Source organism: Streptomyces sp. NPDC059668 (assembly GCF_042734135.1).
Lineage (GTDB): Bacteria > Actinomycetota > Actinomycetes > Streptomycetales > Streptomycetaceae > Streptomyces.
The window spans coordinates 299,478-348,255 of record NZ_JBHWEL010000001.1; the positions used below are offsets into that span (position 1 = coordinate 299,478).

General features: G+C 72.0%; 47 protein-coding genes. 25 read left to right on the plus strand and 22 right to left on the minus strand.

Annotated elements, in window-relative coordinates; translation table 11 throughout:
- Positions 1-52 precede the first annotated feature (52 nt).
- On the minus strand, positions 53-1,096 hold the full coding sequence (locus tag ACFV2J_RS01310; RefSeq protein ID WP_385085255.1) for a CU044_5270 family protein: 1,044 nt from the start codon (positions 1,094-1,096) through the stop codon (positions 53-55).
- A complete protein-coding gene (locus ACFV2J_RS01315) occupies positions 1,093-1,716 on the minus strand; it encodes an RNA polymerase sigma factor (protein ID WP_385085253.1) in 624 nt (207 codons plus the stop codon). Before ACFV2J_RS01315 ends, ACFV2J_RS01310 begins: the two co-directional genes overlap by 4 nt.
- A 249-nt stretch (positions 1,717-1,965) precedes the next feature.
- Between ACFV2J_RS01315 and ACFV2J_RS01320 the strand changes: the two genes are divergently transcribed.
- Complete coding sequence (locus ACFV2J_RS01320) at positions 1,966-2,190, plus strand: hypothetical protein (protein WP_385085251.1); 225 nt, start codon at positions 1,966-1,968, stop codon at positions 2,188-2,190.
- Between the two features lie 550 nt (positions 2,191-2,740).
- On the opposite strand, the gene ACFV2J_RS01325 is transcribed toward ACFV2J_RS01320, so the two are convergent.
- Together ACFV2J_RS01325 and ACFV2J_RS01330 are read right to left on the minus strand one after the other, a co-directional pair.
- Positions 2,741-3,214: a hypothetical protein gene (locus tag ACFV2J_RS01325; protein ID WP_385085249.1), complete on the minus strand. Its 474-nt coding sequence runs from the start codon at positions 3,212-3,214 to the stop codon at positions 2,741-2,743.
- A 62-nt stretch (positions 3,215-3,276) separates the two neighbouring features.
- Positions 3,277-3,864: an ATP-binding protein gene (locus ACFV2J_RS01330; RefSeq protein WP_385085247.1), complete on the minus strand. Its 588-nt coding sequence runs from the start codon at positions 3,862-3,864 to the stop codon at positions 3,277-3,279.
- Positions 3,865-4,066: 202 nt separating this feature from the next.
- Here ACFV2J_RS01330 and ACFV2J_RS01335 point away from each other — a divergent pair, with 202 nt between their 5' ends.
- A complete protein-coding gene (locus ACFV2J_RS01335) occupies positions 4,067-4,297 on the plus strand; it encodes a DUF397 domain-containing protein (protein ID WP_385085245.1) in 231 nt (76 codons plus the stop codon).
- 99 nt (positions 4,298-4,396) lie between these two features.
- On the plus strand, positions 4,397-5,317 hold the full coding sequence (locus ACFV2J_RS01340) for a helix-turn-helix domain-containing protein (protein WP_385436888.1): 921 nt from the start codon (positions 4,397-4,399) through the stop codon (positions 5,315-5,317).
- A 57-nt stretch (positions 5,318-5,374) separates the two neighbouring features.
- Here the strand turns inward: ACFV2J_RS01340 and ACFV2J_RS01345 are convergent, their stop codons facing one another.
- Positions 5,375-6,193 (minus strand): SAM-dependent methyltransferase, encoded by an 819-nt coding sequence (locus ACFV2J_RS01345; protein WP_385085241.1) that lies wholly within the window; start codon positions 6,191-6,193, stop codon positions 5,375-5,377.
- A 434-nt stretch (positions 6,194-6,627) separates the two neighbouring features.
- Between ACFV2J_RS01345 and ACFV2J_RS01350 the strand changes: the two genes are divergently transcribed.
- A complete protein-coding gene (locus ACFV2J_RS01350; protein ID WP_385436891.1) occupies positions 6,628-7,239 on the plus strand; it encodes a flavin reductase family protein in 612 nt (203 codons plus the stop codon).
- A gap of 66 nt (positions 7,240-7,305) precedes the next feature.
- Here ACFV2J_RS01350 and ACFV2J_RS01355 read toward each other — a convergent pair whose 3' ends face one another.
- A complete protein-coding gene (locus ACFV2J_RS01355; protein WP_385436893.1) occupies positions 7,306-7,995 on the minus strand; it encodes a TetR/AcrR family transcriptional regulator in 690 nt (229 codons plus the stop codon).
- Positions 7,996-8,627: 632 nt separating this feature from the next.
- Between ACFV2J_RS01355 and ACFV2J_RS01360 the strand changes: the two genes are divergently transcribed.
- Together ACFV2J_RS01360 and ACFV2J_RS01365 are read left to right on the plus strand one after the other, a co-directional pair.
- Entirely contained in the window at positions 8,628-9,770 is a 1,143-nt protein-coding gene (locus ACFV2J_RS01360; protein ID WP_385436895.1) for an ABC transporter permease, read from the plus strand.
- A 312-nt stretch (positions 9,771-10,082) separates the two neighbouring features.
- Positions 10,083-10,463 (plus strand): hypothetical protein, encoded by a 381-nt coding sequence (locus ACFV2J_RS01365; RefSeq protein WP_385085231.1) that lies wholly within the window; start codon positions 10,083-10,085, stop codon positions 10,461-10,463.
- Between the two features lie 164 nt (positions 10,464-10,627).
- Here the strand turns inward: ACFV2J_RS01365 and ACFV2J_RS01370 are convergent, their stop codons facing one another.
- Entirely contained in the window at positions 10,628-11,692 is a 1,065-nt protein-coding gene (locus ACFV2J_RS01370) for an Lrp/AsnC family transcriptional regulator (RefSeq protein WP_385090089.1), read from the minus strand.
- Between the two features lie 218 nt (positions 11,693-11,910).
- Here ACFV2J_RS01370 and ACFV2J_RS01375 point away from each other — a divergent pair, with 218 nt between their 5' ends.
- Positions 11,911-13,359, plus strand: coding sequence for an MFS transporter (locus ACFV2J_RS01375; RefSeq protein ID WP_385436898.1), 1,449 nt, complete (start codon positions 11,911-11,913; stop codon positions 13,357-13,359).
- A 65-nt stretch (positions 13,360-13,424) separates the two neighbouring features.
- On the opposite strand, the gene ACFV2J_RS01380 is transcribed toward ACFV2J_RS01375, so the two are convergent.
- From ACFV2J_RS01380 to ACFV2J_RS01400, 5 genes are all read right to left on the minus strand, one after another.
- Complete coding sequence (locus tag ACFV2J_RS01380) at positions 13,425-14,258, minus strand: ribonuclease BN (RefSeq protein ID WP_385090083.1); 834 nt, start codon at positions 14,256-14,258, stop codon at positions 13,425-13,427.
- A gap of 383 nt (positions 14,259-14,641) precedes the next feature.
- A complete protein-coding gene (gene secD / locus ACFV2J_RS01385) occupies positions 14,642-16,915 on the minus strand; it encodes a protein translocase subunit SecD (RefSeq protein WP_385090080.1) in 2,274 nt (757 codons plus the stop codon).
- Between the two features lie 75 nt (positions 16,916-16,990).
- Positions 16,991-17,488 carry a hypothetical protein gene (locus ACFV2J_RS01390; protein ID WP_385436901.1) on the minus strand — a complete coding sequence of 166 codons (498 nt, stop codon included), beginning with the start codon at positions 17,486-17,488 and terminating at the stop codon, positions 16,991-16,993.
- A gap of 48 nt (positions 17,489-17,536) precedes the next feature.
- Complete coding sequence (locus ACFV2J_RS01395) at positions 17,537-18,196, minus strand: response regulator (RefSeq protein ID WP_385090095.1); 660 nt, start codon at positions 18,194-18,196, stop codon at positions 17,537-17,539.
- Between the two features lie 2 nt (positions 18,197-18,198).
- Complete coding sequence (locus tag ACFV2J_RS01400) at positions 18,199-19,152, minus strand: HAMP domain-containing sensor histidine kinase (protein WP_385090077.1); 954 nt, start codon at positions 19,150-19,152, stop codon at positions 18,199-18,201.
- Between the two features lie 295 nt (positions 19,153-19,447).
- On the opposite strand from ACFV2J_RS01400, the gene ACFV2J_RS01405 reads away from it, so the two are divergent.
- The 7 genes from ACFV2J_RS01405 (at position 19,448) to ACFV2J_RS01435 (ending at position 26,832) form a co-directional block, all read left to right on the plus strand.
- Positions 19,448-19,774, plus strand: coding sequence for a TraR/DksA C4-type zinc finger protein (locus ACFV2J_RS01405; RefSeq protein WP_385090074.1), 327 nt, complete (start codon positions 19,448-19,450; stop codon positions 19,772-19,774).
- Between the two features lie 186 nt (positions 19,775-19,960).
- Positions 19,961-20,335 (plus strand): TraR/DksA family transcriptional regulator, encoded by a 375-nt coding sequence (locus tag ACFV2J_RS01410; RefSeq protein ID WP_385090071.1) that lies wholly within the window; start codon positions 19,961-19,963, stop codon positions 20,333-20,335.
- Positions 20,336-20,337: 2 nt separating this feature from the next.
- On the plus strand, positions 20,338-21,159 hold the full coding sequence (locus tag ACFV2J_RS01415) for a rod shape-determining protein (RefSeq protein WP_385437026.1): 822 nt from the start codon (positions 20,338-20,340) through the stop codon (positions 21,157-21,159).
- Between the two features lie 262 nt (positions 21,160-21,421).
- A complete protein-coding gene (locus ACFV2J_RS01420) occupies positions 21,422-22,060 on the plus strand; it encodes a hypothetical protein (protein WP_385090068.1) in 639 nt (212 codons plus the stop codon).
- Between the two features lie 401 nt (positions 22,061-22,461).
- Positions 22,462-24,348: an NAD-binding lipoprotein gene (locus ACFV2J_RS01425; RefSeq protein ID WP_385437028.1), complete on the plus strand. Its 1,887-nt coding sequence runs from the start codon at positions 22,462-22,464 to the stop codon at positions 24,346-24,348.
- Between the two features lie 138 nt (positions 24,349-24,486).
- Complete coding sequence (locus tag ACFV2J_RS01430; RefSeq protein WP_385089294.1) at positions 24,487-25,032, plus strand: TetR/AcrR family transcriptional regulator; 546 nt, start codon at positions 24,487-24,489, stop codon at positions 25,030-25,032.
- A gap of 243 nt (positions 25,033-25,275) precedes the next feature.
- Entirely contained in the window at positions 25,276-26,832 is a 1,557-nt protein-coding gene (locus tag ACFV2J_RS01435) for a hypothetical protein (RefSeq protein ID WP_385089297.1), read from the plus strand.
- Between the two features lie 82 nt (positions 26,833-26,914).
- Here the strand turns inward: ACFV2J_RS01435 and ACFV2J_RS01440 are convergent, their stop codons facing one another.
- The 3 genes from ACFV2J_RS01440 to ACFV2J_RS01450 all read right to left on the minus strand — a co-directional run bounded on the left by ACFV2J_RS01440 (position 26,915) and on the right by ACFV2J_RS01450 (position 30,035).
- A complete protein-coding gene (locus ACFV2J_RS01440) occupies positions 26,915-28,522 on the minus strand; it encodes a cation acetate symporter (RefSeq protein ID WP_385089299.1) in 1,608 nt (535 codons plus the stop codon).
- Entirely contained in the window at positions 28,519-28,959 is a 441-nt protein-coding gene (locus ACFV2J_RS01445) for a DUF485 domain-containing protein (RefSeq protein ID WP_385089302.1), read from the minus strand. The genes ACFV2J_RS01440 and ACFV2J_RS01445 overlap by 4 nt, the downstream gene beginning before the upstream one ends.
- Positions 28,960-29,336: 377 nt before the next feature.
- Positions 29,337-30,035 (minus strand): hypothetical protein, encoded by a 699-nt coding sequence (locus ACFV2J_RS01450; RefSeq protein WP_385089304.1) that lies wholly within the window; start codon positions 30,033-30,035, stop codon positions 29,337-29,339.
- 331 nt (positions 30,036-30,366) lie between these two features.
- Between ACFV2J_RS01450 and ACFV2J_RS01455 the strand changes: the two genes are divergently transcribed.
- Both ACFV2J_RS01455 and ACFV2J_RS01460 read left to right on the plus strand, forming a co-directional pair.
- A complete protein-coding gene (locus ACFV2J_RS01455) occupies positions 30,367-30,696 on the plus strand; it encodes a hypothetical protein (RefSeq protein ID WP_385089307.1) in 330 nt (109 codons plus the stop codon).
- Positions 30,697-31,056: 360 nt separating this feature from the next.
- The gene (locus tag ACFV2J_RS01460; protein ID WP_385437030.1) at positions 31,057-31,653 is read left to right on the plus strand and encodes a hypothetical protein; all 597 of its coding nucleotides are present in this window, start codon (positions 31,057-31,059) and stop codon (positions 31,651-31,653) included.
- 16 nt (positions 31,654-31,669) lie between these two features.
- Here the strand turns inward: ACFV2J_RS01460 and ACFV2J_RS01465 are convergent, their stop codons facing one another.
- On the minus strand, positions 31,670-32,554 hold the full coding sequence (locus ACFV2J_RS01465) for a histidine phosphatase family protein (RefSeq protein WP_385089312.1): 885 nt from the start codon (positions 32,552-32,554) through the stop codon (positions 31,670-31,672).
- 394 nt (positions 32,555-32,948) lie between these two features.
- Here ACFV2J_RS01465 and ACFV2J_RS01470 point away from each other — a divergent pair, with 394 nt between their 5' ends.
- From ACFV2J_RS01470 to ACFV2J_RS01480, 3 genes are all read left to right on the plus strand, one after another.
- The gene (locus ACFV2J_RS01470; protein WP_385089315.1) at positions 32,949-33,614 is read left to right on the plus strand and encodes a response regulator; all 666 of its coding nucleotides are present in this window, start codon (positions 32,949-32,951) and stop codon (positions 33,612-33,614) included.
- Positions 33,611-34,714, plus strand: coding sequence for a sensor histidine kinase (locus tag ACFV2J_RS01475; protein WP_385089318.1), 1,104 nt, complete (start codon positions 33,611-33,613; stop codon positions 34,712-34,714). The genes ACFV2J_RS01470 and ACFV2J_RS01475 overlap by 4 nt, the downstream gene beginning before the upstream one ends.
- 111 nt (positions 34,715-34,825) lie before the next feature.
- Positions 34,826-34,981: a DUF6131 family protein gene (locus tag ACFV2J_RS01480; RefSeq protein ID WP_266696366.1), complete on the plus strand. Its 156-nt coding sequence runs from the start codon at positions 34,826-34,828 to the stop codon at positions 34,979-34,981.
- Positions 34,982-35,088: 107 nt separating this feature from the next.
- On the opposite strand, the gene ACFV2J_RS01485 is transcribed toward ACFV2J_RS01480, so the two are convergent.
- The 5 genes from ACFV2J_RS01485 to ACFV2J_RS01505 form a co-directional block, all read right to left on the minus strand.
- A complete protein-coding gene (locus tag ACFV2J_RS01485) occupies positions 35,089-35,457 on the minus strand; it encodes a low affinity iron permease family protein (protein ID WP_385089324.1) in 369 nt (122 codons plus the stop codon).
- Between the two features lie 161 nt (positions 35,458-35,618).
- Positions 35,619-35,795: a CsbD family protein gene (locus ACFV2J_RS01490; RefSeq protein WP_385089327.1), complete on the minus strand. Its 177-nt coding sequence runs from the start codon at positions 35,793-35,795 to the stop codon at positions 35,619-35,621.
- A gap of 418 nt (positions 35,796-36,213) precedes the next feature.
- On the minus strand, positions 36,214-37,506 hold the full coding sequence (locus ACFV2J_RS01495) for a ThuA domain-containing protein (protein WP_385436908.1): 1,293 nt from the start codon (positions 37,504-37,506) through the stop codon (positions 36,214-36,216).
- Positions 37,507-37,532: 26 nt separating this feature from the next.
- On the minus strand, positions 37,533-39,683 hold the full coding sequence (locus ACFV2J_RS01500) for an RICIN domain-containing protein (RefSeq protein ID WP_385094117.1): 2,151 nt from the start codon (positions 39,681-39,683) through the stop codon (positions 37,533-37,535).
- A gap of 99 nt (positions 39,684-39,782) precedes the next feature.
- Entirely contained in the window at positions 39,783-41,165 is a 1,383-nt protein-coding gene (locus ACFV2J_RS01505) for a ricin-type beta-trefoil lectin domain protein (protein WP_385094108.1), read from the minus strand.
- A gap of 743 nt (positions 41,166-41,908) precedes the next feature.
- Here ACFV2J_RS01505 and ACFV2J_RS01510 point away from each other — a divergent pair.
- The 6 genes from ACFV2J_RS01510 (at position 41,909) to ACFV2J_RS01535 (ending at position 47,648) form a co-directional block, all read left to right on the plus strand.
- The gene (locus ACFV2J_RS01510) at positions 41,909-42,961 is read left to right on the plus strand and encodes a beta-ketoacyl-ACP synthase III (protein WP_385094111.1); all 1,053 of its coding nucleotides are present in this window, start codon (positions 41,909-41,911) and stop codon (positions 42,959-42,961) included.
- Between the two features lie 87 nt (positions 42,962-43,048).
- Entirely contained in the window at positions 43,049-43,297 is a 249-nt protein-coding gene (locus tag ACFV2J_RS01515) for an acyl carrier protein (protein ID WP_385094114.1), read from the plus strand.
- Positions 43,294-44,526: a beta-ketoacyl-[acyl-carrier-protein] synthase family protein gene (locus ACFV2J_RS01520; protein WP_385436912.1), complete on the plus strand. Its 1,233-nt coding sequence runs from the start codon at positions 43,294-43,296 to the stop codon at positions 44,524-44,526. The genes ACFV2J_RS01515 and ACFV2J_RS01520 overlap by 4 nt, the downstream gene beginning before the upstream one ends.
- A 41-nt stretch (positions 44,527-44,567) precedes the next feature.
- On the plus strand, positions 44,568-45,563 hold the full coding sequence (locus ACFV2J_RS01525; RefSeq protein WP_385095748.1) for a 3-oxoacyl-ACP synthase III family protein: 996 nt from the start codon (positions 44,568-44,570) through the stop codon (positions 45,561-45,563).
- Between the two features lie 61 nt (positions 45,564-45,624).
- A complete protein-coding gene (locus tag ACFV2J_RS01530; RefSeq protein WP_385095745.1) occupies positions 45,625-46,401 on the plus strand; it encodes a (4Fe-4S)-binding protein in 777 nt (258 codons plus the stop codon).
- Between the two features lie 26 nt (positions 46,402-46,427).
- Entirely contained in the window at positions 46,428-47,648 is a 1,221-nt protein-coding gene (locus tag ACFV2J_RS01535) for a cytochrome P450 (protein ID WP_385095742.1), read from the plus strand.
- 135 nt (positions 47,649-47,783) lie between these two features.
- Here the strand turns inward: ACFV2J_RS01535 and ACFV2J_RS01540 are convergent, their stop codons facing one another.
- On the minus strand, positions 47,784-48,683 hold the full coding sequence (locus ACFV2J_RS01540) for an NAD(P)-dependent oxidoreductase (protein WP_385095751.1): 900 nt from the start codon (positions 48,681-48,683) through the stop codon (positions 47,784-47,786).
- Positions 48,684-48,778: the final 95 nt, after the last annotated feature.

The window sequence follows — 48,778 nt, forward strand, 5'->3', positions numbered from 1 at the left end:
GGGTACCGACGACCCGGTGCACCACGCCGACCGCGGCGGCGGGCCTCCCGGCTCAGCCGGCCTGGGCGGGCGTCTGCTTGATGCCGTCGACCATCGTGCGGGTGGTGATGGCCCGGGTGTACAGGACGGTGCCCGTCTTGAACCGGGCGCTGTCGGCGTCGCCGGGAACGGTCTTGACCTGGACGGTGCGCTCGCCGAGGAAGGCGAGGGTCTTCCTGTCGAAGATCCACTCGGTGCGCTCTCCGCTGGTCTCGTCGAGACGGGCCACGGCGACGCCGTGCCGGCCCGCGGCGTCGACCGCGTCGTCGACCGTGACCACCCCCGGGATCCTGGCCGCGGCCTTGTAGAGGGCGGCGTTGAGGGCGGGGGGAGGGAAGCTCTCGCCGAGCAGGTCGCCGATGGTGGTGAAGGCCTCCTGGGCGGGGCTGTTGCCGTGCCCCCGGGTCTCCGCGTAGATCTTCTCGAGGAGGGCGTCGGGGTCGGTGGTGAGCGTGGCGAGGTAGTCGTACGACGGCGCGTTGAGGTACGGCTTGACGTCCGACGCGAGGGTGATGCCCCCGGCGTCGGTGTTGCCCGGCTCGATCAGCCAGCCGTCCCTGCCGTCGAGGGACTTCCAGGTCTGCCGGTCGTGCAGTTTCTCGCTGACGACGGTGCTCCCGTTGTCGTCCTCGCGGACGTACGTGGTGGCCGTCGTCGACTTGATGTAGACGTACTGCCCCTCGGTCGCCCTCGGCGTGGAGACGTCGTCGGCGGCCAGCGAGATGCGGTCCAGCAACCGGGTGGCACCGTCCGTGTGGGCGGCGCCGATCGCGGTGGTCAGGAGGGGGCCGGTGGCCGGGCCGGAGCCACGGCCGGGTGCGGAGGCGAGGTGGACACCGGTCACGACGGCCCCGGCGAGGGCGAAGCCCGCCACGGGCACGACGATCGCGCGGCGGAGGAGGGGACGGGACCGCCTGGTGACGGCGGCGGGGGTGGCGGAGGACGGGCGGAGGTCCTCGTGGATCTGGGTCATCAAGCGCTCCCGGTGCAACTGGTGGCGGCCCGCCGGCAGGTCCCGCTCCGTGGCCTGGAGCAGCTCGTCGATGTCGTTGGTCATCGGATTCCTTCCTTCGCGGACCGGACCGCGATCGCGCGGTCGCCGTTTACCTGTCTCGGGCGGTCGGTGAGTTCCCGTCCGGGCGAGGCCAGTTCCGCGTCCGTCAGGCCGCGCAGCTTCGTACGGGCCCGGGACAGCCGGGAGCGGACCGTGCCGACCGGTATCCCGAGGGCCTGGGCGGCGTCGGCGTACTCCATGCCCTCCCACAGGCACAGCACCAGCACCTCCCGTTCGGGTCTGCGGAGCGAGCTCAGCGCGGTGATGGCGGCGGCGATCCGGCGTCGGTCGTCCACCCGGCCGGCGACGTCCTCGGCGTGGTCGGGCACGTCGGCCGACTCGCGGAGCGCGGCAGCGGCCGCCGCCCGGTAGCGGCGGTTGCTCCGGCAGTGGTTGCGCGCGATGTTGGTGGCGATGCCCAGCAGCCACGGGCGCAGCGATCCCCCCTCGGGGTCGACCTTGTCGCGCAGCCGCCAGGCCTCCATGAACGTCGCCGACATGACGTCCTCCGCGACCGACCAGTCGGCGGTCAGGCGGAAGGCGTGGTTGTAGACGGTGCGGGCGTAGCTGTCGAAGAGGCCGCCGAAGGCCTCCGGATCCCCGGCCCGTATCCGGGTCCGCATATCTGTGGTCACCTCTGTTCGCTGTCCGCCACCCGAGCCGGGTTCCGGTGACACCCGTCACAGGCAGGGGTCGCACCGGCTGCCCGCGGCCCACTTCCCGGGCGGACCTCTGCCAGTCCGGGGGAAGGCGGGTGCTCGCAGGGATGACGCGGCAGGCCGCCCCGGCATTCCCACACTAGGGAATTCCTCGTGACGGGTGCCGCAGGCTTTCTCTGCCGACGTACGGATCACCAGCAGAAGGAGACGGACATGCGCGCTCGCATCGCCGCCGTGGCCACGGCCGCGACGCTCGGGGCCCTCGGCCTCGTCCTCACCACGGGGGCCGCCGCCGACGCGGCCACGCGGCCCGCGGTCACCAAGGCCGAGTGCGTGGCGACGGGGGGCATCGTCTTCGACATCCCCATGAAGACGACCTTCTGTCTCTACGACAACCACGACGGGACGGCCGACTTCGCCCCCATCGTCCCGGGCTGAGGCACCGGGCGATCGACGGTCCGTGACCCGGAGCGGGAACGCCCGGTGTGCCGGCGCGCACCGGGCTGCGACCGGGCGGAACCACTCCTTGGACGGGGCGGTCGCCTCTTCGCGCCGGGCACGGACCGGCACGAGCCGACCCGGGCGGACCGCCCGGGTCCTGAGCCCCGGCGTGGCCCGGTACACCCGAGGTCTGAGCACGGCTGCTCCGGCCTGGGGTACGGCTACGGGCACCGGGGCCTCGACGGGGTGCCCTCCCGCGGGACTCGGTCGGACGGGGCGCGGCTCGACGGCACGTCGGTCGAGGCCGTCCCACCGTCACCCGGGGCGAGTTCGCCGCGTCGCCGGGCCAGTGGTGGCCGCAGGGCGAGCGTGACGGTGTCCGGGCGGGGACACGGATCGGGTGAGCATCCGGGGCGGTGGCTCGGCACCACTGATCACCGGCTGCCGGCCGCCCAGGAGCCGGACGTGTGCCGGGTGGTGCCGGGCGGGAACGTCGGCTGGACCGGGGCCGGGCAGTGATCGCCGGGGTCGCCTGGACCGGAGGGGGTCAGTCGGTCAGCGCGGAGGCGAGTTCCCTCGTCGCCTGGACGACTTCCTTGTCCGGCTCCGCGAGCAGGCGTTGGATGGTCCCGCGATGGGCCCGTACGGCCCGGCGGGCCTCGCGTTCCCAACCCACGTAGTTCTCGCGGCGGTTGAGCAGCTTGGGGTAGGCCATGGCCGTGCTCTCCCACTGCCGGGCGTCGGCGATGTTCTTCAGCAGCCGGAGGATCTGCACACGGCAGGCGACCTGGGGGAGCTGCGCGAGTTCCCACAGGAAGGGGACCGTGGCGGCGGTCGCCTGGTCCACGACGAAGCCGTACTGGCAGATGCGCTGCCTCAGCCGCGTGAGCGCGGCGACGGCGGTGGGCTCGTCGTCCGACGTGATCGCGGTGAGCAGGGAGGGGATGGCCGTAGCCGCTCCGGTGGAGTCCTGGAGCTCGCGCCAGGGGACGCGTTCGAGGTCTTTCAGAGTTGTCTCCATGTCCGCTCCCGCGCGAGGAGTTCCGTGATGAGGAGTGACGGGACGCTCCGCCGCGGCGTGCGTCATGCCGGGCCCTGCCAGGCCGGCGATGTGGGCCGGGGAGGGGCGGACAGCATCGCCCAGACGGTCTTGCCTGCGGGCGAGCGGGTCCAGCCCCAGTGCTCGGACAGCGCCTCGACGATGCGCAGTCCGCGACCGTGGACCTCCAGTGCGCCGTCCGTGCGGGGACACAGCGGCGGGCTCTCGCTCTGATCGGTGACGGCGCACACGAGGTGGGCGCGGCGAAGGGTCAGCTTGAGCCACACTCCCGTCTGCCCGGCGGGGGTCTGGTCGGCCGCGTGCAGAACCGCGTTGGTGGCCAGTTCGGTGACGACGAGGACGGCGTCGTCACTGCGGTCGCCGAGCGCCCAGCTGCCGAGGGTGCGGCGGGTGAACTCCCGCGCCTGGGCGAACCCCTGGGGCGATTCGGTGATGCGCAGGCTCGCGGATCTGGGGACGATGCCCGAGGGTCCGCTCCTCCCGGCCTGCTCCTGTCCCGGGGCGCGGGCGGGCGCTCTGTCCGCGAGGGAACCGGCCGGAGGCGTCCGGCCCGCCCACGGCGCGGCCGTTCCGCCTGCGGGACTTGGTGCTTGGCGTGCGGATAACGACACGACATCTCCCTGATGCGACGTCAGGTCCGGTGCGTCAACGGTGCGGTTGACGCCCGAGCTATTATCCATCCTGTCGACGCCCGCCGTGCAATTTCACGGGAAATTGCACAGGGTGTGGCTGGAACAGGACCGCGCGGGTTCGGTCCGACCCAGAGGGCGGCCGGCGTGCACACCGTGGTGGAACGTGAGCAAGGAGAGTCCGGTGTCATCAGTGCGAAACGGAACGCGGGCCAGTTCGCTGGGTGTCCGCTGGGTGAAGAGCCGGTACAGCAACGCCGAGGGCAACTGCGTCGAGGTGGCGCCCCTGGACGAGGGAGGGGTGGCGCTGCGCAACTCCCGTGATCCCGACGGGCCGGCCCTCATCTACACCGCCGACGAACTGGCCGCCTTCCTGGCCGGGGCCAAGGACGGGGAGTTCGATCACCTGGTGTGAAGCGGAGCCAAATGGTTCCACTTCTGCCGGAGTATGCGCGAGAGGGCCGAGGGATGCGAGGATGGGTTCTTCTCGTCTGCCGGTCCACAGGGAGTAAGGATGTCCGCCGAGTCACCTCGTATCTCCCGCCTCGAACCGTATCTGAAGCGGACCGAGCCGGCGCCGACCCTGCTGAAGATGCTGGTCGGCGTCCAACTCGCGGGTATCCGCGAGGACATCGGCCTCTCGCAGGACCAGGCCGCTCGCGCCATCGGGTTCAGCCCGGCGAAGCTGTCGCGGATCGAGGCGGGCAAGGGCCGTCGGCCCCCGACGGAAGGCGACGTCCGCGCGCTGTTGGACCTCTATGAGACCGACGGCCACGAGGCGTCCGTCCTGCTCCAGTTGTTGCAGCGGGCCGGTGAGCCGGGATGGTGGCAGCGCTACGACAAGCGGTTGATGCCCGAGTGGTTCGACCGCCTGGTCGGATTGCAGGAGGCCGCCGCGGCCATCCGTACCTTCGAGATCCAGTACGTCCCCGGGCTGCTCCAGACTCCGGCCTACACCAGGGCGGTCGTGGAGCGGGGCCTGCCCTCCGCACCGGCCGGCGAGGTGCAGCGGCGCGTGGAGCTGCGCACGCGCCGACGCGAACTGCTGCGTCGTGAGGACGCCCCACAGGTGTGGGCGGTCATCGACGAGTCGGTCCTGTGGCGCGTGCTGGGCAGCCGTGACGTGATGCGCGAGCAACTGCACTACCTCGTGGAGATGGCTCAGCGCCCCCATGTGACCCTGCAGATCGTTCCCCTGGACGTGACGAACGCGTCCGCGCCCGCCATCCCCATCACCTATCTGCGCTTCGGCGGTCTCGACCTGCCTGACATCGTCTACCTGGAGCACATCAGGAGCGCGAACTTCCTGGAGGACCGGGACGAGACCGAGGAGTACCGGCTGGCGCTCGACCGGCTGGGCGACGAGGCCCTCACCCCGCGGGAATCTCTGACGCTGCTCCAGAAGACGGCCGACGAGCGGTATTCCGCCTCGTGAACGCGGGTCGGCTCCACCGGCCGCGACCGGTGGAGCCGAAGGAAGTGCGGAACTCTCCTACCTGAGCCGGCCGACGCCGCCGAACTCGACCCACTCCTGCGTCAGTTGACGGGGCGCCACCTCACTGTCGGGCCGCCAGGTGGACACCTCCACCAGACCCGGCTCCAGGACCTCGAGGTCCTCGAACCACTCGGCCACGTCCTTCTCCTCGCGAACCCGGCCCCAATGCCCCTGGGTCGCCTGGTCCATGAAGTCGGTGACGAACTCCCGGACCTTCGCGTCCTCGCTGACCAGCTGACACATCACCATGCAGCTGCCGGGCACCAGCCGTTCGGCCACCCGGTGGGCCACGGCGAGGGGGCCGTCGGTCTCGCTGTCCGGGATGCAGTGGAAGACCGAGTTGAACAGCACGGCCACCGGCTGCGAGAAGTCGATCAGGCGCTGGGTGTCCGGGTGGGAGAAGATCTTCTCCGTGTCCCGAAGGTCCGCGTGGATGACCGTGGTGCGGTCGTTCTGGTCCAGCAGCGCCCGGCCGTGCACCAGGACCATCGGGTCGTTGTCGACGTACACGACACGCGTCTCGGGATCGATGCGCTGGGCGACCTGGTGGACGTTGTTCTGGGTGGGCAGGCCTGACCCGTGGTCGAGGAACTGCCGGATGCCGTAGTCGGCCGCCAGCGTCCCGACGACCCGCTGCAGGAACCGCCGGTTGTTCAGCGCCAGGGCGCGGGTGCTCGGCACGACCTTGTCCAGCTCGGCGCAGGCCGTCCGGTCCGCAGCGTAGTTGTCCTTGCCGCCCAGATAGTGGTCGTACATGCGAGCGGCGGTGGGTACCGTGGCGTCGATCTTCGTGGACAGCTGCTTTCCAGCCTGCATCGTTCCCCCAGCTCCAAGCTGCTTCAAGTGGCTTGGCTTGACAGACAATACATCCTAGGCAAAGGGCATTTGGGGAGCCAGCCCGTTGACGGAGGATCTCGGAACGGACTTGGCGGGAGTGCGTGCCGCGGACGACGCGGCGGCCCGACTCCGCGGGCTTCGGGACCGCCGGGACGCCTCGCGCCGGGCGACCTGTGGCGAGGACCTGTCCGCCCACGGCTCCGGGGACCGCACCCGCGTCGACCACGTAACGACCGCCCTCTGACCAGCGGGATGTGCACCGGCATGGCGCCGGGGCACGCACACGTCCGGCGCCACGGGAACCCGGGACCGTCCGACGTGCCGGGGCGGCCGCCGCCCGACACCCGTGTGACGCTCCGGGCCTCCGCGTGTCGGACGCCGGCACCAGCGCGCCGTGCGGGGAAGGTGAGGCCATGCGCGTCGACTTCGATCCAGAGGCCATGGACTGCACGTCCTTCTACGGGCTCATGACCTCCGTCGTGGTACCCCGTCCGATCGCCTGGATCTCCACCGTGACACCGGACGGGGCCACGGAGAACCTCGCACCCCACTCCTTCTTCACCATCGCGAGCACCGATCCGGCGATCGTGCAGTTCACCTCGATCGGCCGCAAGGACTCGCTCCGCAACGTCGAGGACACCGGGGAGTTCGTCGTCAACTTCGCCTCCGAGTCCCTGCTCCACCAGGTCAACGCCACCGCCACGGACTTCCCGCGGAGCGTGAGCGAGTTCGGCTACGCGGGCATCGAACGGGAACCCAGCCTGCGTGTGCGACCGGCCAGGGTGGCCGCCTCGCCGGTCGTCCTGGAATGCCGGTCGCACACGACCCTGCGTCTGGGGAACTCCACGGTCGTCTTCGGGCGGGTGCTCCACATGGCGGTCCACGAGGAGTTCATGGCCGGCCGGCGGCCGAGCTCCGCACGGCTGCGCCCGCTGACCAAGCTGGGCGGCGACGAGTGGGGGACGCTCGGTGAGGTCCTCCACCTCTCGCGCATCCCCTACGAAGAACTGCGCGCGACGGACTGAGGGCTCCGCGGCCGTCCCCGCGACGGGCGTGGGGGTCGTGTCGTACGGGGAGGGAGCCGGCCCCGGTCACACCTCGCGGGGGCCCGTCCCGCGTCCTGCGCCCTTGACGGGGTGCAGGTTGACGGTGAGGTCCTCGTTCGTGGGAGGCGGCGGAAGCGGCCGGGCGCCGTCCGGGCGCAGGCCGTCGAGGAAGATGCGCACGTGCCGGGCGGCGAGCGCGGTGGCCTGCTCGGCTGGGAGGTAGGGGAGCGGCCGGCAGGCGAGCGCTCCGGTGGCGATCAGGTCCACCGCCATCGCGTCCGGACGCACCACGCCCTGGGCGCGGGCCGTGGCCAGGAGCTCCTCCAGGGCGGTCACGATCTCACGCTGCAGGGCCGCGGCCTCGGGATCGTCGGTGACGGGTCCGCCGATCAGGGGCAGGACGAGCATCTCCCGCTCGTCCACCAGCGTGAGCAGGAATTCCCCGATGGCGGACAGGGGGTCGCGGGGCGCGGCCTCCAACGCCCGGAGCACGGTGCGGTGCACCAGGGTGAAGCCGTCGATGACGACTTGCCGGATGAGCGCGTCACGGTCGGCGAATCGCCGGTAGAGCGTCGCGATGTTGACCCCGGCGCGGCGGGCGATCTCGTCCAGGGGGGCGGCGGTGCCCAGTTCCCGGAAGGCGGCACGCGCGGCGTCCAGGATCTGGGCACGGTTGCGCGCGGCGTCCGCCCGCAACCGCGGTCGGCCGTCTTCTCGCGATGCGCTGGGGGTCACCTGGCCCGTCGCCCTTCGGTCTGCGTCTGTGCCGGTCCGTACCGGCTGATGTGTCGAGGTTACGGCAGTGGCGGTCACCACAACCGCAACAAGTGCAGGATTTTCTGCGTTTAGTGTACGGTCGATGAGGTCGGCCCGGGCGGCACGCCATGTGCGCGCTCTTCGGCGCGGGGCCACCCCGCTCCGCGGGCCGGCGTTGGTCGCGGGTGCCGACGCCGTCACCCGCGGCACTCCCACCTGTCGCGAGAGAAGAGAAGCGGTGACGACCGTGCGGTTGGCACGTTGCATGGGCAGAGCTCCGGCGATCGGCCGCCGGGGGGCCACGGAGACGGCTGACGCGCTGGTCGTCGGGTGCGCGCGTCGGACCGCCGGGCGGGCGCCGTGCGGTTCCGCACCGTGGCTCCAGGGCTGACACCGGCGCCGATCGCACCGGCCACGGCCCAAGGCCCACGCCTGCGGCCGGACCGGGACCCTCCCGACCGAGCCCCGCGCCTGGCCCCGGGAACGACGGCCGCGCGCCGCGACCGGCCCCGAGGCCATCTCCACCCCGCACACCTCCTGACCACCGGTCGCGTCCTCGACCGAGATCACTTCCCGCGTACGTCGCGGACACCCAGAGAGCTTCCTCCCTCATGCAGCCCAGTTCGGAACTCCCCGCCATCACCTCACCCGACGGCACGCTGTACGACCCGGACATGTATCCGGCGGGCCACCGTCCCGCGCACGGCCGCCACGCGCTGGCCGACACCGAGCCGGGCATCCCGGCCCCGGTGCTCGACGCGGCCGCCGGAGTCCGCAAGGCGATGCTCGTGCCGGTCGTCACCGCGCTGGCGATCGGGACGATATTCGTCGCCGTCTATCTGGCGGCCTTCCACGCCCCGTCCGCCCGTCACCAGCCGCTGGGCATCGCCGCGTCGGACACGGTCGCCGCCCGCACGGAACTCGCTCTCAACAGCGCGGCACCGGACGCCTACACCTTCCACCGCTACGCCGACGCGGACGCCGCCCGCCGGGCCATCGTCCACGACGAGGTTCCGGCCGCACTGGTCGGCGACGCTCACGGCATGCGCCTGCTGGCCGCCGGCGCGCAGGGCCCCTCCGTCGTCTCCAGCCTCGCCTCGGCGGCCACCGAGGCGGTCGGCCATCCCGTCCCGGTACGGGACGTGCGGCCACTGGCGGCCGGGGACGCCCGCGGTCTGTCGTCCTTCTACGCGTCGTTCGGCGTGGTGCTCGCCGGCTTCCTCTTCGCGGTGTCGTCCTACCAGATCGCCCCGCGCCTGGCGCTCTCGGCCCGGGCGGCGTCGATGCTGCTGTTCGCCGCCGCCTCCGGAGTGACAGTGGCGCTCATCGCGCACTCCGGGTTCGGCGCGCTCCCCGCGCCCTTCCTCACCGTCGCCGTCGTGGTGGGGCTGCTCGCGTGGGCGACCGCCGCAGCGACCGGAGTGCTGCTGCGGCTGTTCGGCCCGATCGGCATGCCGGTCGCCTCCGTGCTGCTGCTGATCCTGGGCAACGCCACCTCCGGCGGCATACTGCCGGCCACCTTCCTGCCCGGCTGGCTGGTTCCGTTGGCCGACCTCCTGGCACCCGCCGCCGCGATCCAGGCTCTGCGTGACGCCGCCTACTTCGACAACGCGCACCTCACCGGATCGCTGTCCGCCCTGGTCGCCTGGGTCGTGGGCTGCCTGGCCCTCCAGTACCTCCTGGACCGGGTCGCCGCCCGCCGGGAGGCGAACGCACCCTCCATGGCCTCCATGGCCGCCGTGGCCGCGCACTGAGCCACCGGCTCCCTGCGCCGACCGGGAAGCCGGGCGCGGTCGAGGCCGGGGGTACGGACGGCGCGTACCCCCGGCGTCGGTGAACGGACCGTCCGTGGCTTCGGCCTCGGTGACCGGACGGTCCGTACCACCGGCCTCGGTGTGCCCGCGGACACGGTGTGTTCAGGCCACCCGCCTCTGGTGACGGGTCGCGGCGCCCGAGGACCGCCGCCGTGGCGGTGGTCCGCTGAGCGGCACGGCGCGGGACACGGCACGCGGCTCCTCGCATGCTCGGGACCGCAGTGCAGTGTCGGCAGTGAGCAGGAGGCAGGTATGAGAGGCAAGTTCCGGCGCCGCGGCGCCATGGTCGCGGCGGTCGCCGCGCTGAGCGCGGGCGGGCTGCTCGTGGGGACGGCCGGGAGCGCTTCGGCGACCGCGTCGATCACCCTGGACACGTCGTTCCGCGCGGGCGTCTACCTGAACCACTCCGTGGCCTCGGGCAAGGTCGGCGTCCCGGACCTCGCACCCGGTGACTCGGTCATCGCCGTCTGCTGGGACCGGGGCGACAACCTCGGCCACGGCAACGTGTGGTACCGCGTCATCGGGGAGCGCTACGCCGGAAACGGAGTCGAGCTGTTCATCGCGGGATGGACGTACGGCGGATACGTGGACGGCAACGGGGCCTTCCACACCGGAGCCGTGCCGATCTGTTAGCCGACCGTCCGGTGCGGCGGGGGGCGGGTCCGAGCCGGGAGGGGAGGCGAGGACCCGTCGGCGCCGGGTCGAGGAAACGGGCACGGGCAGTGAGCCGGCGGCTTTCCGTCGGTGGTCGCCGGACGTGGTCCGAACGACACGCCGGGACGCGTTCTTGCGGTCCCTCAGCCCGTGCGCAGCGTCACGGCGGCCTTGTAGGTGCGCAGGACCGGTGCGGTCTCGATCCGGGCGATCGTCTCCAACGCCACCTTGCGTGTCAGGTAGTGGTGCAGTTCCTCGGCGTCCCGGCACAGCGCGTGCGCGACCAGGTTCGTCGGCCCGGTCGTCGCCGCGACCACCGCCAGCTCCTGGTGTCCGGCCAGCTCGGTGGCGACCGCGTCCAGGTGCGCGGGCGCGACCTGCATCCACAGCAGTGCCGACACGGTCGCCCCCAGCAAGGAGGGCTCGACGTCCACGTCGAAGAACAGGGCGTCGCGCGCCCGTAGTTCGGTGAGCCTGCGGGCCACGGTGGACGCCGTCGAACCGGTCGCGGCGGCCAGTTCGGCGTAACTGAGGCGAGCGTCGTCCCGCAGCGCGTCGAGCAGGACCCGGTCGGCGGCGGTGAGCCGGTACGCCGAGTCACCCGGGTCACCCGAGTCACCCGGGTCGGACTGGCCGGGGCCCCTGCCTGCGTCGGTCCCGGTTCCGGTGTGTGCGCCTCTTCCCGGCGCCGGGCCCGTCCTTCCTTCCGCGCGCAGCCGTTCCTGCTGGGCGGCGTCGAGGGTGTCGACGCGTCCGCGCCACGCGGTCGGCCCGCCGAGGTAGGTGTGCAGGAGGTAGTGCGCGGAGACCGCGGTGATGCCGGCGGTCCGCGGGATGTCACGCAGCAGCAGCGCGTGCGCGTCGGGGCCCGAAGGCGTGGTGTGGATGATCGCGACGATCTCGGTGCCGCCGGAGGTCAGCCGTACCCACGAGGTGTCGGGACGGCGGGCGAGCGCGACCGCGATGTCGTGCGCGGTGCGCGTCGCGGCGGTCAGCCGTACGAACCACTGGTGGGCGCCGGAACTGCGCGGCGACGGCAGGGCGACCACGCGAAGGCCCGCCTGCGCGTAGAGCCGGCGGTAGCGGCGCACGACGGTCTGGGTGGAGGAGCCGAGGATCTCGGCGACGAGCGTGAACGGCGCCCGACCGTCCACCTGAAGGGCGTGGATCAAGCCGCGGTCCAGATCGTCCAGCGTGAGCGGATCCATCCAACACACCCCCCTCGACGGAAGAAATCATCAAGTTTTGCCCTGGACATGGAACCACGTGCCTGATCGGCGGGACGGTGGTCGTCGGCAGCGGATCACGTCGCTTCGCGCACGTCGCTTCGCCCATGACGTACCCCGCATGGCGTACCGCGCACGACCGACCGCGTACGACACACCACGCCTCACCGACCGCGTATCGCACACCCAGGGGGAGACGCATGTCCCACAGCACCGGCCGTGGCACGCCGATCGACACCGGCCCGAAGGGCGAGGAGGGCGGGCCGCCGACGCGGAGCGCGTACCGGTGGCGGTGGCCCGCGCTGGCCGCCGTGCTGGTCGCCGAGGCGATGAACCTGCTGGACACCACGATCGTCCAGGTCGCGGGCCCGGTCATCCACACCGAACTGGGGGGCGCGGACACCGCCGTTCCGTGGTTCAGCGCCTCCTACACCCTCGTGTTCGCGCTCGGACTGCTCACCGGCGCGAGGCTCGGCGACATCGCGGGGCGCCGCCGTGTCTTCCGTGCCGGCGTCGCGGCGTTCGCCGCCCTCTCCCTGGCGTGCGCGCTGGCGCCGGACGCCGAGGTGCTGATCGGGCTGCGCGCGCTCCAGGGCGGCGCCGCGGCGCTGGTCATCCCGCAGACGTTCGGCCTGATCCGGGCGATGTTCGACGGCGACGAACTGTCCAGGGCGCTGGGCACGATCGGCCCGGTCATGGGCCTTTCGGCGGTGCTCGGCCCGGTGCTCGGAGGCGTCCTGACACACGCCGACCTCTTCGGCATGTCGTGGCGCGCCTGCCTGTTGGTCAACGTACCCCTCGCCGTCGTCGTCCTGTTCGTCGCGCGGCGGCTGCGTGAGGACCGCGCGCCGGTCCGGCCGCGACTCGACCCGGTGGGCACGCTTCTGGCGATGGCCGGCGTCGCGCTGGTGGTGTGCCCGGCGACGACCGGCACACCGGGACCGGCCGGATGGGCCGCGGTGGCCGTGGGCGCGGCCGTCCTGGTGCTGTTCGTCGCCCACCAGCGTCGCGCCGCGCGCCGCGGCCGGGCTCCGCTGATCGAACCCGCTCTGCTGCGCGGCCGCGTGTTTCCCGCCGCGCTGGCCACCTCGACGCTCTTCTTCGCCGTCATGAACGGCGTCATGATCACCGTGGTGCTGCATCTGGAACTGGGGCTGCGCCGCGGCCCGCTCACCGCGGGTCTGACCCTGCTGCCCTGGTCCGCCGGACTGGCCCTCGCGTCGTGGGCCGCGGGCGCGTACCTGGTCCCGAGGTACGGGACCCGTGTCATGCACGCGGGGGTCGCCACCCTGGCAGCCGGGCTCGCCGGCGCGGTTCTCGCCTACCGGTCCGCCGCGCCCGACACGTACCCGGCGGCGCTGCCTTTCGCGCTCGTCGTCGCGGGCCTGGGCACCGGCCTGTTCACCCCGCCGTTCTTCACCGCCGCGCTGAGCGGCGTCGGCCCGCAGGAGACCGGCTCTGCGGCCGGGCTCCTCAACGCCGTACAACAATTGGGCGGCACGCTCGGAGTCGCGGTGGCCGGAGGTGTGTACCTGGCCGGCGACACCTCGCGCGCCGCCGCGCAGGCCGCGCTCGGCACGGCCGGGGCCTTCCTGGCGGCCACGGCGGTCGCCGCGGCCGTCATGACGGCGGGGCCACGGCGGTCATGACGGCGCGGCCGGGGAACAGGTCCCATGACCGGGACCCGGAGGAGACCGCCGTCGACGCGAAGGCCTCACGGGGCCGTGTGCCGCTCCAGGGCGTCGTGGATGTGGCGGCCCAGCAGGGCTCCGCCGAAGACGACGAAACCGACGCCGATGAGCCACGACTGCACGACGAGAACGGTGCCTACGGTCCCGTAGCTGATCGCGTTGTTCACGATCAGCGGCGAGAACACGACGTACGAGAACCCGCGCAGGCCGACCAGCCCCGCCATCGTCGCCACCGCGCCCGGCAACAACGCCGACCACGCGACCCTCTCGCCGAGCAGGAAGTGCTGCCCCCACCAGAAGAAGAGGATGCCGAAGAACACGGTGAGAGCGACGCGCACGATGGTCTCCGTGAGCCCGCCGACCAGCACCGCCCCGCTCTCCGCCTCGCTGAACAGGTAGGCCGTCAGGGCGGCGAGCCACACCACGCGGCGCCACGCGTGGTGCCACGGGCCCGCGGGGATCTCCCAGATCCTCTCGTAGCCGTTCTGCACGCTGGAGGCGAAACTGAGACCGAACAGCGCGACGGCGAGCACACTGAAGGCGCTGGTCGTGCTCAGCACCCGCCGCGGTGCCGAGAACAACTTCTCCACGGCGTCCGCCGGATGCCCCGACAGGCTCATGCCGTCGATCACCCACAGGGCGAATCCCCGGTGTTCGAAGGGGGCCGCCGCCGCGACGACGATCAGCAGCGGGGTCAGGGTGACCAGACTCAGTGCCGCGAACCCCATGGCCCGGTGCAGCAGCTCCAGTTCGCCGCCGTGCTGCCAGAGGCGTCCGAGGGCCGAGTCGTGCCAGACGGCCCGCGGGGTCCGGCGCCGGGGCCGCTCGTTCCGCGGCGCGTCGGGGGAGTCCGTCATGTGCACCTCGCTTCCCGGCGCCTGCGAGGCCTCTGGCCGCCTCTCGTGCGCCGAAAGGCTCCCGGCATCTGGCGCTCCTTCCCTGAGCCGGCACCCACCGACAGCGGTGCCGGTGGTCCGGCCCAGCCGCCTGGGGGAACGTTGACGGTTTCCCGTCCCGCTCCTGGGCCAAACCCGCGACGGCGGCCGATCACTCCTCCGGCGTGGTGGCCCCCTTAGCCGACGTCACCCGGGCGGCGCGGATGGCGGGGGAGGCACGTCCGCGTCCCGGGGCGGCCGCGTACCCCGCGGCGCGGGGAGTCGATTCCGCCGGTGGAGTGGCGTCGACCCACCTGGCCCCGTCCACGCGTTCGGTGAACTCCCGACCGCCGGTGGTGCGTTGGTCATCGGGTTCCTTCGTGGTCGGCCTGGCGCGCAGGGCGAGCGGGATGCTTGGGCCGGCCACGGCGGTGCAGTTCGATCGCCACGGGGACGGCCGTGAAGACGGAGGAGTACGTCCCGACCGCGAGGCCGATGAGCAGGGCGAGCGCGAAGTCGGTGAGCGAATCCCCGCCGAGGACGGCCAGGGCGGTGAGGATGAGCGCCGCCCCCATGCCCGTGTTGACGGTACGCGGCAGTGTCTGAAGGATCGCGCGACGGGCGAGGTCCGGCAGCGGTCCCCCGGCGTCGCGCCGGCCCAGCTCCCTGACCCGGTCGAAGACGACGACCGAGTCGTTGACCGAGTAGCCGACGACGGTGAGGAGGGCGGCGAGGAAGACGCCGTCGACGGGCTTGCCGAGCCAGGCGAAGACGCCCACGAGGATGACGACGTCGTGGGCGAGCGCCGCGACCGCCGCGGTGCCGAACAGCCAGCGGAAGCGTGCCGCGAGATAGAGGAGCTGGGCGCCGAGCGCCACGGCGAGCGCGATGAGGGCGTTGCGGCGCAGTTCCTCGCCCAGGCTGGGGCCGATCAGCTCGTCGCGGACCTTGTCGGCGCCGCCGCCGAGTGTGCCGACGGTCCGTGTGACCGTGGCCGCCTCGGCGTCGGTCAACTCCTCGGTGCGTACCGTGAGTCCGGAGTCGCCGGAGGACTGGACGACCGCGCCGGCGACTCCCGCGTCGGCGAGGTCGGCGCGGGCCCGTTCCGGGTCCACGGGCGCGCCGGTGGTGTACTCCATCAGGCGGCCGCCGGTGAAGTCGATGCCGAACTGGATTCCGCGCGCCGCGATGCCCGACGAGGCGAGGACGAGGAGGACGACGGAGACGCCCAGCCAGCGGCGCGGCCGGCGCATCAGGTCCGGTCGGCGGCGCCCGAGCAGGCCGCGGACCCGGCCCGCCGTCGCGATGCCGGTGACACCAGGACGTCGGCGCACCCACGGGCGGGACGCGGCGTGGTCGGCGAGCACGCGCGTGACCACCAACGCGCTGACCATCGAGGCGACGACGCCGATGCCGAGCGTGACACCGAACCCGCGTACCGGTCCGGAGGCGAGGAAGAACAGCAGCACGGCCGCGATCAGCGTGGTGACGTTGGAGTCGGCGATCGCGCTGAAGGCGTTGCGGAACCCGGCGGTCAGGGCCGAGCGCGTGCTGGGACGGTGCCCGGTGGTGTACTCCTCGCGGGCGCGTTCGAAGACGAGCACGTTGGCGTCCACGGCCATGCCGATCGCCAGCACGAAGCCGGCCAGGCCCGGCAGGGTGAGCGTGGCGCCGAGGGCGGCCAGGGCGGCGTACGAGATCAGGGCGTGGCAGAGCAGGGCCACGGCGGCGAGGAAGCCCATCAGCCGGTAGACGCCGATGATGAACAGCGAGGTCAGGGCGGTGCCGATGGCCGCGGCCCAGGCACTGGCCGTGAGGGCGCGCGCGCCCAGGGTGGGCCCGACAGTGTGCTGCTCGACGGTCTCGACCGGTACCGGCAGGGCGCCGCCGTTGATGAGCAGGGCCAGTTCCCGGGCCTCCGTGTCGCCGAAGGAGCCGGTGATCCGCGTGGAGCCGCCCGGTATGCCCGTCCCGCAGGACACCGACGGGTCGATCTGCGGAGCGGAGATGATCCTGTCGTCGAGCACGATGGCGACACGGCGTGCGGGGTCGCCCGCCGGCCGGCAGGCGGCCTCCCCGGTCAGCCGGGCCCACCGGTCACGGCCCGCTTGGTCGAAGTCGAGGGTCACGTGCCAGCCGGCCCCCGTCTCCTGGTCGAAACGCGCGGCGGCGCCCTCGACCTCCTTTCCGGTCAGGGCAGAGTCCTTGGCGAGACGCAGCGGGCGGCCCGACTCGTCGGGCAGGACCAGGTCCCGGGCGTCCTCACGCCCTTCCCCGGGGTCACCCGCCGTGCCGAGCACCGGGTGGAAGGTGAGCTGAGCGGTGCGGCCCAGCACATCGGCCGCCTCCTTCGGATCCCGTACGCCCGGCAGTTCGACGATGATCCGATTGCTGCCGGAGCGGACGAGGGTGGGTTCGGCGACACCGAGCGCGTCGACGCGCCCGCGCAGCACCTCCAGCGTGCGGTCGGTGGCCTCGCGGCCGGCCTCGGCCGACGGTGTGGAGCGGGTCTCCAGCACGATCTGGGTGCCGCCGCGCAGATCGAGTCCGAGACGGACCGGCACGGTGCAGGCGATGTACAGGGACAGGGCGATCACGGTGAGGGCGAGCAGGGCCCTCACCCGGGCGGAGCGGATCAACGGTGGCCTCCGGCGGGCACACCGCGACGGCGGTCGGCGCGGTCGCGGCGAACGAACGGGGAACGGGACGGGACGTCAGATACCGGAAGGCGCGGGAGGTGCCCGCCCACGGTCGTCCACCCCGGGGCCGGGGGAGTGGGGCGCGGGCTCGGGAAGGGGAGGTGTGCGTACGAGGGTGGCCGAGGGGCCGGCCGTCGCGCCGGCGGTGGTGGCGAGGTGCGTCGGCGGTGTCGGCCGCTCACCCTTGAGCGCGTGACGACCACCGGCACAGGTCGAGCAGACGCCGGCGCACTCCTCTTGGGCACGGGGGACCGCACCGGGACGGTGTCCGGACGCGTCCGCGTCGGGACGGTGCCCGGACGGGTCCGTGTCGACACCGTGTCCGGCTGCGTGCGCGTCGGCCTGGAGCCCTGCCGAGGTCCCACCGCTCCGGACCGGGTCCGCCCGTTCCGCCGGTGGAGCGCCCACGCCGAACGTGGTGAACAGGGCCAGCAGGACGGTGACCAGTACGGCACGGCCCGTGGGGCGCCGGCCACCGTTCACGCGACGAGCGGTGCGCGGGGCGACCTGCATGCACCGTCCTCATTTCGTGGTGGTGTCCGGCGGCGCGGCCGAGGCCGGTCAGGGTTCGACGAGGCCGGCCCGGATGGCGTAACGGGTGAGCTCCAGACGGTCGCGCAGGCCGAGCTTGTGCAGCAGGTTCGCGCGGTGCCGCTGGACGGTCTTGACGCTGATGAAGAGGAGGTCGGCGATCTCCTTGGAGGAGTGCCCCTCCGCGACGAGTTTGAGGACCTCCTCCTCCCGGGGCGTCACCGCCTGGTCGGAGGTCTCCTCGCCGTGACGGACACGGTCGAGGTAGTTGCGGATGAGGGCGGTGACCGCGCCGGGGTAGAGAAACGGCTCGTCGCGCATCGCGGTCCGGCAGGCGGTCACCAGGTCCCGGTCAGCGACGGATTTCAGTACGTACCCGCAGGCTCCGGCCTTGAGGGCCTGGAAGAAGTACTGCTCGTTGTCGTGCATCGTGAGCATCAGGATGCGCAGGTCCGGTTTCAGCGACGCCAGTTCACGGGTGGCCTGAAGTCCGGTCAGACGGGGCATCGCGATGTCCAGGACGGCGAGGTCGATGTCGTGAGCGCGGGCCATCCCGATCGCCTCCGCGCCGTCCCCGGCCTCGGCGACCACTTCGAGGTCCGGTTCCCGGTCGAGGATCAGCCGTACCCCGCGCCGTACGAGCGCGTGGTCGTCGGCGAGCAGAATACGGATCTTGGCGGGTCCGGTCATGGTCACGGCAGCTTCCCGGGGACCGGCGCGGTCAGCCGGATGCGGGTACCGGTGCGGGCCGCGGGAGTGATGTCGAGGGCGGCGCCGATGAGCAGGGCGCGCTCGCGCATGCCTCGGATCCCGGCGCCCTCGCAGGCCGCCTGGATCCCGCGGCCGTCGTCCGCGATGGCCAGCACCACGGCGCCGTCCGTGTGACGCAGGCTGACCTCGGCCCGTCCCGCGTCGGCGTGGCGGGCCACGTTCGTCAGGCTCTCCTGCGCGACACGGTAGAGGACCAGTTCCGTCTCCGGCTCCAGGGCGGGCAGATCGGCGTCGAAGTGACGCAGTACGCGCAGCCCGGTGTGGGTGGCGAAGTCGTGGGTGAGCGAGGTCATGGCGCTGACCAGACCGAGGTCGTCCAGCACACCGGGGCGCAGCCGGCGCACCAGGCGGCGTACCTCGTCCAGGCTGCCGCGGGTGATCTCCTGCGCCTGGTGCAACTCGTCGCGCAGCGGCCCGTCGGCGTCGTCCGCGGCGCGCTTGAGAGCCAGCAGGATCGCGGTCATGCTCTGGCCCACCTCGTCGTGGAGCTCATGCGCGATACGGCGCCGTTCCGCCTCCTGGGCGAGCAGGACACGGGCGCTGCTCGTGGCCCGTTCCTGTTCGAGCCGGTCGAGCATGGCGTTGAACGTGCGGATCAGCTCGGCGACCTCACCGCCGCCCCGCGCGGGCAGCCGCTGACCGGGGCGCAGCAGGTCGACGGTGGTCATCAGCCCGGTCAGCCGGACCAGCGGGGCCAGACCCCAGCGCAGCAGCGCGGCGTTGGCGACCAGCATGACGGCCAGGCCGCCCACCAGGATGACGGCCTCCGTCAGCACGACCGGTACCGAGACGGTCACCGGAGCCCAGAGCAGCAGCGCGGTGGCCGTACCCAGCACCACCGCGTTGAGCCCGAAGATCCGCCAGAACAGCGACATCGGGGTCGAGCCTCCTTCTGTGACGCGGCCGGTACGGCGGGCATCACACGCCTCGGACGAGGCGCGGCCCCTGCTACCGATCCGGCCTGCCGCCAGCCTGTGGGTTCCTGGGCAGCCCGGTCCATGGGGTCCAGCGCCCATTTCCCGAGGCCCGGCCCACCCATGCCCGTACGGCGTGGATGCCCCGACCCCACGCAAATGGAGCCTGGACCCTATGGGGTTCCGCGGCCCGGACGGCCAGGCTCGAGACATGCCGCACCCCCCTGCTCCCCAGGCCCCGCGAAAGGAACGCACCATGTCACTCGACGCCACCCGGACCGAACCGCGCCGCGACCGTCCCTCCGCCCAGGAGGCCCGCCGCCGTCTCGAGCACGCCCGGGGGACCAGGCTGATCCAGCTGCGGGCCCTCACCGACACCGGGCTCACCGTGGACGACCATCTGACGTCCGCGCAGAAGCACTCCATCGAACAGGTGCTCAAGGAGATCGACGCGGCCTTCGCCCGGGTCGAGGACGGCACGTACGGAACCTGCCCGGACTGCGCCAAGCCCGTGCCGGCGGAGCGCCTGGAGATCCTCCCGTACGCGCACCACTGCGTCGCCTGCCTGCGCCGCGCCACCTGACCGCCGACTGTCCCGCTTCCCTTCCGGCCGGTCCCGCTCCCCCCTCGGCCTCCGCTCGCGCCACCGCCCTCCCCGCCCCTCGCCCCTGGACCGCACCCCTCCCGGTCCCGCTTCCTCCGGCCCCCGTCCCCCTCCGCTCCCGTCCCGTACTCCGACACCCGTCAACTGCCCTGCCCAAGGGGTGAAGTGGTGAACAACCAGATCATCGGCCCCCGCGACACACACCTCGCGTCCGAGGACATCGACCTCGCGGCGCTCCGCGAGAACCTGCTCGAACAACGCCTGTTCCGCCAGGAGCAGCTCCGGCAGATCGCGGCCACCTCCCGCGCGGACGCGCCTCCGCGACAGCGGGCCGCCTCGCAGGCCGAGGTCCGCGTCCAGCTCGCCGCCTCCGCCCGTATGGTCCTCGCCGACGTCGACGCCGCCCTCCTCCGCATGGACCAGGGCGGGTACGGAGCCTGCGGGCTGTGCCGGCGTCCCATCGGGAGCGAACGGCTGGCGATCGTGCCCCAGGCCCGCTACTGCACCCGCTGCCAGCAGGTCAGGGAGGCCGGCCGGTGAACATGACCCGCCGGCTCCGCACCGGAGCCCGTCCCGCCCGGCACCGGCCGTGGCCCCTCTGCCGGAAGTGCTGCGGGATCGCCCTCGACATGGGAAGCGCCCGCACCCGCGCCTGGATAGCCGGCCGGGGCCTCGTCCTCGACGTCCCCACGGTCACCTTCCCGGGGGCCGGCGTCGTGTACCCGGTCCAGCGCGGCACCATCGTCGACACGGCGGGAGCGGCCCGGATGCTGGACCGTCTGCTCGGCCACCGGCTGCCCGGCGGCACCCGCCCGCTGATCGTCCTGACCGCTCCCGTGCTGGACGGAGTCGCCTACCGGACGGCGGCGCGCACGGCCGTGGAGGTGCTGCGGCCGCACAGCGTGATCACCGTCCCCGGCGCGCGTGCCGTCGCGCTGGGCGCGGGCGCCGACCTGTCCCGGCCGCTGCTCGTCGTGGACGTCGGCGCCCACCTCACCGAGGTGGTGCTCCTGGCGGACGGCGCCGTCGTCGACGCGCACCGCGCCGCTCTGGGCACCGGCGACCTCGACACCGTTCCGGCGTCACGCGTCAGCGAGGCGGTGGCCGCCATGGTGACCACGATGCTGCGGCAGGACCGTACGTCACTCACCCTGGACGCCCTGGACAGGGGCGCGCTGCTGGCCGGCGGAGGAGCCCTGCGCCCCGAGATCACCTATCGCCTCACCCGCGGACTGCGTACACCCCTGCGCACCGTCGCCGCGCCGCACACCGCCGCCGTCCGCGGGGCGGCGGCCCTCCTGCAAGCCGCGCACGCCCACCCCTCCGTGACCGGCACCGTCGCCCCGGCGACGGACCGGTCGTGATCCGCGCCCCGGTCGCCCTGTCACCCGGTCGCCCCGTCCCCACCCCTCCCGTCACGCCCGGCGCCTGTCTCCGCGTCACGAAGTCGGATACGCACCACCGATGTTCGGTCAGCACGACCGAATTCCCGTCCGCAGCACCGAATTCCCGCCCGCACCACCGCATCCCGATGCGCACCACCACATCCCGATCCGCGTCACCCACACCGCGGTCCGCACCGACCGCGTCCCGATCCGGCCCCCTGGCCGGGGAAAGGAGGACACCATGGCAGGCGGCACCCCCGAGGCACAGTCGCCCGCTGAGGATCCCCCTCCCGAAGACCTTCCGCGCGTCATGCTGTGGCGACTGCGCCGGAGTCCCCTGCGCCGCCGCAACGACCTGGTGCAGGCGTGGATCGGCATCGGGCTGCTGCTGGCCGTACTGGCCGCGGCCCCCGCCGCCATGTTCCTGGCAGGCGACACCGCGTACCACCACTACGCGCGTACCGCCGAGCATCAGCACCGGACGAGAGCGCCTGCCACCGCGGTCCTCCTCCAGGACGCCCCTCGCCACCCCGAGCCGGGGTCGACGGAGGAGAGGGAGAGCCGCTATCCGGTCAGGGTCCGCTTCACCGACCCCACCGGGCACACCCGCACCGCGAAGACCGGGGTCCGGCCCGGTCTGACCGAGGGCAGCACCGTCCGGATCTGGTCCGACACACGAGGAAGACTCACCGGGCCGCCGCTGACCACCGACCGGATCCGCAGCCTCTGCATGGGCTGGGCGATCACCGCCGCCCTGACCGTCACCCTCCTCGGGGGCGTCGCGTACGGCGTCACCGACCTCGTACTGCGACGGCACAACCTGGCGGATTGGGACACGGCCTGGGCCAGGACCGCACCACGCTGGACGGCCTCCAAGTGAACCGGACGCGGGTCACGACCCGGTACGGATCCGGTCGGCAGGCGGGCGGCACACTCCGAGCCGCTCACCATGGCGCCCGCCCACTCGCCACGGTGTCTGCCCCCTCGCCAAGGCGCCCACCCCCCTCGCCACGGCGTCTGCCCGAAAGAATGAATCGGCTCCGGATTCCCGCGTGTCCCGGTGCCGGAGACCTCACTGTGAGGCGGCGGCCCGGCAGCGCCGTGACGTCGGCGCGACTCGGCGGACGTTCGTCCGGCGCGGGCCGTCGCCGTGGTGGACGCGGTACGAGGACAAGGGGTGGCGTGGGATTGGAACGGCTGGAGGAGCCGCGGCCGGTGTCGTTGCAGGACAGGGCGCGCTACCGGTTCGACCGTACGCTGGCCCGCAGCACGGGCACCCTGATGGGCTGGCTGGTGATCACCTGCCTGGCCGTCGTGGTCCCGGTGAGCGCGCTGCTGGTGTGGACGGACCCCGGCTCCCCGCGCTCGTTGCCGGGGCGGCTGACGGCGGTGTGGCGGACCAGCGCGGAGACGCTGCGCCTCGGCGCGGTGACGGGCACCCCGGTGCGCATGCTGCTCTCCGCCCTGCTCGGGCTGGTCGCCCTGCTCTGCGTGTCGACTCTCGTCGGGGTCATCACCACGGGCCTGGCCGACCGGCTGGCCGAGTTGAGCCGCGGCAGGTCGACCGTGATCGAGGAGGGCCATGCCGTCGTGCTCGGCTGGTCGGACCAGGTGGCCACGGTGGTCGGCGAACTGATCGCCGCCCAGACCGCGCACCGGCCACGGGCCATCGTCCTGCTCGCCGAGCGGGACAAGAACGAGATGGAGCGGGCGCTGGCCGTCCAGCTCGGTCCTCAGAGCCGAGCCCGCGTCATCTGCCGCAGCGGGCCGGCCAGCGACCCCGACGTACTCGCGCTGGTCAGCCCGCGCACGGCGGACACCGTGCTGGTGCTGCCCTCCGGGGAGCCCGCGGGCGACGCCGAGGTCCTGCGCGTCCTGCTGGCACTGCGAGCGGTCCTCGGCGACGGGAGTGACGGGCCGCCGGTGCTGGCCGCCGTGCGCGACGACCGCTACCGCGCACCGGCCCGGCTGGCCGCCGGTCCGCGCGGCACGGTCCTGGAGACCGACACCGTCACGGCGCGGCTGATCGCGCAGTGCGTCGGCCGTCCCGGCCTCTCCCTGGTCCTGCGCGACCTGCTGGACTTCGCCGGGGACGAGTTCCACCTCGCCGACGGCTCCGCGTTCCACGGAGGCACCTTCGGCACGGTCCTGCTCGGCCACGCCACCTCCTGCGTGGTCGGCCTGTTCACCCCCGACGGACGTACGCTGCTGAACCCGCCCGCCGACACCGTCGTCGCGCCGGGCACCCTCCTGATCGTCCTCACGCGTGACGACGGCACGACACGGCCGGAGGACTGCCGGCCCCTCGTAGACCGGGCGGCGATCGTCACCGACCCGCCACCGCCGGACGGCGCCGCCCACCTGTTGCTGCTCGGCTGGAACAGGCGCGCGCCCCTCGTCGTGGACCAGTTGCGGCGCACGGTCCGCCCGGGTTCGGTGCTGCACGTGGTGACGGACCGGGCGGTACCCGGACCGGCGCGGGAACCGGAGACCGCGGCCGCCCGGCTGACGGTGCGGTTCCAGTCCGCCGACCTGTCGCGCCCCGAGACACTGCTCGGGCTCGACCTCGCGCCGTACGACGGGATGGTCGTCCTCGGACCCGATCCGGGCGACGGGCCCGACCGGCCCGACGACCGGACCCTGGTCACCCTGCTGGCCGTGCGGCTCCTGGAGGACCGGACCGGACGGGAGATGCGCGTCGTCACCGAACTCGTCGACGACCGCAACCGGCCGCTGGCCCCCCTCAACCCCGGTTCCGACGTCATCGTCAGTGGTGAGCTGACCGGACTGCTCATGGCCCAGATCGCGCAGAACCGGCATCTCGCGGCCGTGTTCGACGAGTTGTTCTCCGCCGACGGCAGCACCATCTGCCTGCGGCCCGCGGCCCACTACGTGCGCCCGGGCGGCGAGGCCAGTTTCGCCACCGTGGTGGCCGCGGCGCGTGACCGAGGCGAGTGCGCCATCGGATACCGCCGTCACGACCGGCGCGCCACGCTCCCGGACCTCGGGGTCCGGCTCAACCCCCACAAGGGGGAGCGGCGCGCGTGGGACGCCGAGGACCAGGTGGTCGTTGTGGCGTCCGAACCGGGCGGCCCCGCCGACTCCTCCGGACGGGCCACGGAGGAACTTCAGGTCGAACGGGCGGACACCAGGCCGCACCCGCAGTGATCCATGGGCGTGTCCTGACGTCGACGGATGCCCGCAGGGCACCTAAGTGCAACAGGCATATCGCATGGAGCGAGTCGGCCACCCGGTCGGTGGTGAGGAACGGGCCATAAGTGCGACTGGTTGATACACTGGCGGGTCATGAGAGCTGACGCCGCACGCAACCTGGCCGCGGTCCTGCGCACCGGGGCCCGACTCCTCGCCGACGACCCGAGCACCTCGATCTCGGCCATCGCCGCCGCGGCGGGCGTGGACCGCACGACCGTCCACCGCCGCTTCGCCACCCGCGAGGCCCTGCTCGACGCCGTCTTCCAGGCGAAGCTCGACTCCGCCGCACGAGTCCTTGACGAGGCACGGCTCACGGCGGCACCGGTCCCCGTCGCCCTGCACCGCTACGTCGAGGGGATCATTCCGGTCAGCCGGGAGTGGCCCGTCGACACCCGTCGCATGATGCAGGCGGATCCGAAGGCCCGCGACCTGCGCGAGGAACAGAGCCGGCGACTGGACGACTTCCTCAGTCGTGCGGCCGACGAGGGCTTTCTGCGCGCCGACGTTCCGCAGGCCTGGGTGAGGGGCGTTCTCGACGACCTGGTGGACAGTGCCGCTCACCGGTTCCCCGACGTCGAGCCCCCGCAGGCGGCGGACCTGGTCGTGGACATGTTCCTCAACGGCGTCGGCAGGCCCTGACCTCCCATACCGGGGAGATCACCCCCTGTCGCGCGACCCGCGACCCGCGACCCGCGACCCGCGACCCGCGAGCACCGCAGTCACCGTCACGCCCGCCACCCGCGTCCCGTCGGGACACACCTCTCCACGAGACGCGTTTGACGGTCCATCAAGTACCGTGCCTCACCCCCTGTCGCTCCTCCATGACTGAACGTACACTGACAAGTCATAGAACTTCGGGCGTGATTGACTGGGGGAGCCGTCATGTCCTGGGATCACAACGACATGCCCGGCACGTTCGTCGTGCCGCCGATGCCCACCGCACCGCCACCCGCTCCGGCGGACGCACTGCGCGCGGTCGCGGTGGCACTGCTCAACCTGTCCGGGCTGGGCCTGGGTTACGCGCTGATGCGCCGCTGGGTCCTGATGGCCGTGTGCTGGACAGCGACCGCGATCCTGCTGCTCGTGGCCCTGCCCGCGGACCCGGACGGCGTGCCCGGCGCGGCCGTCGTCCTCTACCTGGTCCTGCTCGGGCTGGCAGGCGTCCACGGCGCGATGCTGGGTCTGCGGACCCGGCTCGTCTGGCCGCCGCGTGCGTTGCTCGCGATCGTGCTCGGGGTAGTCCTCCTGGCCGTACCCGCGGGAGGCGTCGTCCTGTACGGCAACGCGCGGGACAGGGCGACCGAGGCGATGCTCCTGGACAGGCTGGAGCGGGCGGACAAGCTCGTCCAGGCCTCCGGGAAGCAGTCGTTCACCACGGCGGAGGCCGACTACCGCCGGGCGCTGGCCGCCTACCGGGGTCTGCGCGGCGACCATCCCGGCTCGAAGGCGGCCGACCGCGTGCCCGACCGGCTCAAGACCTTCTACACCACCGTCGGTTCGCCCTATGCCCAGAAGAACTACTGCGACGCCATAGCTCCGTTGAAGTACCTCCGCACGGTCCCGCGAACCATGGGCGCGAAGGAACTCGGCACGCTGTCCACCTGGCCCGACGACCGGCTGGCCACCTCGCTCTACGAGTGCGCCTCCCAGGCGCTCGGCCACGGCGACGCGGACTGGACGACGCACTTCGGCGACCTCCTGTCGACCTTCCCGCGGTCGGCGCCGGCCGGGAAGGTGGAGCCCGCGGTGAGCGCGGAGGTCGACAGGGCCGTGAAGCAGGTCCGCGGAAGCGACCCCTGCGCGGCCGTCGAACACCTCAGGAGCCTCGGCACCCAGGTCACCGCACTCCCGGGGGAGCAGGCGGGTGTGGCCGCGGCCCTCGGCAAGGACGCCGACCGGGCGACCACGAACGCGGACTCGGGCACGTACGCCTGCGGTGTGAGCCAGTACAAGGACAAGCGGTTCGGCGAAGCCGTCACCACCATGAACGAGTTCGCCAAGAACAACCCGCACGCCGGGAACCGGGCCCGCGCGCAGAAGATCGCCATCGCGGCGGAGATCGCCCAGACGGTACCCGCCGCGGGCGGGCGGCTGCCGACGACGGCCTCCGGCGGCAGCATCGCCGTCACCGTCAAGAACGACAGCCCCGACGACATCACGGTGATGTACACGGGGCCGGTGACCGGCAGCTTCTCCCTCAAGGCCTGCGGGAGTTGCACCACCTACTCCCTCACCAGCACGGTGATCGCCGGGTTCACCCCCTGCCACGACAGCGGGAAGAACTACCCGCAGCGGACCATCCGGCTGCCCGTCGGCACCACGTACTTCGTCCACAAGTCCCGGACCCGCACGGGGAAGTCCCCCGCGTCGGACACCGCCAAGCTGAGGCCCGGCTACATCTACACCGAGTGCGCCTACATGACGAGCCTCGGCTACTGACGGCGAGAGGGGCACCGCTCGTGCGCGGGCGGCGCCCCGTCGGACCGGCGGGTCTCGGCGGGTCGGGGTGAGCCCCGGCCCGTCACCGTTTCGGTCTCGGCCCCGCCAGGATCAGACTTTCGATGGCCTCGTAACGACGCCGCTCGCGGGCTGCTCTGCGGCGTCCGGAGAGCACGCTGCCGAGCCATCCGAAGGCGAATCCCAGGGGGACGGAGACCAGCCCCGTGGTGGTGAACGGGAACCAGTTGAAGTCCGCGTGGGGAAACGCCGACGTCGGTGAGCCGGAGACGAGTCTGGTCCCCGGCATCAGCAGGAGCACCGAGAGGGTGCCGCCGATGAGCGTGCTCAACAGGCCGGCGCGCGTGAAGTTGCGCCAGAAGAGGCTGTAGATCAGTGCCGGGGCGATCGCCGACGCGCCCAGGCAGAAGGAGAGGGTCGCCAGCGGTTGCAGGCTGCGGTGCTGGACCAGGGCGGCGAGCACGACGATCGGAGCCCCGACGACCACGGCGGAGACGCGGGCCAGCATCGTCTCGTGGTGCGGCGCCATGCCGGAGCCCCGGGTGGCGAACACGTCGTGGGCCAGGGAGTTGGCGCAGGCCAGTGTCATACCGGCCACCGAGGCGAGCAGGGTCAGGAAGATCGCGGTGGTGACCGTGGTGAACACGAGGGTCTCCGCCCTCGACATGTCCGCACCGAACGCCGCCCGGGAGCTGAGCAGGTACGCGGTGTGTCCCCACGGGTCGGCCTTCGCGATGCCCGCCCGGCCGATCAGTGCCGTCGCGCCGATACCGATGACCGTGGCCACCGCGACGAACAGGGCCACCGACGACACCGCCCACGACATCGAACGCCGCACCTGACGCGCGCTCTTCGCGGTGTACATGCGCATGGTCACGTGCGGGAGGCACGCACCGCCCAGCACGATGGCCAACTGCGTGCTGAGCATGTCGAGATGCGGATGCGGTCCGCCGGCGAACTCCAGCCCGCCGTGCAGGAACTGGTCGCGCGCACCACTGTGGTCGGCGGCCGCGCCGAACAGGGTTCCCGGGTTCCAGTGAAAGGTCCTCAGGATCAGTACCGCGACGGTCACGCCGGAACCGAGCAGCACGACCATCTTCAGGGTCTGGATCAGCGCGGTGCCCCGCATCCCCCCGATGGCCGCGTAGGTGATCATCAGCGCGCCCACCCCGACGATGCAGCCGGTCTTCATGGCACTGTCGGAGAAGCCGAGGATGAAGGCCAGGAGCTGTCCGGTGCTGGCGAGTTGGACGAGCATCATCGGCACCAGCGCCACGATGGTGACCGCGCACGCTGTGATGCGCACCGTGCGCCCCGGCATGCGCCGGGCGAGGGCGTCACCCATGGTGAACTTGCCCGTGTTCCGCAGGGGTTCGGCGAGCAGGAACATCAGCAACAGGAGGGACAGCAGGGTGCTGAGGGCCAGGACGACGCCGTCGTATCCGCAGAGTGCGATGACCCCGCCGATGGTGAACACGGTCGCGGCCGAGATGTAGTCGCCCGCGATGGCGAGGCCGTTGCGGACGGGCGACAGCGAACGGTAGCCGGTGTAGAACTCCTCGAGGTCGTCGCTGTCGGGGCCGGTGAGTACGCACAGCAGAAGGGTGACGGAGACGGCGATGCAGAAGGCGACGAGGGACCAGGACCGTGCGGAGTCGCTGAAGTCCGTCATCGCTCCCTCTCCTGTTCGCCGCCGGCCCACGGCGCCTGCCGGTTCACGCGGCGTGCCAGCGGGTCGACGTAGCGGCGGGCGGTGCGCTCGTACAGCGCCACGGCGAGCCAGGTGACGGGGAGTTGGGCGAGGGCGAGGACCAGGCCGGTCGACAGTCCGCCGGTCACGGGCCTCGCCATGATGTCGGGGCGGCCGACGGAGAGGGCGAGGAAGAGGGAGAAGTAGCCGAGCGCCGCCAGTGTGGTGAGCCAGCGCTGTCGGCGGTAGGCGCGGCGCAGGACACGCAGGTCGCGGTGGTGTCCGGTCCAGGGGCGAGGCGGTGTCCCGCCGCGTAACGGCTCCCCGGGGGGAGCGGGGAGCGCGGGGGCCCGGGCAGGGGAGGAATGCTGTCCGTGGTGGGGTCGGGCGGAGTTCGAAGCGGAGCTGTCGTAGGACATTCCGGGTCTCCTGGCGGGTTCGTTACCGACGGACATGGACCGCGCTAAGAGGTGGGGGAGCTGCTCGGGTCCTCGCACGCTATTCGGCGGCCCGGGCAGTGCAAAGGGTTTTTCCTCAAGTGGCTGGTCGGACGGTGTTCAAGGCTCTGACCTCCTGTGTTGCTGCTGTCATGGCTGTGACGGGCGGGACGGGGGCTTCGTGTGAGGCACATGTGTTCGACGGCTCTCCGGTCACTGGGACGGTCGGTCGTACGGGTGACTTCGGCGCCTCGGAGAGGACACCGCGCGGTGGGATCGGCGGTCCGGACGGGGTACGGCGTGGGCCGCGCGCCGCCGGTCGTCTGACCCGCCGCGCGGTTCCGGCAGGCGGGGGCCGCTCAGGAGGCATCGGTCAGCCGGTGCAGAGGGGTGCCGTGCGCCCAGCTCCGCAGGCGCGGGCCGTCGATGAGGTGGATGTCTCCCTGGCGCCGGGCCCATTGGACGTCACGGTGGCTGAAGGTCCCGCGGTGCACCACGAGTCGCAGGGGTGTGCTCACCCGGCGCCCGGAGCGCGCGGGCGCGTCCTCGTCGGGCAGCGGCTCGGCCACGGGCCGGAACGCCACCTCGATGCGGTGTCCCTGGTCGTTGCGCGCCCGTACGCGTGGCCGGTCCTGCGCCCTGGACGGCGGGAGGACGAACCAGCCGTCCCGGCGCAGCATCCGGGACACGGCCAGGGCGAGCCCCTCCGTGTCGAGTTCCGAGAGTTCCTCGGGGGTGTAGTGGCCAAGCCGCCGACGGGCCAGCGGACGGTGATACCGGACCGCGACCAGGGTGGCGACGGCGAGGAGCGCCGGCACCGCGACGAGCACGCCGGCACCGAGGGCGCGGAAGGCCACGGCGACGCCCGCCACCGTCCCGCACACGACCACCACGACCACCACTAGGGCGGGCAGCACCTCACGGAGGCCGGGCCCGTAGCGCCCCTGGTCGCGCAGTGCACGGATCGCGAGCCGCCGCAGCGTACGGCGTGACGGTCCCTTCTCGGGTCTTGGTCCCCTCCACACCACCAGGGTCGGCTCCTCCCACCCCGCGTGCACCGGTCTACCTGCGGTAGGGATACCCAGCCGCGACGTGCCGGTCGTCCGGAGGACGGGATCCGGCCACGAATCCGGCTGAAGTCTTTCCCCGCGCACGCCACGCGCGGGCCACCACGGGCCCCGGGTACGCGGGATGCCTGGACATACTCCGTCAACTCGACCCGAAGACGCGGGTAAGCCGGACGGGTGAGCTCACGGGGGCCGGTCGTGCGGTGACCGGTGTTCTCGGCCGACGGCGGGGAAGACGCACCGCATGCACCTCGGGAGACCCCGTGATGCCGGTGATCCGGCGGGCGAGGGGGCGCCCCGGCCGTTCTCGTAAGGAGTTCCCGTGACCACGTACGTCATCACCGTCCCCGGCACCTTCGTCCACGGCATGTCCGACAGCGCCCGCACGGACATCGAGCGCAGGCTCCGGCCCCAGGACCCGAAGAACACCGATCTGGGCGAGAACGAGGAGCTGAGCCTGCTCACGGTGGAGGAGGACGGGAGGTTCGCCGCCCGGGTCGAGGTCGAGGCCGCGGACCGGTCCAGCGCCGAGCACGAGGCCGTACGGCTGGTGTCGGGGGCGCTGCGCGACAGCGGGCTCGCCGAGGGCGACGCGATGCTGGGGGCGGCGGTCGTGACCGGCATCGACACCGGTATCGACCGCGAACTCTGAGGCGGGGGTGCCGGGGAGGGCGGTCACCGTTCCTTGCCGGTCCCGTTCACCGCGGCGCGTCCCGTCCCATGTGCTGCGCGAGCCAGGAGGGTTGCCCGGGGGCCCCGCGCAGCACGCGGGGCCCCGGTGGCCACCGGGGACGTCCGGCCTGACGTGCCGTGCCTTCGTCGTCCGCGTGCGCCCATGGCATGATCACAGTCGCTTTTGCCAGAAGTCGATGCGCTGTGCGGGAGTCGTTTCTCAAGGACCTCGGCGCAACTGGTAAATGACCCGCCGGAGAACGGGGTACAGGTATACGTGGTGCCCAGCACCGACGTGCACCCCGCCTCCCTTACCGAAGGACTGCCGGTCTTGGACCTCGTGTACCCCGAAACACCCGCTGCACGCCGCCCGGGACGGACATGGATCATCCGGGTCTCCGGCCACAGCGACCGTACCGCCTCCGTGTCGTGCTCCTCGTCGTGCGGAATGCCGCCCCGCTCCCGCGACCTGACGGCGCTTCGCCGTTTCGCCGAAGCCCACGCGGGGGCGCACGCCCGCGCCGCCACCGTGCACCCCGACGCCGCCTGCGCCTGCCGGCAGACACAGTGCGCGGCCCACGAGGGCACGCACACGCACTGCGCGGGCGGAGTGGTCCTGGTCCTGCGTCACGACCCCGCGGTCGGCCAGGTCTGGACCCTGCTCGAAGTCTGTACCGCGTGCGCCCCGCTGATGACGAACTCCCGCGTCGTGGGCCGCGCACTGCCGCGCACACGCGAGGCGCCCGTGTCGGCCGCCGCGCCGGCGCACGCCGAGCCGACGACGGCACCAGCGGTGCCCGGAGGATTCAGCGCCCCCACCGGACCGGGCTTCAACAGCGCGGACGCTCCTCCCGCGCCGTCGCGTCGCCGTTCCGGCGTCCGCGGCCGCCCGCAGCAGCGACAGGGACGGCGGAACCAGGGCGGTTTCCCGGGCTGAGAGAGCGAGCCGGGTCTCACCGCTCCGGTTCGCCACGCGGGTGCAGACGGACCCGGCAGCGCCCGCACACCCGGTGACCACCCGTGCTCAGCGGCTCCCGGCCCCGGGCCGCCAGTGCCCGGCCCACCGGCCCCGCGCCCGCCGCGGCGGCACCGCCGGCCCCGTTCTCCGTGGCGTGCGGCCTGCCCGGCCTGACGGACCGGCCGACGTGGTCCGAGGGTGTCACCCGAGCGACGAGGTCGTACCACTCGTCGCTCACCGCGTCGGCCCACAGAGGGGCCGTGCGATCCCGCGGGGCGTCACACGGCATGGGCACGGTGCGGCTGGTGCCGGCTCGTTCAGGGGACAGGCGGCCGGGCCGGACGTTCCAGCGGCCCTCCCGCAGGGTCAGGGAGACCGTCGACAGAGGCGGCACCTCGAAGTGCCAGAAAGCCGTCGCCGGTGCCGACAGCGCGTGGACGAGCGCGGCCCGCACGACGGCCGGTTCGGTGATGAGCAGAGCCCGGTCCATGAACGGCGGCACGCTGCTCAGCCAGCACGCGACGCGGCGGCAGAGCTGCCGTACGGACTCGCCTCCGTGCGGCGTCGCATCCGGGTCCGTGAGCCGGCTCGCGTAGCCGTAGGGGTTGTCCTCCACGACCTCACGGACGGTGCGGCCGCGCCATGTCCCGTGGTCGAAGTCGCGCAGCGCGGGATCCGGGGTGGCGTCGAGTCCGAGTGCGTCGGCGGTCAGCGCGCAGCGGACCGACGGCGCCCGGACGACCGGAGAGTACGCGGGGAGCGTCTCGCCCACGGCGCGCGCCTCGGCCAGGCCGTCCTCGCTCAGCGGGCCGTCACCGAAGACGGCGCCCCTGGCGGTGTCCGAGGCTGTCGCGCACATGAACGTCAGGCGGACCGACATCGGCGTACCTCCTAGCTGGCCCGGCGTGGGTGCCGGATGGGGTGAGTCCGTCGAGGACCGCGGGTGCCGTCGCGTGCCGGGTCCAGGCCGACCGGCCGTCCTGTCGACGACGGGCCGGAGAGGAGCGGTGACGCCGGGGCGACGCACGAGGCGAAGAGGCCGGTGCCGGTGTCCCGGGCGCCGCCCCGGGCGGTACCACCTCCGCCAGGTCGTGCGTCATACGCTCCAGGGTCGAGGGCGCCGCGCGCGGCGGACATCCGGCAGGTGTCCGGAACCGCCCCGCCGACTGGCTGGCGCACTCCCCGCCGCCCGGCCGTAACCGGTGTCGGACGGCCGCGGGGCGTGCTCGGCATGGTACGAATCGGACAGTGGTCCGGCGGCGAGTGGAGCACCTGTGATCCGGGTATTGGTGGTCGACGACGAGGCCATGATCCGTACGGGTTTTCAGCACATCCTCGACGCGGCACACGACATCGAGGTCGCGGCCGCGGTTCCCGGCGGCCAGGCACTCCAGACAGCCCAGGACATACGCCCTGACGTCGTACTTCTCGACATCCGGATGCCGGACGTCGACGGGCTCACCGTCCTCGCCGGCCTCCGCCGGCTGCCCCACCCCCCGGTGGTGGCCATGCTCACGACCTTCGACATGGACGAATACGTGACGACGGCGCTGCGCTCGGGGGCCGCGGGCTTCCTGCTCAAGGACACCGATCCCGAGGAGCTCCCGTTCCTCGTGCGGACACTGGCCGACGGCGGCACCGTCCTGTCGTCCAAGGTGACCCGGACGGTCGTCGACGGTTACCTGAACGCCGGTCCCCGGGAATCCGCCACCCGCAGCCTCGCCCGGCTGACCGACCGCGAACGCGCCGTGCTCGTCCTCATCGCCGAGGGACTGTCCAACGCCGACATCGGCACGCGGATGCACCTCAGCACCGGCACGGTCAAGGACCATGTGAGCGCGATCCTCGGCAAACTCGAGGTGGACGGGCGTGTCCAGGCCGCCCTGCTCGCCGAACGGGCCGGCCTTCTCAAGGAGCCGCGGGGCGAGGAGGGGGGATGAGCCTCCGCAGGCCGCGCGCACCGCTGGTGGACGCCGCGCTGGTCGCCGCGTCGCTCGTCGACGTCTGGGTCAAGGTCCACATCGACGAGCCCCTGCGGCTGACCTGCGCCCTGGTCGCCGCCTTCTCCCTCTTTCTGCGACGTCGCAGGCCGTTGCTCACCTTCCTGCTCACGCTGCCCGCGGTCCTGGTGTCCGATGCCGTCTTCGCCGCGCTGGCGGCGCTGTACACTCTCGCCTCGTTCAGCCGTCATCGCACCATGCTCGCTCTCTGTGTCACGGCGTTCACGATCTGCGACATGACGAAGTGGCCGTCACTGAGCTACGACTTCGCGAAGACGGCGACCGTGATCACGCTGGGCTACACCGCGGCGACGGCGGCCGCTCCCGTCTTCCTCGGCCAACTCGTCCAGGCCCGGCGTGATCTGTCGCGGCAACTCGCCGAGATCTCCGAGGCGCGCGACCACAAACGGTTGCTGACCGCGCAGAGTGTGCTGGCCAAGGAACGCGCCCAGCTCGCCCGGGAGATGCACGACGTGGTCTCCCACCAGGTCAGCCTGATCGCGGTGCGGGCCGGAGCCCTCCAGGTCGGTACCCAGGACGCCGAGGCCAAGGAGGCGGCCGCCACGATCCGGCGGCTGAGCGTCCAGACACTGGACGAGCTTCGGCACATGGTCAGCGTCCTGCGCGCGTCCGGGGGGCGTCCCACGGAGCTGACACCGCAGCCGTCCCTCGCGGACCTCGAACGGCTGGTCGACAACAGTGGCATCGAGACCGAGTTGCAGACCGACGTGCCCGACGACCTGCCGCCCACCGTGCAGCGGGCCATCTACCGCACGGTTCAGGAAGCACTGACCAACGCACGCAAACACGCCCCGGGAACCACCGCGACGGTTCGCATCCGCCACCATGACGGCGCCGTCCGGGCCACGGTCACCAACACCGCGCCGACCCGCCCCCCGCTCCCGCTCCCGAGCGCGCACCACGGACTGGTCGGCCTGCGCCAGCGCGCGGCCCTCCTCGGCGGCACCGTCACCGCCGGACCCACGGCCGACGGGGGTTACGAACTGCGCCTGGAGCTCCCGGCCGAGGACCGGTCATGACCGACCGCGGCGATCCGCGGGCTCGCGCCGGCCGGGCCGCCGCCGTGTTTGCGGCCGAATATTTGCGGGGACTCGGCGGTTAGGGGGTCAAGCTCCCGACCGGAGGAAAAGATGATCATCCTCGGAGTTATTCTGCTCGTCATCGGCCTCGTGGCAGGCATCAGCATTCTCTGGACCATCGGGGTCATCCTGGTGATCATCGGAGTCGTTCTGTGGATTCTGGGAGGCATCGGACACGCGGTCGGCGGCCGGCGGCACTATTGGTGACGTCGCGCTCCCGCGCGGCGCGGCACCACAAGGTTCGGCACCTTGGGTGAAGGCGCGGAGAGATCCGGGAGGCGCGTTCGCACCTCCCGGATCTCGGCGGAATCCCGTCAGATCTCGTCTTCCAGCCGAATGACGTCCCTGAGGTTCTCGTGCGCCTTCCCGGGGGTGCCTTCCTGCGCTTCGAGCAGGGCCGCGGCGATGGCGTCCAGCTTGCGCTGGATCGCCCGGTCGGCGCGGAGTTCCGAGTTCTTCAGCAGGGCGAGGAGCATGAGTGTCACCGCGGTCATGGACTCGCCGGCGAACAGGAGCCAGGTCACTTCGACGCCGACGACGTGGAGCGCGACGGTGAGGGAGACCAGCGCGAGGCAGAACACGAAGAAGACCGGTGAGCTGGTGAACTTCGACGCGGACTCCGCGAATCGCTCGAATCTGCCGCGTTTGTCGCCGCCACGGTCCGCGGGGTGCTCGATGGTCATCGTTCCGTGCTCTCCGTGCTGTCCGTCGCGGGGTCCCGGTCACCGGCCGTTCCGGGCAGGGCAGGGTGAGTCATGTCCGGGGTGGGGCGGGGCGTCGCACGCAATGCCGCACGACGCCCTGACGCCGCCGGACGCGCGGTGCTGTCGGCACCTTCTCAATGTCAGTGTTTGATCCGCTTGCGCATGCGGTCCGCGGCCTTGCCGGTCATCTCGCTGGCCTTGCCCCGCAACTGTTCGCTGCGGCCCTTCCGCTGCATGGACTTGTCACCGATGGCCTTGCCCAGCGTTTCGCGCATCCTGCCCGTGATCTGCTTCGTCTTGGCGTTTCCCTTGATCATCACGATCGCCCTCTTCTCGAATCGCCGACGAGTGCGTTCCCGTGGAGGCGACGCACCTTTCTTCACCGTGTGGCCGCCGGGCCGGTGACGCAAACCGGCGCCGCGCGAACTTTCCGGTCGGTCCCCGGGTCCGGCTTCGCCGCTGCGTACAGGCTTTCCCCGGTCGCCGGGCCCGACCACGGAGCCTCGCCGCCACGGGGATGGGGGCGACGAGGCTCCTACGGGCGTGTGCCCCGGCCGCCGCCGTCCATTCCGTCCGCTCGCGTCCCGGACGGACCGACCGACCTGCCGGCGGCGCGCCCGGCCGACCGGCCACGGCCCTGTGACGTCCGTGTCCGCCGGCGCCGGGCCGGACGCAGCGGTGCCCCTGTCCCGCCGCCGGAGCGCGGTGGGACAGGGGCACCCGGGTGCCGGCCGGTCAGGGCTGTGCGGTGAGCGTGAAGCTCTGCGCGGACGAGCCGTCGCAGGTGCGCTGGGTCAGCTGGACGCTGTTCGTCGCGGCGCTCGCCGCCGTCAGGCACTTTCCGCTGTGCCGGGCACTGAAGTGGTAGCGCCCGGTGCTCTCCTTGACGGGCAGCCACTGCTGGTTCTGCCCGCCCCCGTAGGCCCACAGCTGCAGAGGCGCGTTGTCGGCGGTCGAGACGCCGGTCACGTCGATGACCTGCTGCGGGTTGCCGCGGATGCCGGCCTGCCGGTATCCGCTGTCGGTCGAGCGGAACTGGAACTGCTGTGCCTGGGTGCCGTTGCATGCGTACTGCTGGATCGCGGTCCCGTTCGCCGTGGCGGCCGCGCGCGCGTCCACACACGTGCCGTTTCCGGCATTGCTCAGCGAGTACCAGGCGGTCTCCGAGATCGAGTCCGCCGGCGGGGTGGTGTTGTCGGCCCCGCCGAGCCACTTCAGTCCGTCCAGCACGAACCGGTTCTGTGTCTCACTCGCGAAGGTCGACGACAGGCGGGTGTTGGTCGAGTAGTCCATCGCGTTGTGACCGAAGTTCGCGTACAGCATCTTGTACTTGGTGTTGGTCCACAGAATCGGGTAATAGCCGCTGTACCAGCTCTGGTTGGGGTCGGTGCCCAGCGGGAAGCTGCTGGGGTCGACGGACGCCAGGATCTTGATGTCCGGGTTCTGCCGCAGGTCGTTGGACCAGCTGTACCACTCACTGACGGCCGAGGTGAACGTGGCCGGCAGGTTCTTGGTCGACGGATGGGTACGGTCCTCGACCTTCAGGACCGCGCTGGTCGGACCCCAGGTGTTCGACTTGAAGTTCCCGCTGCCGAGGAACTGGTTGTGGTACCAGGGCCAGTCCGACGCACTCGTCGTGAACGCCGAGACATGGAACCCCATCCAGGCGCCGCCGTTGCGCATGTACTGCTCGAAGCCCGTCCGTTGGGCCGACGTCTGCGGCAGGTCGTCCAGGAACAGCACGACCTGATACGCGTTGACGCCGCCGTTGCTGAGCAGGTCCCAGTTGGTGCTGGCCGTGTAGGTGAAGCCGTTGGCCGCGGCCTGCCTGGGGAACCAGTCGTTCGCCTCCTTCTCGAAGTCGATGTGTGCCGCGTCCCAGGTGCCGCTGTAGAGCGCCAGTACCTTGAACGGGGCCGCCGTCGTACTCGCCTGCGCGGCGGGCGGTGCCGCCACGGCGAGCAGCGTCGCCAGCAGCAGAAGGAGCCGCAGGACCAGGCGGGTCGGTCGGGATCCGGTGGTGTGCATCGGCTGATCAGTCCCCTCTGAGGCGGTCACGGGTAGCTGACGAGATTGGCGACGTTCGTGGCGGAGTTGGACGGGCCGCCCCGGTCGTTGATGACGTGCCGGATCGTGCCCGTGCCGCCCAGGGAGACCGTCACCATGTCCTTGAACTTCACGTTCGCGTTGTTCGGCGCCTCGATGGCGTGCTCGGCGGCGACGGACGAGTTGACGTTGAAGTAGCAGTAGCTGCCGAATCCGTACACCTGGTGGCTGGTCACCGAGTTCGCGACCTTGTAGGCGGCGTAGCCCTGCGTGGAGCCGTTCATCCAGGCGGCCTGGTTGGGCGGGTCGTAGGGCATCTCGTTCTGGTAGAAGTACGTGCGGCCGCCGTTGCCGTTCCAGACGGTCTGGTACTTCTGGTAGTGCTCGACGAACAGCCCGTACATCGTCACGTCGTCGCCGTTGACGACGAGGCCCGTGTCGGCGGTGTTGCTGGTCCAGCCCACACCGCTGCCGTGGTCGGCGCGCCACAGCCACAAGTGGTCGCCGATGACGTCGTCACTGTTGATGGTCAGGCTGGTGGTGGCCTTTCCGACGCCCGCTCCGCCGATGCGGAAGAAGACGTCGTGCAGGGAACTGGGGTCGGCGCTGTGGTCGGCGGAGGAGCCACTGGGCCCCATCTCCACGAGCTGCGCGGAGTTGGTGGTCCCCGCGTCGATCAGCAGTCCGGCGAGCTGGATGCCGTCCACGTCCGCGACCGTCATCGCCGTGATGCCGTTGTCGGGGATGAGGGTGGCCAGTCCGAGGCCGAGGACGACGGTGTCGGGGCGGGTCACCTTCAGTGTCTGGGAGAGGTGGTAGACCCCGGGCGTCACCAGCAGGTTCTTGCCCTGGGCGAGTGCGTCGTTCATCTGGGCGGCCGTCGCGCCCGGCTTCACGATGAAGAAGTCGGAGAGGGGCAGGGACGCGCCCGCCGGGGTACCCGCGCTCCACGTGGTGCCGCTGGTGTTGGCGCGTGCGGAGGGCACGAACACCTTCCAGGCGCCCGCGGAGTCGACGTAGAGGAAGGGCTTCTCACGGGTGACCGGTGCCTGGGCGACCGTGGTGTAGGGAGGGCTGGGGAAGCTGTTGGCGGGGGCGTTCTTCGAGCCGACGAAGACCATGTTCCAGTTGGAGCCGGTCCAGCTGCCCCACTCGGTGTTCCGGGACAGCCACTGCTGCTGCGAACCCGAGTTGACCTGACCGTCGATCTTCGTGTCGGCCATGTAGCCGCCACTGGACCAACCGCCGTCGTCCAGGGCGAGGTTGCCGCGCAGATGCATCCGCCGGTACGGGGCCGCCTGCGACACCGCCCAGCGGTCCGAACCGCCCGTCGGGGTCACCGACAGGTTCTCCGCCGACCGCCAGAAGTTCTGGGTCGCGTTGCCCTGGAACCAGTCGGCCTCCGCGTGCACCGCGCCGCGGATGTTGACGTCGTCGGGGGAGAGGCCGAGGCCGGCGACCTGGGTGTAGAAGCCGACGTTGGCGTTGGCGTCGTAGGTGCCCGGCTTGAAGAGGAAGGCCTTGCGGGCGGTGCCGAACTGGTTGGTCTCCTGCTGCGAGAACGCCGAGTTGAGGCTGCTCTGGATCGTGGCGGCGGGCGTCGACGGATCGAAGACGGTGACGTTCGGACCGAGGTCCGGTGTGCCGGGCGGCGGAGTCGTGTCGACGGGATTGACGAAGAACGACTGGGCCGCCGTGCCGTTGCACGTGTACTGCTGGAGCTGCACGCTGTCCGCGGTGGACGCGCTGGGCACGTCCAGGCACTTGCCGCTGTTGCGGTTGACGAAGTGGTAGGAGCCGCCGGAGTCCGCCACGGCCTGCCACTGCTGGTTGTTGCCGCCGCTGTACGTCCACAGCTGCACCAGCGCGCTGTCCGCCGTGGAGACGTCGGTGACGTCCCACGCCTTGGTGGCGTCGGCCCGGTTGTCGACCTGGGAGTAGCCACCGGACGTGGCCGCGATCTGCCACTGCTGGGCCTGGCTGCTGTTGCACGCGTACTGCTGGACCGCGGTGCCGTTCGCCGTCGCGGCGGCGCGCGCGTCGACGCACTTGCCGCTGGCGGCGCTGACGACCGTGGCCCAGCCGGTGGGCAGTGCGGCGGCCGCGGCGGTCGCCTCGTTCTGCGTGGCGGCCGCCAGGCCCGAGACCGTGGTCGCCACCAGGGCGACCGCGGCGAGCGCTTTCGGTATCCGGCGTCGGCCGGAATGTCTTGTCGATCGGGACACGGGTCTCTCCTGGGCTGGTGGGGGTGGGGAAGGTCAGCCGGTGTACTTCGCGAGCACGCGCGTGTAGTCCCAGTCCTGCTGGCCCACTCCGGAGCAGCTGTCGGCGACGCCGCTCGTGCAGGGGCGGTCGCGGTTGACCGACCAGAAGGTCAGCCGCGCCAGGTGGTGCTGCTGGGCGTAGCCGAGGATGGCCTGGAAGTCGGCGACGGTGACCGTCTCGTTCTGGTCGGTGATCCCGTTCATGGAGGAGATGCCCATGTCCCGGTACGCCTGGTCGTCGCTGTAGCCGTACGCGTTCTTGAGCGCCGTCTTGAGGCCCTCGGCGGCCCGCTGGGTGAGCGTGCCCATGTTCTGGCCGGCGCCGCCGAAGTCGAACGGCATGATCGTCCAGCTGTCCACGGTCAGGCCGGACGACGCGGCCCGGTTGATGAGACTGGTGTCGGGGCCGCTCTGCCCGGTTCCGATGGTGACGTACACCTTGATGCCCGGGTTGTTGGCCTTGATGGTCTTGAGCGCGTCCACGGTGCGCTGTTGGACCGTCGCGTTGCTGTAGGCGTCGGCCTCGATGTCGATGTCGATGGCCTTGAGCCCGTAGGCGTTGATGACCTTCTGGTACGCGCCCGCCAGTTCCCCGGCACTGGAGCAGGAACTCTCCAGCTTGTTGCCGCTGTAGCCGCCGAACGACGGGATGATGTCACCGCCGGCCGCCCGTACCGTGTTGACCGTCTGCTGGTCGACGCCACCGGTCAGGGCGCGGCCGCCGTCCCACTGCGGGTTGCAGTAGCCGTTGCTGAGCACGAAGGCCAGCGTGAACCACTTGACGCCGGTGGCGTTCATGACCGTGGTGGGGTTCGGCGGGCTGCCCCAGCCGTTGTAGAGGTACGGGGCGACAGCCATCGGCGCGGCGGGGTTGGTGCCGCCGCCGCCCGCGGCGGGCGCGGTCCACTTCTGGTTGGCGCCTCCCGTGCAGGTCCAGATCTGTATCGGGGCGCCGTTCGCCGAGGTGTTGCCCGTGACGTCGGCGCACTTGTTGGCCTGCGGATTGACGAGGTCGCGGGCCGCCGAGACCGTCCACCTCTGGTTCGCGCCGCCGGAGCAGTCCCACAGCTGGAGCCTGGCCCCGTCCGCGGTCGAGTTGCCGGTGATGTCAAGACACTTGCCGAGGGCCCGTATCGTCCCGTCGGAGCCGACCGTCCACTGCTGGGCGGCGGTGCCGTTGCAGTCGTAGAGCTGTACGGCCGTGCCGTTCGCGGAGTTCGCCGCGGCCACGTCGAGGCACTTGCCCGCGAGTCCGGTGATCGTGCCGGTGGCGGCGGAGGCGGGTGCCGCGGTCAGCGCACCGGCCGAGAGCGCGAGCAGCGAGGTGGTGAGGGCGGCGCGCAACACGGTTGAGCGCGTGAGGCGTTGACTGGTCATCAGGGGGGATCACAGCCCTTCAGGTGAGGCTGATGGTGGGGGAGTGTTCACGTTCATGAACGATGGGTGCATTCATGGAGCCGTGGTGATCGGGAACCTAAAGGTCTGAACCATAGTCGTCAAGAGATGAAGCAAAGGACTCCGCGAATTGGGCCCCGAGCACAAGGAGTTGAACGTTCCGAAGCCCCGCGGCGGCGGCGCGGAGTCGAGGCTCCGACCGTCCGATGCCGAGATGTGGTCACGTTTCCGAACGCCCTTCGGTCTGTCGTACGTACGGAGGGAGGTGAAGCCCGAGTCCGCCCCGCCCTTTCCCTCGAGTCGTGACCGCGGACGAACTGGGTCGACCGCGCGCACCGATGGCGGGAGTTCGGGAACCCGCAGGTGGGGGCGGGGTGCCGCCGGCCGGATGGCGCGGGGGCGGTGGGAGCGCTTATGCGCTGTTCATGTGTGCGGAATTGTCTCGAACGGTCGTCCCCTTTTGCCGCCTTTCGGGTGGCGCACTACTGGCCCAATGGCCGTAACGATTCTGCGCTCCCGGCGCTGACCTGGCGTTTTCCGATCACCCGACATCAATGGTTCTTTCGTTCGAATCTCGTCGCGTGGCGAGGTGATCTTGATCCGATCTACAGTCATGCCGCTCGTTCAAGATCACTCCCCATCGAGGCGTGTGTGACTCACCAATCCCCTTGTACCGAAGCCCGTTTGGCGATCCCGCTGACGGCCCGACACGACGAGGCCGCCCGGTGACGACGGCCGTCCTCGAGGGCATCGCCGGGTTCGTTCCGCCGCGTACGGTGACCAACGACAAGCTGCCCGTCGCGTGGGGTGTCGACGACGCCTGGGTCCGCAGGCGCAGCGGCGTCGGCGAGCGACGGTGGGTCGCGCCCGGCGTCGCCACGGGCGATCTCGCCCTGGAAGCCGCCCGCAAGGCGCTGGCCGTCGCGGGCCTGCCGCTGGTGGACGCCGTCGTCGTCACCACGTCCACTCCGGACCGGCCCATGCCGGCCATGGCGCCCTGGCTCGCCACCCGGCTCGGACTGGGCGGGGCGGCCGCGTGGGACGTGTCCGCCGCGTGCAGCGGATTCGTCTACGGCCTCGCCACGGCCTGCGGCGTCCTGGCGGCCGGGTGCGCCGACCGGGTCCTCCTGGTGGCCGCCGAGGTGTACTCGACCCTGATCGATCCGCAGGACCGTTCCGCCGGAATCGTCTTCGGGGACGGTGCCGCGGCGGCCGTACTCCGCGGGGGCGGCAGGGGCGAGCCGGGCAGCGTCGTCGCGTTCGACCTCGGCAGCGACGGCTCGGCGGACACCCTGATCCAGGTGCCCGGCGGCGGAGCGCTGGAACGCGCCCGCCCCGACGACTACCGCCCGGACGACCGCTACTTCCGCATGCACGGCCGTGAGGTGTTCCAGCACGCCGTCACCCGCATGGCACGATCCGCCCAGACCGTGCTCAAACACGCGGGCTGGTCGGCGGAGGACGTGGACCGGCTCTGTGCCCACCAGGCCAACTCCCGCATCCTCTCCGCCGTCGGCGCCCGCATCCCCGTACCGGCTCATCGGCATGTCACCAACATCGAGCGGGTCGGGAACACGGGCGCCGCGTCCGTTCCCCTGGCCCTGGCCGATGCCGCGTCCCGGGGTGAACTGAGCGGCGGACAGCGCGTGCTGCTGACCGCCTTCGGAGCCGGACTGACCTGGGGCTCGGCCGCACTGCTGTGGCCGGACCTCCCGTCCGTGCCCCCGCTCGACGGCGTCGTCCCGCACGTGGCGGTCCCCGCCGCGCCGGCCGTCTGACCCTCCTTCTCCCCCGGGGCCCTCTGTCCACGGTCCCCCTCGCCTCCTGCCCAGCAGCTGCCGCCAGTTGTGCCGAAAGGAACGCCCATGTCCCCCGTCCAGACCGCCGTCACCGCCGTACTGACCGAGAAGTTCGAGGTCAGTCCCGAGAGCATCCGCCCGGAGGCCACCCTGGAGAGCCTCGACCTCGACTCCCTCGCGCTGGCCGAACTCGCCCTGGCGCTCCAGGAACAGCTGGGTGTCGTCGTGGAGGAGGACGAGGCGGCCAAACACAGCACCGTGGGCGGGCTCGTCGCCGCGCTGAACGCCAAGCGGGACCGGCAGGGCTCCTCGTGACGTCACGTCAGACCGCCGTCTCGATCACCGGCCTGGGGCTGATCACCCCGGCCGGGGTCGGCCGTGAGCCGACCTGGGAGGGGATCCTGCGCGGCCGTTCCGCCGCGGCGACGGACCCCGAACTCAAGGACTGCCCGGTCGACTTCTCCTGCCGCATCCCGGCCATGACCCCGGAGCAGGCCCGGATCGGAGGCGGCAAGGCCTGGCGCATGGGCCACTTCAGCCGGCTCGCCGTGCTCGCCGCACGCGAGGCGGTCGCCGACGCCGGCCTCGACCCGGTCCGGTGGGACGGCACCCGCGTCGCCGTCGTGATCGGTTCCGGGCTCGCCGGAGCGGCGCATCTGGAGGAGCAGACCCTCCGCCACCACCACGGCGGTCCCGAGCTGGTCTCGCCCGCGCTGGTACCCATGCTGATCCCCAACATGGCTGCGGGGGAGGTGCTGTTGGACCTGGGCGCCCATGGCCCCTCCCTGGCCACGGAGACGGCGTGCGCCTCCGGCGCCAGCGCGCTGGCCACGGCGCGCCGGCTGCTCCTGGCCGGCCTGTGCGACATCGCCGTGGCGGGCGGCGCGGAGGCGGCCGTCACCCCTGTGATCACCTCCGGCTTCCAGCGGATGGGCGCGCTCTCGGCCCGAGCCGGCGACCCCGGGGCGGCCTCGCGGCCCTTCGCGGCGGATCGGGACGGCTTCGTGATCGCGGAGGGCGCCGCCGTCCTCGTACTGGAGCGGGAGGCGGACGCGCGGGCCCGCGGCCGGCGCGCCTACGCGCGGCTCGCGGGGGTCGGCCTCTCCTCCGACGCCCACCATCCGACCGCCCCGGCTCCCGGCGGGGTCCACGCCGAGGTGGCGCTACGGGCGGCGCTCGCGGAAGCGGACCTCCATCCGGCGGACGTCGATCACGTCAACGCGCACGGTACGTCCACGCCCCTCAACGACTCCACCGAGGCCGAACTGATCGGCCGCGTGCTCCCGCACCGGCCCACCGTGACCGCGCCCAAGGGAGTGCTCGGGCACAGCCTCGGCGCCGCGGGCGCCATTGAGGCGGCGCTCACGGCCCTGACCATCCACCGGTCCACCGTGCCGCCGGTCGCCAACCTCACGGCCGGCAACCTCCCCTTCGACCTGGACTGCGTCACGGACCGGCCGCGCGCTCAGCGCGTCCGTGCCGCCGTGAGCCAGTCCTTCGGGTTCGGCGGGCACAACGTCGTGCTGCTCCTCACCGAGGACTGACGTGCCGCTCTTCACCGAGGACCGAACCGAGGACTGAATCAATGACCCTTCACAGCAGTATCGTTCACGCGACCGTCCACATCCCCGAGGGGCGTCAGAGCGTGGCCGCGGTGGAAGACCGGTTCCGCGCGGGCAGTCCCGCCGTCCCGTTGTCCCGCGGAGTGATCCAGCGCATGTACGGGCTGGCCGAGCGCACCGTGGCCGCCGACCACGACCAGCCCTCCGACCTGGCCGTCCACGCGGCACGGCGTCTGCTCGCGGACACGGACACCGATCCGGCCGACGTCGACCTGCTCCTCTACGCGGGCATCCTCGCCGACATGGAGGAGCCCGCCACCGCCCATGTTGTCGCCGACAAACTGGGCCTCGGATGTCCCGTGCTCGACCTGAAGAACGCCTGCAACGGTGTCCTCAACGCACTGGAGGTCGCGGACGCGTTCATCCGGGGCGGCCGGTACCGCAGGGTGCTCGTGACCACGGCCGAGGTCAGCACCCGGGAGAGCCGCTGGGAGGTGGACGACCCGGCGGACGTCCTGACCGCGCTGCCCAGCCTCAGCACCGGCGACATGGGCTCGGCCCTGCTGGTGGAGGCGAGCGGCCGCCCCGGCATCGTCGGTTCGCGCTTCTTCGCCAACTCCTGGGGCTGGCGGGCGGCGACGCTGCCCAACCCCTACGCGCAGCACCGCAGGCTCGGTCATCTGCGCATCGACTCCGCGCAGTTGGTCGGCTCGTTCGAGGGACTGCCCGGCAAGGTGCGCGGAGCGCTCAAGGAGTTCGGCGTCGCGAGCGACGACTTGGACCTCGTCTGTGTGCACCAGCCGTCCGTGCCGTTCACCCGGGTCGTCTGCGACTGGGTGGGCGTGGACCCGGCCCGGATCCTGGCCACCTTCCCGGCCCACGGCAACGTGGCGACCAACACCATCCCGCTCCAGCTGGCCACCGCCCTGGAGAACGGCCGGCTGCGACGCGGCGACCTGGTCGGCATGTTCGGCTTCGCGAGCGGGGCCAGCGCCGGAGTGGTCGTCTGCCGGTGGTGACCATTCGCTCCGGGAACGCCCCCGCCTCGTCCGAACCCGTACGAACCCGAAAGCCACCCCCATGACCTCATCACCCGCCGACGTCCGGGTGCCCGGACCTCCCCGCATCCCACCCCTGCCGCCGTGCGACTGGCCGGCGCCGCTGCGCTCCCTCCTGGCGGACTCCCACAAGGACGGAGCCGGCCGGCTCAACCTCTTCGGAACCCTCGCCCATCACCCGGCCCTCGCCCACGCGTGGCTCTCCCTCGCCCGTGTACTCACCCACGAAGGCACGCTCGGTGACCGCCGACGTGAGCTGGCCGTCCTGCGCACCGCCCACCGGCTGGGCGGCACCTTCGTCCACGAGCGCCACCGCACGCCGGCGACGGAGGCCGGACTGACGCCGGAGGAGATCGTGGCCACGGCGGCGGACCCGGACGCCCACCCCTGGACGGCGGAGGAACGCGCGCTCCTGGAGACCTGCGACCTGCTCGCCGACAACTCCGCGGTGCCGGACGGACTCTGGCAGCGGCTCGTGCGCTTCCTGAGCCCGGAGCAGCTGATCGAACTGCTGGTCCTGACCGGCCAGACCGCCGCCATGTGCACCACCCTCGGCGTCCTGCGCACCCCCTCCGACGACGGCGCCGGACGTCCGCACCTCACCGTCCGTGTGGACAGGGAACTCTGCTGCGGCGCGGGACAGTGCGTCGGCGCCGCGCCGGAGGTGTTCGACCAGAGCGACACCGACGGACGCGTCACCCTCCTCGTACCGGAGCCCGACCAGAGGCATGCCGGCGATGTGCGCCTGGCCGCGGACCTGTGCCCCAGTGGTGCCATCACCCTCATGGACGTCACGTGACCCCCCACCAGGAGACAGCCCGGCTCATGACCACCACCGTCCCCGCGCCCGCCCCCGCACTCAATCTCCCTGCCCCTTACGGCAGTTGCCCTTTCGACCCACCCCCGGCCTACACGGCCGCCGCCCATGGGGCCGCCGTCACCCGTGCCGTGCTGCCGGACGGCACCGCATGCTGGCTCGTCACCGGATACGAGGAGGTCCGCGCCGTGCTGGCCGACCCCCGATTCAGCGCCGACGCCCGCACTCCCGGGTTCCCCTTCCTCTCGGCGGGGCAGCGGGAACTGGCGACCGCGAAGCCCAGCTTCATCCGCATGGACGACCCCGAACACGCCCGTCTGCGCCGTATGGTCACCAAGGACTTCCTGGTCAAGCGCATCGAGGAACTGCGCCCCGGCATCCAGGACATCGTCGACGGAGCCGTGGACCGGATGACGGACGGACGCACCTCGGCGGACCTCGTCGCCGACTTCGCCCTGCCCATCCCGTCCCTGGTCATCTGTCTGATGCTGGGGGTGCCCTACGAGGACCACGACCTGTTCCAGTCGCTCAGCCGCACCCTGCTCGACAACCGGACGACCCGCAAGCGCGCCGAGCAGGCGCACGCGCAACTCATGGACTATCTGGCGGAGTTGGCCGAGGACAAGCGTCACCGGCCGGGGGACGACATCCTGAGCCGTCTGGTGGCCCGCGACGACCTCACCCCCCAGGAGACGGCGTCACTCGGATTCCTGCTGCTCGTCACCGGTCACGAGAGCACCGCGAACATGGCGGCCGTCAGCGTGCTCGCCCTGCTGCGCGACCCCGGGCAGGCCGCGCTCCTGCGCGACGATCCGGAACGCGTCCGGGGGGCCGTCGAGGAACTCCTGCGCCACCTGACCATCATCCACCTCGGCCTGGGCCGTGCGGCGACCTGCTCCGTCGAGGTGGGCGGGGTCACCATCCCGGCAGGAGACGGGGTGATCTGCATGCTCTCCACCGCCAACCGTGAACCGGCGCTGTTCGCGACGGAGGGTGGCACCTGCCCCTCCGAGCTCGATCTCACCCGGGACGCGCGGCGGCATGTGGCCTTCGGCTACGGCATCCACCAGTGCCTGGGCCAGACGCTGGCCAGGGTCGAACTTCAGATCATCCTCACCACCTTGCTGCGACGGCTGCCCGGACTGCGTCTGGCGACGTCCCCGGACGAACTCGTCTACAACCGGGACGCCATCGTCTACGGTCTTCGCGCGCTGCCGGTGACCTGGTAGCCGTGAGCGTGCCGGGCGCGGAGGCGCGGAAACGCCGCGTCGCAGGCCCGGCGGCACCGCGTCTCCGCGTGCACGGTGACGCCCGTGTGCCGCCCCGGCCCGGGAGCCGATCCCCGAGGGTGAAGGACGGCCGCGTCACTGGCCGGGCGAGCCGTGCCGGCGCGCACTGCCGGTCCTGGCCTCGAGCGCGTGCAGCACGGCCACCATGTCCTCACCGCCGTGTCCCTGGGCCACGGTCTCGTCGAAGAGCGCGTGACAGATGTCGAGGAGCGGCGAGGCCAGACCGGCCTTTCGGGCGGCGTCCGCGATCAGCCGGTTGTTCTTGAGGACGTCCGTGGTCGCCGCCTGCACGGCGAAGTCGCGGGCGAGCAGTTTCGGTGCCTTCCCACGGGACACGGCGCTGGCCATCGGACCCGCGTCCAGGACGTTCTGGAGCAGGCGCTGGTCCAGCCCGAGCCGGTCGGCGAAGTGGAAGGCCTCGGTCAGACCGGTGACGAGTGTGATCAGGAACAGGTTCACCGAGAACTTCATCAGCAGCGCGCAGGGGACGGGGCCGCAGTCGAACTGTTCGCGGCACAGGGGAGCGAGCAGCGGGCGCACCGCCTTCACGGTCTCGGCGTCACCGGCCAGCATCACCACCAACTGGCCCTGCTCCGCCGGGACTCGGGAGCCGGAGACCGGGGCCTCGGCATAGCGTCCGCCCGCGGAGCGGATGTCGTCTCCCAGGGCGGCGGAGTACTCCGGCGAGACCGTTCCCATGTGGACGACGGTGTGTCCGGCGACGCGTGCGGCGAAGTCCGGGGTCCCACGACCCAGGACGGCGTCGACGGAGGCCTCGTCGGCCAGCATGAGCAGGACGGTGTCCGCCCGGTCGAACACCTCACCGGGGCTCGCCGCGATCTCGGCTCCGGCGGAGCGGAGGGGATCGCACCTCGCCGGGGTGCGGTTCCAGACGACGAGGGGGGTGCCCGCGCGGGCGAGGTTGAGCGCCATGGGCCGTCCCATGACCCCGAGGCCGATGAAACCCACGTACACCACGCACCACCGCTTCCGTTCCGCGACCGGGAGGCCGGGCGGCCCACCGCGGCGCGCGGGGGGGGCGCGGGGGGGCCCGCGCCCGCGCCCCCCGA

Excerpts from the sequence above, each read along its gene's own strand:
- ACFV2J_RS01310 (WP_385085255.1), bottom strand. The coding sequence starts at position 1,096 with ATGACCAACGACATCGACGAGCTGCTCCAGGCCACGGAGCGGGACCTG.
- ACFV2J_RS01315 (WP_385085253.1), bottom strand. The coding sequence starts at position 1,716 with ATGCGGACCCGGATACGGGCCGGGGATCCGGAGGCCTTCGGCGGCCTC.
- ACFV2J_RS01320 (WP_385085251.1), top strand. The coding sequence starts at position 1,966 with ATGCGCGCTCGCATCGCCGCCGTGGCCACGGCCGCGACGCTCGGGGCC.
- ACFV2J_RS01325 (WP_385085249.1), bottom strand. The coding sequence starts at position 3,214 with ATGGAGACAACTCTGAAAGACCTCGAACGCGTCCCCTGGCGCGAGCTC.
- ACFV2J_RS01340 (WP_385436888.1), top strand. The coding sequence starts at position 4,397 with ATGTCCGCCGAGTCACCTCGTATCTCCCGCCTCGAACCGTATCTGAAG.
- ACFV2J_RS01345 (WP_385085241.1), bottom strand. The coding sequence starts at position 6,193 with ATGCAGGCTGGAAAGCAGCTGTCCACGAAGATCGACGCCACGGTACCC.
- ACFV2J_RS01350 (WP_385436891.1), top strand. The coding sequence starts at position 6,628 with ATGCGCGTCGACTTCGATCCAGAGGCCATGGACTGCACGTCCTTCTAC.
- ACFV2J_RS01360 (WP_385436895.1), top strand. The coding sequence starts at position 8,628 with ATGCAGCCCAGTTCGGAACTCCCCGCCATCACCTCACCCGACGGCACG.
- ACFV2J_RS01365 (WP_385085231.1), top strand. The coding sequence starts at position 10,083 with ATGAGAGGCAAGTTCCGGCGCCGCGGCGCCATGGTCGCGGCGGTCGCC.
- ACFV2J_RS01370 (WP_385090089.1), bottom strand. The coding sequence starts at position 11,692 with ATGGATCCGCTCACGCTGGACGATCTGGACCGCGGCTTGATCCACGCC.
- ACFV2J_RS01375 (WP_385436898.1), top strand. The coding sequence starts at position 11,911 with ATGTCCCACAGCACCGGCCGTGGCACGCCGATCGACACCGGCCCGAAG.
- ACFV2J_RS01380 (WP_385090083.1), bottom strand. The coding sequence starts at position 14,258 with ATGACGGACTCCCCCGACGCGCCGCGGAACGAGCGGCCCCGGCGCCGG.
- ACFV2J_RS01390 (WP_385436901.1), bottom strand. The coding sequence starts at position 17,488 with ATGCAGGTCGCCCCGCGCACCGCTCGTCGCGTGAACGGTGGCCGGCGC.
- ACFV2J_RS01395 (WP_385090095.1), bottom strand. The coding sequence starts at position 18,196 with ATGACCGGACCCGCCAAGATCCGTATTCTGCTCGCCGACGACCACGCG.
- ACFV2J_RS01400 (WP_385090077.1), bottom strand. The coding sequence starts at position 19,152 with ATGTCGCTGTTCTGGCGGATCTTCGGGCTCAACGCGGTGGTGCTGGGT.
- ACFV2J_RS01405 (WP_385090074.1), top strand. The coding sequence starts at position 19,448 with ATGTCACTCGACGCCACCCGGACCGAACCGCGCCGCGACCGTCCCTCC.
- ACFV2J_RS01415 (WP_385437026.1), top strand. The coding sequence starts at position 20,338 with ATGACCCGCCGGCTCCGCACCGGAGCCCGTCCCGCCCGGCACCGGCCG.
- ACFV2J_RS01420 (WP_385090068.1), top strand. The coding sequence starts at position 21,422 with ATGGCAGGCGGCACCCCCGAGGCACAGTCGCCCGCTGAGGATCCCCCT.
- ACFV2J_RS01425 (WP_385437028.1), top strand. The coding sequence starts at position 22,462 with ATGGGCTGGCTGGTGATCACCTGCCTGGCCGTCGTGGTCCCGGTGAGC.
- ACFV2J_RS01430 (WP_385089294.1), top strand. The coding sequence starts at position 24,487 with ATGAGAGCTGACGCCGCACGCAACCTGGCCGCGGTCCTGCGCACCGGG.
- ACFV2J_RS01435 (WP_385089297.1), top strand. The coding sequence starts at position 25,276 with ATGTCCTGGGATCACAACGACATGCCCGGCACGTTCGTCGTGCCGCCG.
- ACFV2J_RS01440 (WP_385089299.1), bottom strand. The coding sequence starts at position 28,522 with ATGACGGACTTCAGCGACTCCGCACGGTCCTGGTCCCTCGTCGCCTTC.
- ACFV2J_RS01445 (WP_385089302.1), bottom strand. The coding sequence starts at position 28,959 with ATGTCCTACGACAGCTCCGCTTCGAACTCCGCCCGACCCCACCACGGA.
- ACFV2J_RS01465 (WP_385089312.1), bottom strand. The coding sequence starts at position 32,554 with ATGTCGGTCCGCCTGACGTTCATGTGCGCGACAGCCTCGGACACCGCC.
- ACFV2J_RS01475 (WP_385089318.1), top strand. The coding sequence starts at position 33,611 with ATGAGCCTCCGCAGGCCGCGCGCACCGCTGGTGGACGCCGCGCTGGTC.
- ACFV2J_RS01480 (WP_266696366.1), top strand. The coding sequence starts at position 34,826 with ATGATCATCCTCGGAGTTATTCTGCTCGTCATCGGCCTCGTGGCAGGC.
- ACFV2J_RS01485 (WP_385089324.1), bottom strand. The coding sequence starts at position 35,457 with ATGACCATCGAGCACCCCGCGGACCGTGGCGGCGACAAACGCGGCAGA.
- ACFV2J_RS01490 (WP_385089327.1), bottom strand. The coding sequence starts at position 35,795 with ATGATCAAGGGAAACGCCAAGACGAAGCAGATCACGGGCAGGATGCGC.
- ACFV2J_RS01495 (WP_385436908.1), bottom strand. The coding sequence starts at position 37,506 with ATGCACACCACCGGATCCCGACCGACCCGCCTGGTCCTGCGGCTCCTT.
- ACFV2J_RS01505 (WP_385094108.1), bottom strand. The coding sequence starts at position 41,165 with ATGACCAGTCAACGCCTCACGCGCTCAACCGTGTTGCGCGCCGCCCTC.
- ACFV2J_RS01515 (WP_385094114.1), top strand. The coding sequence starts at position 43,049 with ATGTCCCCCGTCCAGACCGCCGTCACCGCCGTACTGACCGAGAAGTTC.
- ACFV2J_RS01525 (WP_385095748.1), top strand. The coding sequence starts at position 44,568 with ATGACCCTTCACAGCAGTATCGTTCACGCGACCGTCCACATCCCCGAG.
- ACFV2J_RS01530 (WP_385095745.1), top strand. The coding sequence starts at position 45,625 with ATGACCTCATCACCCGCCGACGTCCGGGTGCCCGGACCTCCCCGCATC.
- ACFV2J_RS01535 (WP_385095742.1), top strand. The coding sequence starts at position 46,428 with ATGACCACCACCGTCCCCGCGCCCGCCCCCGCACTCAATCTCCCTGCC.